The sequence below is a fragment of the Kovacikia sp. CALU 1929 genome, from assembly GCF_056784235.1.
The window spans coordinates 1-57,671 of record NZ_JBXBCF010000079.1; the positions used below are offsets into that span (position 1 = coordinate 1).

The 57,671-nt window shown below is 50.2% G+C and carries 49 protein-coding genes (1 of these 49 running past the window's edge); 24 read left to right on the top strand and 25 right to left on the bottom strand.

Going from position 1 to position 57,671, the window contains the following annotated elements; translation table 11 throughout:
• Window positions 1-509: 509 nt before the first annotated feature.
• Entirely contained in the window at window positions 510-719 is a 210-nt protein-coding gene (locus AC1S52_RS20555) for a hypothetical protein (protein ID WP_482030919.1), read from the bottom strand.
• A gap of 114 nt (window positions 720-833) precedes the next feature.
• Entirely contained in the window at window positions 834-1,880 is a 1,047-nt protein-coding gene (locus AC1S52_RS20560) for a hypothetical protein (protein ID WP_482030920.1), read from the bottom strand.
• 299 nt (window positions 1,881-2,179) lie between these two features.
• Here AC1S52_RS20560 and purC point away from each other — a divergent pair, with 299 nt between their 5' ends.
• From purC to AC1S52_RS20600, 8 genes are all read left to right on the top strand, one after another.
• Window positions 2,180-2,908: a phosphoribosylaminoimidazolesuccinocarboxamide synthase gene (purC, locus tag AC1S52_RS20565; protein WP_482030921.1), complete on the top strand. Its 729-nt coding sequence runs from the start codon at window positions 2,180-2,182 to the stop codon at window positions 2,906-2,908.
• A 577-nt stretch (window positions 2,909-3,485) separates the two neighbouring features.
• Window positions 3,486-5,870, top strand: coding sequence for a BamA/TamA family outer membrane protein (locus AC1S52_RS20570; protein WP_482030922.1), 2,385 nt, complete (start codon window positions 3,486-3,488; stop codon window positions 5,868-5,870).
• On the top strand, window positions 5,870-6,766 hold the full coding sequence (lpxC, locus tag AC1S52_RS20575) for a UDP-3-O-acyl-N-acetylglucosamine deacetylase (protein ID WP_482030923.1): 897 nt from the start codon (window positions 5,870-5,872) through the stop codon (window positions 6,764-6,766). The genes AC1S52_RS20570 and lpxC overlap by 1 nt, the downstream gene beginning before the upstream one ends.
• A gap of 76 nt (window positions 6,767-6,842) precedes the next feature.
• On the top strand, window positions 6,843-7,388 hold the full coding sequence (gene fabZ / locus AC1S52_RS20580) for a 3-hydroxyacyl-ACP dehydratase FabZ (protein ID WP_482030924.1): 546 nt from the start codon (window positions 6,843-6,845) through the stop codon (window positions 7,386-7,388).
• A gap of 41 nt (window positions 7,389-7,429) precedes the next feature.
• Window positions 7,430-8,260, top strand: coding sequence for an acyl-ACP--UDP-N-acetylglucosamine O-acyltransferase (gene lpxA / locus AC1S52_RS20585; protein ID WP_482030925.1), 831 nt, complete (start codon window positions 7,430-7,432; stop codon window positions 8,258-8,260).
• A 2-nt stretch (window positions 8,261-8,262) separates the two neighbouring features.
• Window positions 8,263-9,519, top strand: coding sequence for a lipid-A-disaccharide synthase (lpxB, locus tag AC1S52_RS20590; protein WP_482030972.1), 1,257 nt, complete (start codon window positions 8,263-8,265; stop codon window positions 9,517-9,519).
• A 211-nt stretch (window positions 9,520-9,730) separates the two neighbouring features.
• Window positions 9,731-10,186, top strand: coding sequence for an Hsp20/alpha crystallin family protein (locus tag AC1S52_RS20595; protein ID WP_482030926.1), 456 nt, complete (start codon window positions 9,731-9,733; stop codon window positions 10,184-10,186).
• Between the two features lie 323 nt (window positions 10,187-10,509).
• Window positions 10,510-11,523, top strand: a complete 1,014-nt coding sequence (locus tag AC1S52_RS20600; protein ID WP_482030927.1) for a DnaJ C-terminal domain-containing protein — start codon at window positions 10,510-10,512, stop codon at window positions 11,521-11,523.
• Window positions 11,524-11,622: 99 nt separating this feature from the next.
• Here the strand turns inward: AC1S52_RS20600 and AC1S52_RS20605 are convergent, their stop codons facing one another.
• Both AC1S52_RS20605 and infC read right to left on the bottom strand, forming a co-directional pair.
• On the bottom strand, window positions 11,623-13,614 hold the full coding sequence (locus AC1S52_RS20605) for an amylo-alpha-1,6-glucosidase (protein ID WP_482030928.1): 1,992 nt from the start codon (window positions 13,612-13,614) through the stop codon (window positions 11,623-11,625).
• Window positions 13,615-14,037: 423 nt separating this feature from the next.
• Complete coding sequence (gene infC, locus AC1S52_RS20610) at window positions 14,038-14,529, bottom strand: translation initiation factor IF-3 (protein WP_482030973.1); 492 nt, start codon at window positions 14,527-14,529, stop codon at window positions 14,038-14,040.
• A 181-nt stretch (window positions 14,530-14,710) separates the two neighbouring features.
• On the opposite strand from infC, the gene AC1S52_RS20615 reads away from it, so the two are divergent.
• Window positions 14,711-16,192 carry an NB-ARC domain-containing protein gene (locus AC1S52_RS20615; protein ID WP_482030929.1) on the top strand — a complete coding sequence of 494 codons (1,482 nt, stop codon included), beginning with the start codon at window positions 14,711-14,713 and terminating at the stop codon, window positions 16,190-16,192.
• Between the two features lie 72 nt (window positions 16,193-16,264).
• On the opposite strand, the gene AC1S52_RS20620 is transcribed toward AC1S52_RS20615, so the two are convergent.
• A complete protein-coding gene (locus AC1S52_RS20620) occupies window positions 16,265-17,197 on the bottom strand; it encodes an undecaprenyl-diphosphate phosphatase (protein WP_482030930.1) in 933 nt (310 codons plus the stop codon).
• 275 nt (window positions 17,198-17,472) lie between these two features.
• Here AC1S52_RS20620 and AC1S52_RS20625 point away from each other — a divergent pair, with 275 nt between their 5' ends.
• From AC1S52_RS20625 to nadB, 4 genes are all read left to right on the top strand, one after another.
• Complete coding sequence (locus AC1S52_RS20625; RefSeq protein WP_482030931.1) at window positions 17,473-18,141, top strand: DUF3120 domain-containing protein; 669 nt, start codon at window positions 17,473-17,475, stop codon at window positions 18,139-18,141.
• A gap of 162 nt (window positions 18,142-18,303) precedes the next feature.
• Window positions 18,304-19,296 carry an FHA domain-containing protein gene (locus AC1S52_RS20630; protein WP_482030932.1) on the top strand — a complete coding sequence of 331 codons (993 nt, stop codon included), beginning with the start codon at window positions 18,304-18,306 and terminating at the stop codon, window positions 19,294-19,296.
• Between the two features lie 164 nt (window positions 19,297-19,460).
• Complete coding sequence (gene psbU, locus AC1S52_RS20635; protein WP_482030933.1) at window positions 19,461-19,907, top strand: photosystem II complex extrinsic protein PsbU; 447 nt, start codon at window positions 19,461-19,463, stop codon at window positions 19,905-19,907.
• Window positions 19,908-20,138: 231 nt separating this feature from the next.
• A complete protein-coding gene (nadB, locus tag AC1S52_RS20640) occupies window positions 20,139-21,872 on the top strand; it encodes an L-aspartate oxidase (protein WP_482030934.1) in 1,734 nt (577 codons plus the stop codon).
• Window positions 21,873-22,088: 216 nt separating this feature from the next.
• Here the strand turns inward: nadB and AC1S52_RS20645 are convergent, their stop codons facing one another.
• The 3 genes from AC1S52_RS20645 to AC1S52_RS20655 all read right to left on the bottom strand — a co-directional run bounded on the left by AC1S52_RS20645 (window position 22,089) and on the right by AC1S52_RS20655 (window position 25,161).
• A complete protein-coding gene (locus AC1S52_RS20645; RefSeq protein WP_482030935.1) occupies window positions 22,089-22,841 on the bottom strand; it encodes a phosphonate ABC transporter ATP-binding protein in 753 nt (250 codons plus the stop codon).
• A 122-nt stretch (window positions 22,842-22,963) separates the two neighbouring features.
• The gene (locus AC1S52_RS20650) at window positions 22,964-23,899 is read right to left on the bottom strand and encodes a putative selenate ABC transporter substrate-binding protein (RefSeq protein WP_482030936.1); all 936 of its coding nucleotides are present in this window, start codon (window positions 23,897-23,899) and stop codon (window positions 22,964-22,966) included.
• A 557-nt stretch (window positions 23,900-24,456) separates the two neighbouring features.
• Window positions 24,457-25,161, bottom strand: coding sequence for an SH3 domain-containing protein (locus tag AC1S52_RS20655; protein WP_482030937.1), 705 nt, complete (start codon window positions 25,159-25,161; stop codon window positions 24,457-24,459).
• A gap of 288 nt (window positions 25,162-25,449) precedes the next feature.
• On the opposite strand from AC1S52_RS20655, the gene AC1S52_RS20660 reads away from it, so the two are divergent.
• Window positions 25,450-25,962 carry a M67 family metallopeptidase gene (locus AC1S52_RS20660; protein ID WP_482030938.1) on the top strand — a complete coding sequence of 171 codons (513 nt, stop codon included), beginning with the start codon at window positions 25,450-25,452 and terminating at the stop codon, window positions 25,960-25,962.
• 72 nt (window positions 25,963-26,034) lie between these two features.
• The gene (gene moeB / locus AC1S52_RS20665; RefSeq protein WP_482030939.1) at window positions 26,035-27,210 is read left to right on the top strand and encodes a molybdopterin-synthase adenylyltransferase MoeB; all 1,176 of its coding nucleotides are present in this window, start codon (window positions 26,035-26,037) and stop codon (window positions 27,208-27,210) included.
• Window positions 27,211-27,314: 104 nt separating this feature from the next.
• Here the strand turns inward: moeB and AC1S52_RS20670 are convergent, their stop codons facing one another.
• A complete protein-coding gene (locus AC1S52_RS20670) occupies window positions 27,315-27,440 on the bottom strand; it encodes a hypothetical protein (RefSeq protein ID WP_482030940.1) in 126 nt (41 codons plus the stop codon).
• A gap of 134 nt (window positions 27,441-27,574) precedes the next feature.
• Here AC1S52_RS20670 and AC1S52_RS20675 point away from each other — a divergent pair, with 134 nt between their 5' ends.
• Window positions 27,575-27,760 (top strand): DUF4278 domain-containing protein, encoded by a 186-nt coding sequence (locus AC1S52_RS20675; protein ID WP_482030941.1) that lies wholly within the window; start codon window positions 27,575-27,577, stop codon window positions 27,758-27,760.
• Between the two features lie 299 nt (window positions 27,761-28,059).
• Here AC1S52_RS20675 and AC1S52_RS20680 read toward each other — a convergent pair whose 3' ends face one another.
• Window positions 28,060-28,839 (bottom strand): photosystem II electron transport protein, Sll1252 family, encoded by a 780-nt coding sequence (locus tag AC1S52_RS20680; protein ID WP_482030942.1) that lies wholly within the window; start codon window positions 28,837-28,839, stop codon window positions 28,060-28,062.
• A gap of 9 nt (window positions 28,840-28,848) precedes the next feature.
• Here AC1S52_RS20680 and AC1S52_RS20685 point away from each other — a divergent pair, with 9 nt between their 5' ends.
• Window positions 28,849-29,091 carry a hypothetical protein gene (locus tag AC1S52_RS20685; RefSeq protein ID WP_482030943.1) on the top strand — a complete coding sequence of 81 codons (243 nt, stop codon included), beginning with the start codon at window positions 28,849-28,851 and terminating at the stop codon, window positions 29,089-29,091.
• Window positions 29,092-29,160: 69 nt separating this feature from the next.
• Here AC1S52_RS20685 and AC1S52_RS20690 read toward each other — a convergent pair whose 3' ends face one another.
• Complete coding sequence (locus AC1S52_RS20690) at window positions 29,161-29,388, bottom strand: DUF167 domain-containing protein (RefSeq protein WP_482030944.1); 228 nt, start codon at window positions 29,386-29,388, stop codon at window positions 29,161-29,163.
• A gap of 101 nt (window positions 29,389-29,489) precedes the next feature.
• Window positions 29,490-30,353, bottom strand: coding sequence for an alpha/beta fold hydrolase (locus tag AC1S52_RS20695; protein ID WP_482030945.1), 864 nt, complete (start codon window positions 30,351-30,353; stop codon window positions 29,490-29,492).
• A 143-nt stretch (window positions 30,354-30,496) separates the two neighbouring features.
• Between AC1S52_RS20695 and AC1S52_RS20700 the strand changes: the two genes are divergently transcribed.
• Window positions 30,497-31,237: a Uma2 family endonuclease gene (locus tag AC1S52_RS20700; protein WP_482030946.1), complete on the top strand. Its 741-nt coding sequence runs from the start codon at window positions 30,497-30,499 to the stop codon at window positions 31,235-31,237.
• A 336-nt stretch (window positions 31,238-31,573) separates the two neighbouring features.
• Entirely contained in the window at window positions 31,574-33,187 is a 1,614-nt protein-coding gene (locus tag AC1S52_RS20705; protein WP_482030947.1) for a B12-binding domain-containing radical SAM protein, read from the top strand.
• A 9-nt stretch (window positions 33,188-33,196) separates the two neighbouring features.
• Here the strand turns inward: AC1S52_RS20705 and AC1S52_RS20710 are convergent, their stop codons facing one another.
• The 6 genes from AC1S52_RS20710 to AC1S52_RS20735 form a co-directional block, all read right to left on the bottom strand.
• Entirely contained in the window at window positions 33,197-34,561 is a 1,365-nt protein-coding gene (locus AC1S52_RS20710) for a CHAT domain-containing protein (protein ID WP_482030948.1), read from the bottom strand.
• A gap of 96 nt (window positions 34,562-34,657) precedes the next feature.
• Window positions 34,658-37,210 carry an EAL domain-containing protein gene (locus tag AC1S52_RS20715; protein WP_482030949.1) on the bottom strand — a complete coding sequence of 851 codons (2,553 nt, stop codon included), beginning with the start codon at window positions 37,208-37,210 and terminating at the stop codon, window positions 34,658-34,660.
• 27 nt (window positions 37,211-37,237) lie between these two features.
• A complete protein-coding gene (locus tag AC1S52_RS20720; protein WP_482030950.1) occupies window positions 37,238-37,933 on the bottom strand; it encodes a DUF928 domain-containing protein in 696 nt (231 codons plus the stop codon).
• Window positions 37,934-38,316: 383 nt separating this feature from the next.
• Window positions 38,317-39,663 (bottom strand): tRNA (N6-isopentenyl adenosine(37)-C2)-methylthiotransferase MiaB, encoded by a 1,347-nt coding sequence (miaB, locus tag AC1S52_RS20725; RefSeq protein WP_482030951.1) that lies wholly within the window; start codon window positions 39,661-39,663, stop codon window positions 38,317-38,319.
• Window positions 39,664-39,814: 151 nt separating this feature from the next.
• Window positions 39,815-40,414, bottom strand: coding sequence for a single-stranded DNA-binding protein (locus tag AC1S52_RS20730; protein ID WP_482030952.1), 600 nt, complete (start codon window positions 40,412-40,414; stop codon window positions 39,815-39,817).
• A gap of 68 nt (window positions 40,415-40,482) precedes the next feature.
• Window positions 40,483-41,412, bottom strand: coding sequence for a bestrophin family protein (locus AC1S52_RS20735; protein ID WP_482030953.1), 930 nt, complete (start codon window positions 41,410-41,412; stop codon window positions 40,483-40,485).
• A 150-nt stretch (window positions 41,413-41,562) separates the two neighbouring features.
• Here AC1S52_RS20735 and AC1S52_RS20740 point away from each other — a divergent pair, with 150 nt between their 5' ends.
• The 4 genes from AC1S52_RS20740 (at window position 41,563) to AC1S52_RS20755 (ending at window position 46,695) form a co-directional block, all read left to right on the top strand.
• Window positions 41,563-43,491: a DUF3352 domain-containing protein gene (locus AC1S52_RS20740; RefSeq protein ID WP_482030954.1), complete on the top strand. Its 1,929-nt coding sequence runs from the start codon at window positions 41,563-41,565 to the stop codon at window positions 43,489-43,491.
• Between the two features lie 52 nt (window positions 43,492-43,543).
• Window positions 43,544-44,740 carry a M20 family metallopeptidase gene (locus AC1S52_RS20745; RefSeq protein WP_482030955.1) on the top strand — a complete coding sequence of 399 codons (1,197 nt, stop codon included), beginning with the start codon at window positions 43,544-43,546 and terminating at the stop codon, window positions 44,738-44,740.
• Window positions 44,741-44,911: 171 nt separating this feature from the next.
• The gene (locus AC1S52_RS20750; protein ID WP_482030956.1) at window positions 44,912-45,769 is read left to right on the top strand and encodes an ABC transporter permease; all 858 of its coding nucleotides are present in this window, start codon (window positions 44,912-44,914) and stop codon (window positions 45,767-45,769) included.
• 254 nt (window positions 45,770-46,023) lie between these two features.
• The gene (locus AC1S52_RS20755; RefSeq protein ID WP_482030957.1) at window positions 46,024-46,695 is read left to right on the top strand and encodes a GNAT family N-acetyltransferase; all 672 of its coding nucleotides are present in this window, start codon (window positions 46,024-46,026) and stop codon (window positions 46,693-46,695) included.
• Between the two features lie 284 nt (window positions 46,696-46,979).
• Here AC1S52_RS20755 and AC1S52_RS20760 read toward each other — a convergent pair whose 3' ends face one another.
• On the bottom strand, window positions 46,980-47,432 hold the full coding sequence (locus tag AC1S52_RS20760; RefSeq protein ID WP_482030958.1) for a CAAD domain-containing protein: 453 nt from the start codon (window positions 47,430-47,432) through the stop codon (window positions 46,980-46,982).
• A 390-nt stretch (window positions 47,433-47,822) separates the two neighbouring features.
• On the opposite strand from AC1S52_RS20760, the gene AC1S52_RS20765 reads away from it, so the two are divergent.
• Window positions 47,823-49,586, top strand: a complete 1,764-nt coding sequence (locus tag AC1S52_RS20765; RefSeq protein ID WP_482030959.1) for a putative bifunctional diguanylate cyclase/phosphodiesterase — start codon at window positions 47,823-47,825, stop codon at window positions 49,584-49,586.
• 264 nt (window positions 49,587-49,850) lie between these two features.
• Here AC1S52_RS20765 and AC1S52_RS20770 read toward each other — a convergent pair whose 3' ends face one another.
• The 6 genes from AC1S52_RS20770 to psaB all read right to left on the bottom strand — a co-directional run.
• Entirely contained in the window at window positions 49,851-50,204 is a 354-nt protein-coding gene (locus tag AC1S52_RS20770) for a hypothetical protein (RefSeq protein ID WP_482030960.1), read from the bottom strand.
• Window positions 50,205-50,469: 265 nt separating this feature from the next.
• On the bottom strand, window positions 50,470-50,880 hold the full coding sequence (locus AC1S52_RS20775; RefSeq protein WP_482030961.1) for a protein tyrosine phosphatase family protein: 411 nt from the start codon (window positions 50,878-50,880) through the stop codon (window positions 50,470-50,472).
• 149 nt (window positions 50,881-51,029) lie between these two features.
• Window positions 51,030-51,452, bottom strand: coding sequence for a photosystem I reaction center subunit II PsaD (locus AC1S52_RS20780; RefSeq protein WP_482030962.1), 423 nt, complete (start codon window positions 51,450-51,452; stop codon window positions 51,030-51,032).
• 244 nt (window positions 51,453-51,696) lie between these two features.
• Window positions 51,697-53,724 (bottom strand): DICT sensory domain-containing protein, encoded by a 2,028-nt coding sequence (locus AC1S52_RS20785; RefSeq protein WP_482030963.1) that lies wholly within the window; start codon window positions 53,722-53,724, stop codon window positions 51,697-51,699.
• 276 nt (window positions 53,725-54,000) lie between these two features.
• On the bottom strand, window positions 54,001-56,463 hold the full coding sequence (locus tag AC1S52_RS20790; RefSeq protein ID WP_482030964.1) for a putative PEP-binding protein: 2,463 nt from the start codon (window positions 56,461-56,463) through the stop codon (window positions 54,001-54,003).
• Window positions 56,464-56,702: 239 nt separating this feature from the next.
• A protein-coding gene (gene psaB, locus AC1S52_RS20795) for a photosystem I core protein PsaB (protein ID WP_482030965.1) crosses the window boundary here: on the bottom strand, window positions 56,703-57,671 show its 3' portion. Its footprint extends 1,257 nt past the window's final position; only the last 969 of its 2,226 coding nucleotides appear in the window; the start codon falls outside the window, past its right edge — the gene reads right to left on this strand; it ends in the stop codon at window positions 56,703-56,705.

Below are 57,671 nucleotides of genomic sequence, written 5' to 3' on the forward strand. Positions count from 1 at the left end.
ATCCTAGTTAATGGGACTCACGCTTGGTTGTTACCTTTTGGTTGCTCAATAGAAGAGGATTGAGCAATCTATTTTGTCCTGCTCAAATCTCAATCCCATCAATTTTTCATTTCCGCTTGACTTTCAAGACAATCGCTACGGCGAGAGGATGAAATCTCACTTCTGCCAGGCAGTCAGCTGAGTTTGATTTAGCAGAATCACTACTTCATAATCCTCCCAAATGCTTGATTGGTTGAACTTTCAACCTTTCAGAAGATTAAGATTAAAAGTCACTTCCTCAAAGGAAAATATAATAACAGGATTGTTCACAACAAAAATACGATGGAAGCTGTCAGCAAATTTCTTAAACGGATTTACAAATGGGTAGTTCTAGCTTTTGGAATTTTCTGGTTTTCCAGTTCCTTTGCAATGTCATCTGCTGACTCATGTGGGTCTGGTACTAATTTCGGTGTGGGATTAGGAATTATTGGAACGCTCGCCCTAGTCGCTTTCTTTGGTGAATGGCAGAATTAATTCAGTTTGTTTGAACTCAACCACTTGAAATGGAAGTATTGCATTCGACAGGACAGTTCTCCATACAGGAGTAATTGAAGCGAGAATATTGTTGGCGAAACATCGCCTAACATCGAGATCGCCATCTCTCGCGTAGTGCGATCGCCCGCCTCGTAGCGATTGTCTTGAAAGTCAAGCGAAAAAGGAAATTTTTTGGGTAAGGTCATGCCGTTGACATTGTGCAGTGCACGAGAGACGGAGCGGCTACTCAACTGGGGCTTTGAAGCTAAAAGCTAACGACCAACAACTAACAACCAACAACTAACAACCAACAACTCCCCTCACTCCACCTTCCGAATTCGCCGCCCTACCTGTCCCCAAATTGTCCAGGCAGCAAAGCGGAGGGAAACCTTCGTGTTGCCTGAGTAGGGTTCGATGCCGTATTTCTTCACCAAGGCGTTGACTTCGGAGGGGGGGAGGGGAACGAGATGATTAAATGCATCACCATAGAGCCACTGGGCATTGTCCTCTTTGTAGTCGAGGTATGCCTGCCAAATGCGCGTGACAACCTTGAAGTCGGCGATCGCTGACTTAAACAGCCCGTAAGCTGGATGTTTTTCTGCCCCTGGCTGATTGGCAAATCGTGCCAGGGCAATTTCTAGCTGCTGCACCTGACGAGTGTATTCTGAATAGCCAATGCCCACCTGGTTTGCATCAGGCAACGCTTTGTTGGAAATCTCATTAAGTTGGTTGGTCAGATTGGAAAACTGCTTGAGGGTCTGGAGTGCCAGCTTTTCGGTAGCTATCCGCTGGTTAATAGCACGGTAGTTTTTGCGATAAATGGGTAATTTTCTCTGGCTGATGGTGTAGGCAGACGTGTTTTTTGGGATCTGCTCCATGAGGGCGATCGCCTCCTGCCACTTGAGGCTGGCACGTTGCCAGACTTTGAGGGGATGGGGTGGGTTTTGCACGGTAACGGCTGCCTGCCATGCCAGCATATGTGCCTGTTTCAAATGTTCAGCCGCTTTTTGTTCATTGATAAGGCGGTGATCAATTGCCGCATAGTTTTTACGGTAGATAGTTAATCTTTCCTTTGATTTGACAAAAATATCACTATCCGGTGGAATCGTTTCTAGCAGCCGGATTGCCTGCCGCCATTTCACCCTGGCTTCCTGCCAGATCTGAGCAGGGTGGGGTGGTTTTTGCACTACCACCGCTGCTTCCCAGGCAAGGTTGAGGGCAGCAGCATAATTATCCGATGGTGACATCGCTGGGGAAGGCGTTATGTCCGGGGTTGAAATCGCAGCAATGGGCTGTTCAACCAGAGAGCAGCCACTCACCAGCAACGCGCCAGTCGAAAGAGCAGTCGTCAAATACGGAAGTTTCATCCAGAAATTATAGTCAGGGACTCAGGCGATCGCAAAGTTACAGCAATTTTCATTTGTGTATGCCACACAGAACGTTGGTTGTGCCTTACATATAACAGCATTCATTGTGTGGCACTCGTCTAAAAACTGCTGTAAGACAGGTGCATCCCAGTTAAGACTTGCTTGGATGAGGCTTTTGGTAGGAAGCTTTCAGCAGGCGTTACAATTAAAATTCCTTAAGAAGATGCGGTAGCGGTGCCAAACCCTCCTTCCAATCTTCTTAAATACTTGCGGCAATCCACGTCCATCACAATTTCTTCATGAGTGTTCGTCATAAGCTTTACGAAGGCAAGGCGAAAATCCTCTACACAACGGATGATCCCGATGTCTTACTGACCTATTTCAAGGATGATGCAACTGCCTTCAATGCCCAAAAACGGGGTAGCATCCAGGGCAAAGGAGCGATTAACTGTGCCATTACCAGTCATCTACTACAAAGACTGGAAACGGCAGGCGTTCCAACCCACTTTATCCGCCAGGTCAGCGACCAGGAAATGCACGTCCAAGCAGTCACCATCATCCCCTTAGAAGTGGTGGTGAGAAATATGGCAGCGGGGAGCCTTTGTCGGGAAACCGGCTTACCTGTTGGGAAAGTGCTGCCCGAACCACTGGTAGAGTTCTACTACAAAAACGATGCCCTGGGTGACCCGCTCCTGACCCGCGATCGCCTGTTTTTACTGGAACTGGTAACACCGGAGCAGGTTGACCAACTGCGATCGCTGGCATTGCAGATTAATCGGATTTTGAGTGCTTTCTTTCAAGACTGCGGCATTACCCTGGTGGACTTCAAATTGGAATTTGGACTGAATCGTCAGGGACAGTTGATTCTGGCAGACGAAATTAGCCCAGATACCTGTCGGCTGTGGAACCAGGCAGAAACCGACCCAGCCAAACGGGTAATGGACAAGGATCGATTTCGCCATGATTTGGGCGAGGTAGAATCCGCTTACAAGCAAGTCTTGCAAAGGGTTTTGGGTTCTAACGGATGATGCTTTTAAATTTGGGATTTGAAGGAGGGACTGGAAGCCGGGAACTATTTAGAACCCAGTCCATTCTTAGTCAAAATCCTCACTAAGACTCGTGGATCAATTAACTTAACGGTTGGTCGCGTTAGCGTTGCGTAGCAATAGCATATATAGCGTTTCCTTTCTGGGTGAGGTACATCTCATCTGTTTGACTCAAGCTTTGTACGGCTATCCATGTACCTCACTGGATTCAAAAACGCTATAGCTTGCTTCCCGCAGGGTAATCCAACGCTCCCGTAGATGTTGGGTTTCGTAAACTCAACCCATCCTACAAAAGCCAGTGGTATTTAATTCTCATTCCTAAGAGACAGGATTTTGGCTGGTTCAGGTTAAAAATCTATGGGAAAATCTCTTCGGTTTGCCGATGGCTTAAAGGGTTAAGTCCCCTAAACCATTTTTCGGACAGGCTTTAAGTATTGGTACCCATCTATGAGGTAAAATTTCAGGGTTTACATCAAGTTACATTTTTGCCTGATACTGTTTTGTGGAACCTGCCTTGAGCAGGACTTGGTGTGTGGACGTGCCAACCAGTGTGAACAAGATGCGTTTTTCTCCGGTTTTGGTGGCTTTCCTTGCCACCGCAGCAACTCTCGGTTTATCCAATTCTGCCAAAGGGCAGACCGCAAGCCTCTCCTCATCCGGTCAGGAGTCCACTCACTCCTATCCTTTGACGACAGGAGGACCCCCTACACGTAAGCCAATTGATGTTGGTGCCGGTGCTCCTGTCCTGCCAGGTGGCACGGCTTTGCCAGAAGTAAAGCCCGTGATTCGCACTGATGGTAGGCGCACTGATAGTAAAGGGCTTTCTCCCAGTCAATTGCTTCAGGTACAAACCCTTCAGGCACAGGGTCCAGGTACCCCCCAACCACTTCTCCCAGGGGATGCAGGGACTCCGCTTCAGGCAACTCCTGACCAACTTCAACTCACTCCTCAGCAGCCGTCCTCACCCTCTCCGACTCTGACCCTTCCACCAGAGGTGCAAGAGGGTGAACCCGCTCCGACTACAGAACCTGCACCGGCTGAAACCCCCGTTCCTACTCCAGATCAACCAGTTCCCACCATCCCTCCTGAAGAGACCCAGGAACCAGAGCCAGAACCGAGGGTTCTGGTGGCGGAGGTTGACGTGAGGGGGGTAGAGGAGCAGATTCAGATTCAGGATGAAGTTTACAAGGTCATCCGGACTCAGCCTGGTCTCACTACAACGCGCTCTCAGCTTCAGGAAGATATTAATGCTATCTTTGCCACGGGCTATTTCTCAAATGTGCGGGCAGTGCCAGAAGATACTCCTTTAGGGGTGCGAGTCACCTTTGAAGTGACGTTGAACCCGGTACTTGAGAAAGTGCAAGTAGAAGGAACCACTGTTTTACCCGACACCGTGGTTGAAGATGCTTTTAAGGATCAGTACGGCAGTGTGCTGAATTTGGTGCGGTTGCAGGAAGGCATCAAGCAAGTCAACAAATGGTATCAGGACAGTGGGTATGTCCTGGCACAGGTTGTGGATGCGCCTCGCGTTTCTCCCGATGGGGTTGTCACGCTGGAAGTGGCTGAGGGGGTGGTTGAGGACATCCAGGTTCGGTTTGTCAATAAAGAAGGGGATGCCCAGGATGCGGAGGGTAAACCCATTCGTGGCAGGACGCGAGAATTTATCATCACCCGTGAGTTTCAAACGAAATCAGGGGATGTGTTTAATCGTGCCCAGGTTGAGAGAGATCTGCAACGGGTCTTTGGGCTAGGCATCTTTGAAGATGTGAAGCTGTCGCTCCAGCCAGGGCAGGATCCCCGTCGAGTGGTGGTGGTAGCCAATGTGGCTGAGAAGAATACAGGCTCGATCGCGGCGGGTGCGGGTATCAGCTCCGCCAGTGGACTGTTTGGAACAGTCAGCTTCCAGCAGCAAAACTTTGGCGGCAACAACCAAAGGCTGGGTGCCGAAGTCCAGATTGGGACCCGGAATGCGCTGCTGTTTGATCTAAGCTTTACAGACCCCTGGATTGGGGGGGACCCCTTCCGGACTTCTTATACCGTCAACCTATTCCGGCGGCGCACGATTTCTTTGATCTTTGATGGTGGCGATCCGGAAGTGAGATTACCGCCTGATAACGATGGAGACCGCGATCGCCCTCGTGTCGTAAGGACTGGTGGTGGTGTTACGTTCTCTCGTCCATTGAATGGCAATCCCTATGAGCGGGCAGAATGGGCAGCTTCCTTGGGGCTTCAGTATCAACGGGTGCAAATCACTAACTCTGAGGGTGATACCAGTCCTGTTGATGAACTGGGAGATCCGCTTAGCTTTAGTGGACAAGGTAAGGATGACCTGTTCAGTATTCAATTTGGGGTTGTGCGCGATCTACGGGACGATCCTTTACGTCCCACGCGCGGTTCTCTACTCCGTGCAGGCACGGAGCAGTGGTTGCCCTTTGGTCTAGGTAATGTATTCGGTAATCGGGTACGGGCGGGGTACAGCTACTACATTCCGACTCAGTTTATCCGGTTTACCCCGGGTTGCCGTGAGCAGAATCCAACCGCAGCCCAATGCCCCCAAACCTTGGCCTTCAATGTTCAAGCTGGGACGGTGATTGGTGATCTACCTCCCTATGAAGCCTTCGCTTTGGGCGGTTCCAACTCAGTCCGGGGATATGATGAGGGTGATCTGGCAGCCGCCCGCTCTTACCTCCAGGCAACTGTCGAGTATCGCTTCCCGATTTTTGCAATTATTTCTGGTGCCTTGTTTGTCGATGCGGCAACTGACTTTGGTAGTCAGAGCAGTGTGCTGGGCGATCCTGGTGGGGTTCGGAATAAGCCAGGGAGTGGGCTGGGCGTTGGTGCCGGGGTTCGGGTTCAGTCGCCGCTGGGACCGATTCGGATCGACTTCGCTATCAATAACGAGGGCGATACTCGGTTCCACTTTGGCATTGGGGAGCGCTTCTAATGGAGGTAGAAGTCAGCCATCATTCATCGACTATTCACCATCATCCGATCGAGCTTGAGCAGGCATCTTTTCAACACACTCTGGCAAGGGAGTTTACTTGCTCAGGCGTAGGGCTACATACAGGTTTGCCTGTGCAAGTGACGGTTTTCCCCGCCTCCCCTGGGCAGGGGCGTTACTTCGTGCGGGTCGATTTACCCCATGCGCCAGAAATTTCGGCGACGGTGAAGGCAGTCAGCCAAACTGCCCTTTCGACGGAATTGGCTCAGGGAGAGGCGACCGTTCGGACTGTGGAACATTTGCTGGCAGCCCTGGCAGCGATGGGTGTAGACAATGCCCGGATTGAACTGAATGGACCAGAGGTGCCTCTGCTAGATGGTTCTGCGGTAGAGTGGGCAGCGGCGATCGCCCAAGTGGGACTTAACCCCCAACCCCAACCACGCCCCACCGGGTTGATTCAAGAACCTGTCTGGATTCGGGAAGGAGATGCCTTTGTAGCGGCTCTTCCCGCCAGTGAAACCGGCTTCACCTATGGAATTGACTTCGACCTGCCTGCGATTGGGAATCAGTGGCATAGCTGGTCAATGGATACCCCATTTATTGAAGAGATCGCCCCAGCCCGTACCTTTGGCTTGCTCCACCAGATTGAGTATTTGCGGAGCCAGGGATTAATTAAAGGTGGCAGCCTCGACAATGCCCTGGTTTGTGGAGCGGACGGCTGGCTCAACCCGCCGTTGAGATTTGCAAATGAGCCAGTACGTCATAAACTTTTAGACTTAGTGGGAGACTTAAGTTTATTGGGATATTTTCCCACAGCTCACTTTTTGGCGTATAAAGCCAGCCACCATTTACATACCCAACTGGCGCGATCGCTGGCTCAAACCCTGATTAGCGGTTAGTGGTTAGCTACCCATGATTCTTGGCACTGACAACCCATTCCCGACCTGTTCAACCACTTAGTAAAAACCCCAGCCCATGTCGATTCTTACTGATGCCAATACTCCCGGTGCAGCCCCCAGTTATATGGAAACCCCCAAGTCTGGAGAGGCGGGAGATTTCAAGGCAGACCATGCTCAGGCAGCATCTAAGATCATTCTTCCGATTGAGGAAATCCATAAACTTCTGCCTCACCGTTATCCCTTTTCTCTGGTTGACCGGATTATTGAATACGTTCCTGGTGAACGCGCGGTTGGCATTAAAAATGTCACGTTCAACGAGCCTCATTTTCAGGGACATTTTCCTGGTCGTCCAATTATGCCCGGTGTGCTTATTGTTGAAGCAATGGCGCAGGTGGGCGGCATTGTCCTAACTCAAATGACAGATGTTCAGGAAGGACTGTTCATGTTCGCTGGGATTGATAAAGTGCGGTTTCGTCGTCCAGTGGTGCCGGGTGATCAGTTGGTGATGACGGTAGAACTGTTGTGGGTTAAAAAGCGTCGCTTTGGCAAGATGCAAGGTCGTGCCGAAGTTGACGGGCAATTGGCTGCGGAAGGCGAACTGATGTTTTCTCTGGTAGATTAGGCTGAGTTTCCGCAGCTCATCATTCTTCGTTCACCATTCCTATGACAACTTTGATTCATCCAACGGCAGTAATTCATTCCGATGCAGAACTGCATCCAACCGTACAGGTGGGTGCATACGCCGTCATTGGTGCCAGAGTCAAGGTGGGTCCAGGGACAACGATTGGACCCCATGTGGTTCTTGATGGTTGGACAGAAATTGGCGCACGCAATCAAATTTTTCCGGGGGCTGCGATCGGGCTGGAGCCTCAAGACCTGAAATACGATGGCTCTGAAAGTTTAGTCAGAATTGGGGATGATAACTGCATTCGGGAATATGTCACCATCAACCGACCTACTTTTACAGGAGAGGTGACTGCCCTGGGTAATGGGAATCTGTTGATGGCATACAGCCATGTTGGACATAACTGTGTGATTGAAGACCAGGTGATTATTGCCAACTCGGTTGCTTTGTCTGGACATGTCATTGTGGAGTCAAAAGCCCGCATTAGTGGGGTTCTAGGAGTGCATCAATTTGTTCACATTGGGCGGCATTCAATGGTGGGTGGCATGACCCGCATCAACCGGGATGTTCCTCCCTTTATGCTGGTAGAAGGCAACCCAGCACGGGTGCGATCGCTCAATCTGGTGGGGCTAAAACGGTCAGGTTTCGGTGAGGCAGAACAGGGACAGACCCTCCGCTCCCTCAAAAAAGCATTCCGAATTCTCTACCGTTCCGGGTTGCCTCTGAGCGAAGCCTTGGAGCAACTTCAGGGCTTACTGGACACTGAACACTTGCAGCACCTTTACCAATTCTTGCAGGCATCCCAGCAACCGGGGCGGCGGGGACTGATCCCAGGCAGGCGAGTGGGAACGTTGGGTGAAGAGGATTGAACGTGTTGCTGAAAGGCTGGATGAACCACCCCCCCGACCCGATATCCCCCACCCGTATTTTCATCAGCACTGGCGAAGTTTCCGGCGACCTCCAGGGTTCGCTTCTAATTGAAGCGCTGAAACGGAAAGCGCAGGCAAGAGGGCTAGAGTTAGAAATTCTGGCGTTGGGGGGCGATCGCATGGCGGCGGCGGGCGCAACCCTGCTGGCACAAACCAGCGCGATCGGCTCAATGGGTATTTTTGAGTCGCTTCCCTACATGCTGCCCACATTAAAAATTCAGCGCCAAATCAAGCAGTATCTCCAAAAACAGCCGCCCAATCTGGTGGTGCTGATTGACTACATGGCACCCAACATTGCCTTCTGTAACTATCTCTCCAGGCATCTGCCCCAGGTGCCCATCGCTTACTATATTGCACCTCAGGAGTGGGTATGGTCAGTGGGTTCCTACAATACTGATCGGATTGTCAATGCCACCGATCTGATCCTGGCGATTTTTCCTGAAGAAGCCAATTATTACCGTCGTAAAGGGGGAAAGGTCACCTGGGTCGGGCATCCGCTGGTAGACCGTATGGAAACGGCTCCCACCCGTGAAACCGCCCGTGCTACCCTCGGTATTCCGCCAGAACAAACCGCTATTGTCCTGTTCCCCGCTTCGCGCCAGCAGGAACTCAAGTATTTGATGCCGGTGATATTTGAAGCTGCTCAGCAAATTCAAACCCGGTTGCCGAATGTTCATTTTTGGGTTCCCCTGGCATTGGAGAAGTATCGTTCCCAGATTGAGGCAGCCATTCAACGCTATGGATTACGTGCCACCCTACTGGGAGACTCTCCCTTACAGAAGGCTGGGGCCGAGAGCAACCCCTCTGTTGCCCTTCAGGCGATCGCCGCTGCCGATCTGGCAATTACGAAATCGGGTACGGTCAATTTGGAAATTGCTCTACTCAATGTGCCCCAGGTCGTCCTTTACAAACTCAATCCCTTAACCGGCTGGATTGCCCATCGCCTGCTCAAATTTTCAGCCCCCTTTGTTTCACCCCCCAACCTGGTGAGCATGAAACCGATTGTTAGAGAGTTTCTTCAGTTTCAGGCAACCCCCGATGCGATCGCCCAGGAATCCCTGGATTTGTTGCTCAACCTGGAGCGTCGCCAGAAGATGTTAGAAGACTACCAGGAAATGCAGCAGGCGGTAGGAACGGTAGGGGTTTGCGATCGGGCTGCCGAAGAAATTCTGGCTCTGTTGCCTTTGACAGCAGAGTGATTCTTTCAGTACGGTAATGCGACCAGGTTCTAGAGCAAAGACCGAACCTATCACGCTGATTATTCTTGATAGCCTGATATCAGAGACAAGAAACCATTGAACACCAGGAGAAAACCTTCTGAGGTAAACAGCAAATCCTTCCCTTCAATGGATTGGTTCAATCGTTTCTTGTTAACAGTCACATAACAATGCTTACAAGGAGGCGAGATCTATGTCACTGATTCGTTGGGAACCACTGCGGGAAATAGACAGTCTACAACGGGAAATGAACCGCTTATTTGACACCTTGACCCCAGTCAGCCCCCGTAACGGTGAACGTTTCATGCCAGTGGTTGAAATGCATGAAACACCAGAAGCCGTTGAACTCAAAGTTGAATTACCGGGTATCGATACTAAAGATCTGGATGTTCAGGTGGCGGTTGACTCAGTGTCAATTAGCGGTGAGCGCAAATCAGAAACGAAGACAGAAGAAAAGGGCATTTTCCGCTCTGAGTTCTTCTATGGCAAATTCCAGCGCGTTATTCCTTTACCCTCCCGCGTCCAAAACACCGAAGTCAAAGCCAACTATGAAGATGGAATTCTTCATCTAACCCTGCCGAAAGCGGAGGAAGAGAAGAACAAAGTGGTCAAAGTCAGCCTGAATGGTGGCAACGTGGGTAATGGTTAGCAGATCAGGAGAGTTCGGCTAGTTCGCTGACGACGTGTAGTTTAAATTGGGTAGGGTTTCCTGCAAAGGATTCTCCTACCCTGTTTTCCTAAGGTGTTGTTCTGGGCAAGCAGATAGCCTCCTATCTGGGGCATCATAGAAACACATCCAAACTTGTAAAGCAAAACGGTAAATATATGCGGATATAGCGGTAGATGTCAGGATTAGGACCCATTAGCAAGCACCAAGCCTTGTGCCACGGTCTTTCCCCCTGACCCCTGACACCTGGCACCTGACCCCTGCTATAGATAAAGATGAAGACGAAGTCCTTAGAGGAGACGTGAATGGCTTCAACTGACTTCAAAGACTACTACGCAATTCTGGGCATCAATAAAACCGCTAGCGCCGACGATATCAAAAAGGCGTATCGCAAGCTGGCGCGTAAGTATCACCCAGATATGAACCCTGGGGATAAAGTGGCTGAAGCCCGATTTAAAGAAGTCAACGAAGCCTACGAAGTGTTGTCAGACCAGGATAAACGGCAAAAGTATGACCGCTTTGGTCAGTACTGGAAACAGGCTGAAACCTATGGCTCAGGAGCTGGCGGGCGATCGCCCTTTACCAACGTAGACTTCGACAACTTTGAGTTTGGGCAATACGGCAGCTTTGAAGAGTTTATCAACGAGCTGCTCGGACGCATGGGCACAGGCAGTTCTGGGTTTGGCGGACGTAGCGGAACTCAGACAGGATACCGCACCTCCCGGGGACCTACGGGGTTTGATGGTTACTCGACTGGGTTTGACACCGGCACGGGCACTGGGTTGGATACCGAAGCAACCATTACGCTCAACCTTTCAGAAGCGTTTCACGGCGTTCAGAAGCGTTTAGTCCTAGGACGAGAAGAGTTTGAAGTGCGAATTCCTCCGGGTGCAAAACCCGGTAGCCGCATCCGGGTTAAGGGTAAAGGTCAGCACAGCCCCTATTACACCACTCAACGGGGCGATCTGTATCTCACAGTAGACGTGACTGCCCACCCCTTTTTCCAGTTTGATGGGGACAACCTGCTCTGTGAAGTACCCATCTCGCCAGAGGAAGCGGTTTTAGGGGCGCAGGTAGAAGTGCCTACCCCCGATGGTTCTGTAACCATGAATGTACCCGCTGGCATTCGCTCTGGGCAATCCTTACGGCTGCGGGGTAAGGGCTGGCGGACTCCCAAGGGCGATCGCACCGACCAGATTGTCCGTGTTGTCATTACTCCCCCGAAAGACCTGACACCAACTGAACGCGAGTACTACGAAAAACTGCGTTCGATTCGGAGTTCTGATCCGCGTAGCAGTTTAAAGGGAGTCAGGCTTTAAAGAAGGATGAAAGTTGAAAGTTGAGAGTTGAAAGTGACCAATGACTCCTCACCCCACCCTGCGGGAACGCCAAAGGCAAACACTCCTCACCCCTCTCTTCTACGAGTGTTCAGTCGCTAACCAGGCACGCAACACTTCTGCCACTGTCCATGCCTGGGCGATGCAGCCATTGGGTGTCATTGGAGGATCGCCATCAAAAATCTCGCTCAAATTCCCTATCCCGTGGGCATAGAGGTGGTTTTCCATGGGTTCTAAAAATGCCCGTGCCTGGGCGGAATTGTTATACACTCGCAAATGAGCCAGAACAAACGGACCAATTAACCACCCCCAAACCGTACCTTGATGGTAAGCACCATCTCGCGCCTGCTGGTCACCGCCATAATGTCCCTGGTAATGGGGATCCTCAGGGGCAAGCGATCTCAGTCCATGAGAAGTCAGTAAGGCTTGACCGCAGATATCAACGACTCCTTTCTGTTGAGTGGCATTTAACGGACTCTCTGGCAAAGACACGGCAAAAATCTGATTCGGGCGCAGGGAGGCATCATCTCCCCCTGGTCCATCCAGAACGTCGTAGCAGTATCCCAAACTGGGGTTCCAGAAGCGCGTAAAGCGGGCATGGGCGCGATCTGCGATCGCATCATACTCCTGATGGGGTTTGCCCACCCGCCGCGCCAGCTTCCCCATTGTTCGCAAAGCGTTATACCAGAGGGCATTGACCTCTACCGGCTTACCAACCCTGGGAGTGACCACCCACTCTCCCACCTTGGCATCCATCCAGGTTAGCTGCACACCTTGCTCTCCGGCATAGAGCAACCCATCGGCTGGATCGAGATGAATGTTGTAGCGAGTTCCCCGGCAGTGCCAGTCAATAATATCTGCCAGAGCCGGAAAAAGTTCCTGCACCAGATCATCGTCTTCAGTCACACCATAGTAAGCCCGCACCGCTTCAAAGTACCAGAGGGTTGCATCAACCGTGTTGTATTCAGGCACTTCCCCCGCATCTGGAAAGCGATTGGGAATCATCCCCTGGTCAACATGGCGGGCAAAGGTTCTTAAGATGGAGCGGGCTATTTCGGGACGACCCGTTGCCAGTGTCAACCCTGGCAAGCTGATCATGGTGTCCCGTCCCCAATCGCTAAACCAGGGATAGCCTGCAATAATCGTCTTTCCACTGGGTTCATCCAGGGACGAGCGACTGACAATGAACTGGTCGCCAGCCAGCACCAGACGATTGGCAAACGCAGGGATTTCCTTGGCATCAATCGGGCGGCTACTCTTCCAGATTCCTAGCAATTTCTGCTCGTAGCTACGCCGAACTTTGAGAGCCGCTTCTCCCTGCAATTCTGGACGCTGTTCAGTGCTGGCAACCAGGGTCAGCGTTGCCCCCGGTTGCAGTGTGGCTTGAAAAGTTGCGGCATGCAGGTGGTCATCGTGGTGATCTAGCCCGCGGCTAAATTCGGCTACCAGATCATAGTCGTAGTACCAGTCGTGGGAGGGAGTGACTTCGGCACAATTACTCATCAGCCGTAGGGGCACTGCATCGGGAAAGGCAGAAACATTTACCCCTTGATCCGTAGGCAAAATAGTCATCCGCCAGCCGTTTCCCTGGGTGCTACTGTGATAGTCCCGATAGTTGACCATTGCTTTTAGGGTCAGCGTGAGTGGCTGAGTTGCCCGCAATAGCTGGTAATGAACGTAGGTGGTGTTAGTTCCTGGTTGCATCCATACCCGCTTTTCTAGCAAGGCATCGGCACAGGCATAGCGCCAGGTGGGAATGGTTCCTTCCAGGGTAAAACGCTCGATATGGCGATAACCGTGAGGACCCACGGTGCCATCTGCCCAGCGATTGGTATGCAAAGGATAAAAGCGATCGCCATACAGCACCGTATCATCCAGCTTTGCCAGCATGAGAGTGCGACCCAAGGGCGGTTTCAAGGCTGCAACCAGCAGTCCGTGATAGCGTCGGGTCAATAGTCCGGCGACCGTGCCCGATGCATAGCCTCCGATTCCATTGGTAACCAGCCATTCCCGCATTTCTGCTTGATTCAGGTTGCCACAAATTTCCCGTCCAAAATTAATCCCCATTGACATAGGTGTCTCTCCCTTCCAGCCTCCAACTGCTTCCCCAAACCTTATCAGCAACCTTAGCTACCAAAAAGTCAATGCTTGCTCAACAAAAATCAGGTTTTGCAAGCCATCGTCCTGAACCATGCTTTCACTGAATCCTATGAGATCACGGTATCTATAGGAAAATTTAGCTCTCTGGACTGAACCAAAGATTGCTAGAGGCTGAAATTTTTCTTGGTCAATATAATAAAGCCGTTTCGCCTTGCATAAGCCCATGCACACCCTTCCACTCATCCACCCGCAGTTATGATTTTAGAAATAAAAAAGAGAAATAAAAAAAGTGGGGATTGCTATCCCCACCCAGTTCATCTCTAAATCAGCGTTCAATGTTTATTTAAAGGCCCTTTCAAAAACTGCCTGGGTTTAGGACTGGGCTTTGGTATTTACCTAAGCAGGAGTAATTTGCACAATCAATGCGCGTTTATCAATGGACTGTACTTTACCAGCCTCACTTAAATCGCTAGCAATCCGTTCTAACATTACTCCAGCGCGATCGCGGAACTGATTTTCCCGCCCCCGCAAGCGAATTAAAAATTTCACTGAGTCGCCCTTTGCCAACCACTGAGTCGCTTTATTAATATTTAGCTGGTAATCCGACTCACCAATGTTAGGACGGAGCCTGACTTCCTTGACTGTGGGGCGGGCGCTTTGGCTTTGTCGTTTTTTCTGCTGGTACTGAAGTTTGCCATAGTTTAAAATTTTAGCCACTGGAGCGTCTTTGCCAGGAGAAACCACTACCAGGTCAAGCTCCATGCTCTCAGCCAACTCTAAGGCTTCACGGGTACTAATCAAGCCACGATTGTTATTTTCATGGTCAATCAAAAAGACCTGAGGGGACTTTATTTGACGGTTTATCAGTTGTTGCTGGGCTGCGATAATCGTTTCCTCTTAAGTGAACTCAACATTTTACCTTGACATAGGTACTGCTAGGGTAACACAGCCTGCCAAGGTCTTGCAGGTTTAGGGGAGGTAAAAACTCAGGAGTTCGTGATTGGGAGTTGTTCGTTTTCGGCTAGGCTTTAAGCCAGAATGGGAACCAACTGGATAAAACAACACGCGCATGGGAAACTCACTGAGGGCTTCTGCGGTTGGGTTGGCACTGGTAGACCAGGCACGACAGCGACGGGGCTGGACAAAGACCAGCACCGCCCGTTGGTGGCAGGATGCTCATACTTCCAGAGCTACCTTACGCCGCTTCTGGCAGGGCGATCGCATCCAACGAGAGATTTTTATTGCAATTTGTAATGTTGTTGGGATTACAGAGTGGGAGGCGGTCGCTACCCATGCTGATTTATCGGATGTCTCCACTCCCTGGATTGATTGGAACGAAGCGCCCGATCTGGAATACTTCTACGGTCGCAGTCAGGAATTGCACCAGCTAAAGCAACGGATTGTCAGCGATCGCTGCAAGCTAGTGGCAATTTGTGGATTGGCTGGCATGGGTAAAACCGCCGTGGCTCTGGCTTTGGCTGATCAAATTCAATCCCATTTTGAATGCTTGATTTGGAAATCGCTTCACAATGTTCCCTCGCTAGTAGATCTGTTAGACAGGGTGCTGTATAGCCTGAGCGGTACTGTGATTGAAACCCTCCAGCAGGGTATCAATCAACTCATTGATCACTTGCAGAAACGCCGCTGCCTGCTGGTTTTGGATGGACTGGAAACGGTCTTAACCAGACAAAATGCTAAAGAATATAGTGGCTTCCTCCAACAATTGAGCCGAGATCGCCATCAAAGCTGCGTTTTAATCACCAGCCGTGAGAAGCCAAATGCACCGGAGTGGAATCTCCAGACGGTTCATCATCTCAGCTTAAAAGGATTGCGACCAGTAGATGCGCTGGAGTTGTTGAAAGCTGGAGGATTGACGGGTAAACCATTGAGCCTGTTAGCTTTGAGCCAGCTTTACCGGGGTAATCCCTTAGCGTTGAGAGTCGCGATGCCATTGATCCAAACTGGATTTGGAGGCGATGTGGCGGCGTTTTTGAATCAAAATACCCTGGTGATGGGCGATCGCCTGCGCAGCATTCTCCAAGAATCCCTTAACCCCCTTTCTGACCTGGAACAGGAAATTCTTTACTGGCTGGCAATCTGGCAAGAGCCAATTACATTTTGCCGCCTGCAAACCCACCTGTTGATATCACCCGATCCGACGTTACTGCTGGAAGGACTTGCGGCGCTGGAACGGCGATCGCTGTTAGAACGCTACTTCATGGGTGATCAGCCTGCATTTACCTTGCAGCCATTGATCAAGAAAGTCGTTACCAATTCTTTGGTTGAACAGGCAGCCCAAGAAATTATTCAGGCGGTTCAGAATCAGGAGGTTACTGGTTTCAAAGTGCTGAGAACCCATTGGATGCTGCGACCTGGCACCGACGATCTGACTGGCGACTGCATTCTCACCCAGCTACGAGAAAAGCTGTGGAACCTCTACCATGCCAATTTTCCCAAACACCTGAACCAGATTTTGGAACAGCTACAGCAACAAACTCCTCTGGCTGTAGGCTATATAGGCTCCAATTTGATGGCTTTGCTCAGGTTTTGAGTATTGGAACCCTGGCGCGTTAGAACGTTTGCTCGGTTCAATCAGTCCCTCAGCATCACAACAGAGAGCAATCTATTCCAGAACTTTTTGGATGGCTAAAACAATTAAAGCCGTGCCAAATGCCAATCGGTACCATACGAAGATCCACGTATTCTGGCGTTGCAGGTAGCGAATTAGCCAGGCGATCGACAGGTACGAAAAAATAAAGGTTGAAATAATCCCAACCACTAATGGAATCAGCATTTCCAGGTCAACAAACGCTTTGCGAGACTGATACAACGTTGCGATCGCTAGGGTTGGCAATCCTAACAAAAACGAAAACCGGGCAGCGGTTTGCCGCTCCAAACCAAGAAATAGCGCCGTTGTTAGCGTTGACCCAGAGCGAGACGCACCCGGAACCAACGCCAGCATCTGCCCTAGCCCAACCAGAATGCCATCCTTGATTTTCAGGTCATCAAACTGGCGCTTACGGGTGCCTACCTTCTCTGCTAACCCTAGCAGCATTGCCATCCCAATCGATGCTAAACCAATCACCAAGGTGCTTTCAGGAATCATATCCCGGAGCAGATAGCCAACGGTCAGAGCGGGCAGGGTACCTGCCAGAATCCCAACCGCAATCTTCCACTCTTCCCGGTTCCAATCCTTTTCACGAAAAGCAATCCGGGATCCATTGACAATCTGAATCAGATCCGACCAAAAGTAAATCAGTACCGCGATCACACTTCCAAACTGAATCGCATCAACGAAGTACTTTTGCCCAAGCAGCTTCCAGCCAAACGCTTTGGTAACCACCAGTAAGTGGGCGGTGCTGCTAATAGGGAAAAACTCAGTGATGCCTTGAACAATACCGAGGACAAATGCCTGAAAGACACTTAGCCATAAGCCCGGGCTAGAGGTATCAGAGATTTGCCCTTCCTGGGCTAGAAGACTGTAACCAGAACCGAGAATACCACTCCAGCCCAGATCACCGATTAGATTGCCTGGGATCAACTCAAATCCACTCATTCAGCTTTTTCCCCAAAATCACCTGCATCCCACCTGGCTTCTACTCATTCTGTTCAGATTGCCACAAACCCAGCAAAACTTGGAAGACTCAACCAACTCTTCATGTTTATGCCTCAAGGCGGGATAGAGGATGTTTATACCCCAGGGGGGGATAGAGGGAAATCTATGCTATGTTAATTAAAGTAAATTAAATAAAAAATATTAACAATCCATTGGTTTCCTACCCATCCCCTTCTACCCCATACTCCTCTGAAGCCCCGCCTTACTCGATAGAAATGCGTAGCCTGCTGGCAATCAGTAAAATTAAAGCGGCGAGTCGTTGGCTAATCTTTTTAAGTTCTATATTTTTAGTTTCGGTGCCAGTCTTCATCCAGGCACCCTTAGTTCGGTTTTTGCCCTGGGTCAGCCTGGCGTTTACTCCCGTTCTATGGTGGATTGGCTCCCAACTTTTACGCCACATCAAGACGCTCTGGTTGGGAGATCTGGTTTTAGGATTTACCTGGACCTGGCTGGCTGGCTCTATTTATTGGGGGTGGTTGCGGTGGGAACCCTACTGGCACATTCCGGTTGAAGCGATTGGGCTTCCGTTTGCAATTGTAGCGATCGCTCGCAATCAAAATCGCATTGGTAGCTTCTTCTATTTGGGATCTCTGTTCGGTACGGCAGTGACCGATCTTTACTTCTATCTGGTTAATTTAATTCCGTATTGGCGCAAGCTCATGCAGGTAGATGGAGAGCAGGTACGTCCTGTTTTCCAGAGTGCGATCGCCCTCGTTCAGACTCCGTGGGGAACCAGTTGGGCAGTGATGCTGGCACTGTTACTTTTGGGAGTTAGTGTTTTACCACTCTATTCCCGTCAGGGCTGCTGGTGGGCTTTTGCTGGTGCAGTCTTGAGTACAATCTTGGTAGACAGCTTGTTTTGGGTGGCAGCCAATCTTGCCTGAGAAATGAGATTTGGATCAATCCCTGCAATTCTCTCCTGGTTGACTTGAAATTCTCTGGAATTCTAATATTTTCAGGTGATTTTTCTGTTCGCGTCTACACTAGCGTTCAAGAAAGTGTGTCAGGATGCATCATTAGGGTAGAAGCTTTTTTGTTTTAAGTCTGTGGTGACCTTGCAATCCACCCCCCATTTGCTATTAAGAACGGAGTCTGGCACCCGGCGGTTGCCTTTGACCGGCAGCAACTGCTGGACAATTGGACGCAGTGAAGACAATAATTTTGTTCTGCCTGACCGCTGGATTTCGCGTAACCACGCGATGTTGCAATGTATGGAAACTGGGGAGTTTTACCTGATTGACTTGGGGAGCCGCAATGGGTCTTTTGTCAATGGTCGTCGGGTCAGTATTCCAGTTACCTTGCATAACGGCGATCACCTGACCTTTGGGCAGACCGATCTAGAATTTCACTGCCCTAACACCAGTCAAGCACCCGATACATCCAGTGGTGATTCTAGAGAATTTACCGCTACGGCAACGCTCCATGTGCGCCGTTTGATCTCTGTGCTGGTGGTAGACATTCGAGATTTTACGGTGCTGACCCGTCAGCTTGATGAAAACCTGCTCTCAGAGGTGATTGGTACCTGGTTTCGCCATGCTGGAGACATTATTCGAACGTATGGCAGTTGGGTCGATAAGTACATTGGCGATGCAGTCATGGCAATCTGGATTCACAGTGCGCCCCAAGGGGTCAGTGATGAGGAGATGATGCAAATTTTTCGTGCCCTGAGTGCTCTGCACAAAATGACCAGTGATCTTTACAACCTTTATCCGCTCCCTTTCCCTCTGCGAATTGGAGCTGGGATCAATACAGGAAATGCAATGGTCGGCAATACGGGAAGTGGCGATCGCCCCGATTACACAGCCCTTGGTGATACGGTCAACGCTGCCTTCCGCCTGGAGACTTCCACTAAGCAAATTGGCTTAGAGGTTGCTGTGGGTGAAACCACTTATCAGCATCTCTTTGAGCTAGGAGCTGACTCCTCCAAACTTTTCAAACAATATACCGTCCATCTCAAAGGCTACGATATTCCTACCGTTGCCCACGCCTGCTCATTTTCTGACCTGGATATCTTTTTGCAGTCAAAAGGGAAAGGGTGAGTCGTCCCCCTCCTCTCCGCCCCTATTTTCGTATCGAACTGTAAAGATTTCTAACCACTATTCTTAGCTCAGGATGCCACAATGCGTCATGGTACCTGGCTAATGATAGGCTCTAATAAATGCTACATATTGATTCCGTGCAACAGGACGGGAGGAATACATTCATGAAAAGGGTTTTTCGCCTGTTAACAATTCTGGGGATGTTGATAGGTTGTCTTGGTTGGTTAGGAGTGTCTCAAAACGTGCTGGCTGCAAACCTACCTGCTGGTGCTCAATTAAATGGGTTGGCTTTTACGCCCAACCTGCTTATGGCTGAAGCCATTCGCGATGCGGTAGGGGAAAAGCTTGCTTCTGAGTACGGTCAAAAAGTTGACTTAAATAATGCCAACGTCCGTGCTTTCAGACAGTATCAGGGCTTATATCCCAACTTGGCAGGAATCATTGTCAAAAATGCTCCTTATGGCAAAGTTGACGATGTGCTTAAAATCTCTGGCTTAACTGAGCGTCAGAAGGAAATTCTGCAAGCTAACCTGCAAAATTTCACTGTAACTGACGTTGAAGAAGCTTTCGTAGAGGGAGCCGACCGAATCAATAACGGTATCTATCGTTAATGGATTGCAGTCAATGACTCCTGGCGTAAGCTAGCAGAAATAACTATCCAGTTGAGATGTAGATGGGTGGATGGGTAGATTGATATGGATAGGCGGCTCATCCACTTGTCTATATCACCTGTGTTGATTCACTGTGCTGAATGATTAGTGTGACAATTGCTCTCTGCCCAGTAATGGTCAAAGAGCAATTTTTATTTTCTTGATTTATTTTTTGTATTGATAAGGACTCCGTTGCAATCTCAATCCCCTGGTCAGCTATCGGCTTCAGACTTTCCCGCTCAGTTTGATGTACTCATCATTGGCGCAGGGGCGGCGGGGCTTTATGCCTCTCTGTGCTTTCCCAGTCATCTAAAGATTGGGCTGATTACCAAGGACACGCCCTTGCTTTCGGCAAGTGATTGGGCACAGGGCGGGGTTGCAGCCGTGATCGCGCCAGAAGACTCGACGGCACTGCATTTAGAAGATACTTTACGAGCCGGGGCAGGGCTGTGTGACTACCAGCCAGTCAAATTTTTGGTTGAGAATGCATCGGACTGTATCTATTCCCTTGTGAAATTGGGAGTTGCCTTCGATCGCCACGATGGAGAACTGGCATTGACCCTGGAAGCAGCTCACTCAAGACGACGAGTATTGCATGCTGCCGACACGACTGGACGGGCAGTGATTAGCACCTTAACTGCCCAGGTTTTAAGTCATCAGAACATCCAGGTCATTTCCCAGGCATTCACCCTGGATTTGTGGATGGATGCAGAGAATCAAGGTTGCCAGGGAGTGTGCCTGCTTTATCAAGGGCAAATTCTCTGGATTCGAGCCAGAGTCGTGGTATTAGCAACGGGAGGGGGCGGGCAGGTATTTGCCCAAACGACTAATCCGGAGTTGAGTACTGGGGATGGTGTGGCGATCGCCCACCGGGCGGGTGCTGTTCTGCGAGACCTCGAATTTGTTCAGTTCCACCCCACTGCCCTGACTAAACCGGGTGCTCCCCGCTTTTTAATTAGCGAGGCTGTCCGGGGTGAAGGTGCTCACCTGGTTGATGAACAGGGCAGGCGGTTTGCCTTTGACTACCACCCTGCCGGAGAACTGGCACCTAGAGATGTGGTCAGTCGCGCTATCTTTAGCTACTTGCAGAACACTAAAGCAGACCCCGGTTCTGCCCATGTCTGGTTGGATCTGCGCCCAATTCCGGTAGAAACGATTCGGCATCGCTTTCCTAACATCATCCAGGTCTGCCAGCAATGGGGAGTCGATGTGTTCCGAGAGCCAATTCCGGTTGCACCCGCCGCTCACTATTGGATGGGCGGAATTATGACCGATCTGCTGAATCAAACTTCAATTACAGGTCTCTATGCCGTTGGTGAAACTGCCAGCACCGGGGTTCATGGGGCAAATCGGCTTGCCAGTAATTCCTTGCTTGAGTGTATTGTGTTTGGTGCTCAGTTTGCTGACCTCGATCCTGGAAAGGCTGGGGAAGAGAGGGGAAATGGGGAAGGGACACCCCATGCCCAATCCCCCATCAACTGCTCATCTCTGGATGAAATCAACACGATCGCTAATCTTCGCTATCAGCTTCCTCGCCTGGTCTGGCAGAGTGCCGGAATTTGCCGAGAGGGGGGCGTTATGGCAGGGGCGATCGCTCAAATTCAACAGTGGCAGCGTGAATTTTGTAAGCTTTCGATTAGTCAAGCTTTACTCGCTCTCCAACCCGGACAATCGGTTCAGTTACAGTCTCCCAGTATCGAACCAACGATCCGAAACTGGGCAGAAACCCGTAATCTGCTAGACGTGGGCTATCTGATCTTGAAAAGCGCCCAGTTTCGGACTGAGAGTCGGGGTGGGCACTATCGAGTAGACTACCCCGAAACCGATTTACAGTGGCAAGTTCATACTCTGGTTCAAGGCGATCGCTGGTGGCAAGCTCCGGTTCAAAAGGAGGAAGGGAGCAGAGAGGCGGAGGGGGAGCCGTGAAGCGTAGAGAACAGCGTGTGATGATTACACCAGTGGATGAGTGGCATCGCTTAGGGAGTCGCAAATTAATAAAGTCCCAACGTCATTCCCGCGCAGGCGGGAATCCATCGTGGAGCAGCTTGTCTAGCGGGTACTTTATTTTGGGGCACATCCCTTAGGCATGGCTACGCTAAGGCTGCCGCTAACCCCTCTAATACCAACTAACCACTGCATTGACTACTCCAATCGATACAGTTCCTCCAGCATGTCCTCAGTCACCAACTCAGTGGGGGCATCAAACACAATTTGCCCATGACGCAAACCAACAATCCGCTGGCAGTGGGAACGGGCAAACTCCAGGGCATGTAAGCTCACCACCAGAGTACGCGAGGTTTCAACCGTGAGCGATCGCAAGATATCCATAATTTCACGGCTGCGTTCAGGATCGAGGCTGGCAATCGGTTCATCTGCCAAAATCACCATGGGATCCTGAACCAGCACCCGCGCCAGGGCAACGCGCTGCTGCTGCCCTCCGGAAAGCTGATCGGTGCGATCGTAAAGCTTTTCAGGAATGCCCACCTGGGTCAAAGCTCTTGCCGCTGTTTCAACTTCCAATGGTTTGAGCAGTGACAGCAGGGCTTTTAGCAAAGACCACCTTCCCAAATGTCCCGCATTGACATTGTGAATTACGCGCAGATTATCAACCAGATGAAATTGCTGATAGACCGTGCCAATTCCTCGCTGCACCTGCCGCAGTTGACGGGATGTTAGCTGATTGAGACATTGCCCCAATGCCCAAACCTCTCCCTGGGTAGGCAGCAGTGTACCGTTCAGCAACCGGATTAGAGTACTCTTTCCCGCTCCGCTAGAGCCAACCAGCGCCACACGCTCCCCGGAGAAAATTTTCAGGTTGATGTCCCTCAGCGCCTGGAACTGCCTGAACTGTTGGGTAACATGTTTGAGTTCAAAGATTGGTCCAGGTTGGCTCATAGGGGGATGGGATGGGGAGATGGGGGGATGAGGCAGTTGAGAGTAAAGAATGAAGAATGAAGACGTAAATATCTCTCAACTCAAAACTCTCAACTCAAAACTTTCAACTGCCCCCCTACCGCCTATTTAATCTTTCCAATCTCTCGACCGATCTTCTCAATCTGAGCGTAGTTAGAGTTTTGGGTTTTGATAAACTTTTCGGCTCCAAAAAGATCCAGGATTTCTTTCTGGTCTTTGTCTTTAGGATTCAGTTTTAGAAAGGCATTCTGCACTTTTTGGGTAAAGTCATCTCCAAAGCGCTGTTTGACACTGGGATTAATCACCCAGTGATAGTCATGATAGGGAGGGGTGCGCCAGATCAGATCAACTTTACTGGCATCGGCTTTGCCTTCTTGCAGGCGGCTATCCCACACTTGCTCATTCATAGCTCCAACATCGTAAGTGCCTGCTTGTACCAGTTCAAGGGTTGCGTCGTGGGATTTTGAAAAGCCGACTTCGCCTTTGAAATCTTCAAGCTTGACGCCTGCCTGCTGGAGGAAGAATTGGGGCATCAGGCGACCTGAGGTGGAAGACTCGCTACCAAAGGTAAAGGTATGCCCTCTCAGATCAGCCAAGCCTTTCTGGACGTTAAGAGTGGGTTTGATGCCACTTCTTTTGTTTGCAATGAAGACACTGTGAAAGGATTCGTCAATGTCCCGTTGGGCGATCGCCTCTGCACCGGGAACCTGTAGCCGCGCCTGTACGCCGGTCAGTCCACCAAACCAGACCAGGTCTAAATCACCGACCCTGAAAGCCGTAACCGCTGCGGCATAATCAGTCACGGGGGTATAAGTCACCGAAACTTTCAGTTCCTTTTCTAGATACTTTGCTACCTTGTCGTAAAGCCGCTGCAACTTCTCTGGATCCTGATCGGGAATGGCTCCAACCTTCAGCGTTTTGGGGTTGCTATTAGCCGCTGTGGTTGGAGATGAGGTGGAAGTGGTGGTACTAGAGTTTGGAGTGCAGGCAACAAAGCCAAACGATAGCAGTAACAAGCTAGCAAACAAACGTCTTTTCATGGATTGAGTCCTGATTTAGAGAAAATAATATTGACAACCGAGTCCAATCCTGAAGGAAATCTGGACAGCGACTCCTTCAGTCAAAAAACTACTCTGCCAGAGAATGAAAACTGGCAGGCAATAACCATCTCGTAGATGGAGGAATTACAAAGATCGGGGAATTACAAAAACAGGAGCGCATGGCTGCGCTCATACAGTGACTTGGTTGTTCGCATCAGCGAACTTGGGTGTAATCTAAACACCTCGCTGCCTGGGAACCAGAAGACCTGACTGGTTTTAGTTAACATCCGTTGCAGCAAACTCCAGCAAGAAAGACTACTACCCGATTAACTCTTCTTTCAGGATGATAGTTTACACGAAGTGGCTACTCGTTACTGCTACTTTTCCTTACCGCATTGTGTCTGAGTGTGAATCAGGGCTTGCATGAACTGAGACGTTCGACTGAAACGTTTAGCTGAGAGGTTCGGCTGAGACGTTTGGCGATCGCTCTGTCGATCTGCTCTGTCGATCTGCACTTACGTCGAAGTCTTGGTTCCAATACATACGGCTATTCAATCTCACTTTCCTTGCTTACTGGCATTCTGCCGTTTGATCGCTTCCCCTACCACTGGGGCTAACCTGGCACGCCAGTAGCGATTGTCGGGAAAGTTCCGTACCTTGCTCACAACATCCTGCCAGCGGTTTTCTTTCAATGCTGTTTGAGCAGCATTAAATTCAGCTTCAGCCGTGTTCCAGTTCTGCTGCCACTGTCCGATCGCTCCTTGGGCTGCTGGGTAAGTAGAACTGCCGGAAGGCACTGTTTGAGCCAAGGCGATCGCCGCCTTCAAATTGCCCGCCTGATAAAACTCGTTTGCTTCCTGCAAAATCTCGATTCCCCTATCGGGGGAGTCCGAATCCTCCTGAGCGGCGGTTACTGGGATACAACTGGTTACGGTTAAGTCTTTGTACACCCAACCTTCAACCGGGCTGACAATCCGCAACCATCCCTGATTTTCATCGACCACCTCTAACCGGGTTCCATTTCTTAACTTGCTTATCACATTATCTGGAGCAGATACGGGACTGGAACGGACATTAAGCGGAGGATTGGGATCGGTGGCGATCGTTTTGCAAATTGTTGGGGGCACAGAGTCTGGAAATAGCTTGAATGCAGACAACAACGAAGGGTGAAAGTGCAAAATGGTGGAAGTCACCCCGGATGTTGCCCCAAAAAGCGCGATTCCAGCCCCAACCAGTAGGGTACTTTTACGAAAGTTAGCCATCTTGAAGTCCTGTCAGATGCACTTGAGAAGTTAAAAGCTAATTCCCTGGCTCCTACCTTCTCTCCTCAAATCCAGGCTATCCGAAGGAATGCCTGATAGCTTAAGTAGTTTTGCCAAACTTCATCCTTCTCTTTCACCCTTGACTTACAGCCGTTTCCCCTTGCATAGCCTGCAATGATTAGGAACACTTAACGGTCGTTTACACTTACGGGAGGAATCCTGCTTTACAATAAAAGACTTGACTGGGATTTGCGTGCCTAAAACTAATGCGTGCTTAAAACTAACTCTGTGTCTCTTACCCTTGCCGCTCATCACCTAGAAGCCATCAAAAGCCACGCCGAGCGCACTTACCCCCATGAGTGCTGTGGTTTGCTAATTGGCAATTTAACGGCGGAGGGGCGAGTCGTGTCAGATATTTGGATCACTGAAAATAGCTGGACAGCGGATGTGGCTGAGGAGCTTGCAGATGGATTGCCAGCCAGTCAGTTGTCAGCCAGTAAAGCCCACCGCTACTGGATTGCTCCAGAGGAAATGTTAGCCGCAATGAAGGATGCCCGTCAGCGCAATCTCGAAATTGTTGGGATCTACCACTCCCATCCGGATCATCTGGCGGTTCCTTCGGAGTGCGATCGCCGCCTCGCCTGGTCCCAATACTCCTATCTGATTGTCTCTGTCCTCCAGGGCAACGCCACCGATGCTCAAAGCTGGGTTCTGGATGAAGAGCACCAGTTTCAACCGGAAGCGATTCATAGAACGGAATGCGCCCGAATGCGACGCGAGTCGCTAACCCTGAATCTTTAACACCACTGGCTCCTGCCCCTGAAGGCACTTCTCTACACCGACAACTTCACTTTCCATTCTTTTCTACCTTCTATGCTAAATCCCAATCTTGACGACATTCAGCTCACAAAGGACGACTATGAACGCTACTCACGCCACCTGATCCTGCCCGAAGTCGGCATGGAGGGACAGAAGCGGCTGAAGGCTGCCAGCGTCCTTTGTGTGGGGACAGGTGGTTTGGGTTCACCGCTCTTGCTGTACCTGGCAGCCGCAGGCATCGGGCGCATCGGCATCGTTGATTTCGATGTGGTGGATAGTTCCAACTTGCAGCGTCAGGTGATTCATGGCACGTCCTGGGTCGGTAAACCCAAAATCGAATCTGCCAAGGATCGGATCCATGAGATCAACCCCTACTGCCAGGTAGACCTGTACGAAACCCGTCTCAGTTCAGAGAATGCGTTGGAAATTTTTAAAGACTATGACGTGGTAGTGGATGGCACAGACAACTTCCCAACCCGTTATCTGGTAAATGATGCTTGTGTCCTGCTGGGCAAACCCAATGTCTATGGCTCCATCTTCCGGTTTGAGGGACAGGCAACGGTCTTCAACTACCAGGAGGGTCCCAACTACCGCGATTTGTACCCCGAACCCCCACCACCTGGACTGGTTCCCTCCTGTGCCGAAGGCGGCGTGTTAGGAATTCTTCCCGGTGTGATCGGTGTGATTCAGGCAACGGAGACAGTCAAAATTATTCTGGGTGCAGGCAAAACCCTCAGTGGTCGCCTCTTGCTCTACAACGCACTGGATATGACCTTCCGGGAATTGAAGTTACGTCCGAATCCGGTGCGTCCCGTGATCGACAAATTGATCGACTACGAAGAGTTTTGCGGCATTCCCCAGGCAAGAGCCGCTGAAGAAAAGGAGAAAGCCAACATGCAGGAAATGACGGTGCAAGAACTGAAGCAGTTGCTTGAAAGCGGTACGGATGACTACGTCCTGATTGATGTCCGCAACCCCCATGAGTGGGATATTGCCAAGATTCCGGGTGCTGTGCTGGTGCCATTGCCCGATATTGAAAATGGCTCTGGCGTGGAAAAGGTGAAGAACCTGCTGAACGGTCACAAGCTCATTGCCCATTGCAAATTGGGCGGTCGTTCTGCCAAGGCATTAGGCATTCTGAAGGAAAAGGCAGGGATTGAGGGAATCAATGTCAAAGGTGGGATCACCGCCTGGAGCAAGGAAGTGGATGCCTCGGTGCCGGAGTATTAGAACAAGCTGGTAGAAGTTAGAAATCACTCCAGTTATGGGGTGGATGGGTAAATAGCTACTCATCCACCTATCTGTATATTCGCTGCTGGGCGCAACAAGCCAAATTAGAGGTCATTGGCTGTTAAGGCTGGGCAATTGCAGAGCGGGTTTACGGGAGCGATCGCCCAACTAAATACGTGATGCCAGTCACCCCAGGTAAACACTGAAAACACGGACTCCGCCTTGTCCATATCACGCTATCCAGGTGCTTCCATCCATAGCTGGACTTGCCAAAGCTCACAACCTTAAGGGGATCTATATCACGTCGCAAGAGAAAAAATACTTGCATGATAGATACTGTAAGCCCCCATTAAGGAACACAACCATGAGACTTAAATATCGCGGCAACGGTTATGAGTACGCTCCGATGGCGATCGACACTATTGAAAACCCTGTTACCGGGCAGTATCGAGGTGTCGCGACAGCTCTGAGTTCACGTAAAAAAGCTCTCATACCCCAGTCCATTGTTAGCATGAGGTATCGTGGCATCGACTACATTGAATTGCGCTAAAAGCCTATCTAAAAAGTCTGCTGTCAAAGCCCAGAACTAAAAACTCCGAAGTTTTTGGATAGGCTTTAAGACTTTTTACTGGATCAGTCTAGTGATTACTAATCGGTTTGATACTTCTGGGATGAGGCAGATGTCGGCGATCGCCAGCATTATTCGCCTTCCCCCTCCCTGGATAGGTCTAACCTTGTGCTTCAGTAAAGATTACAGACAAAACCTATGAGTGCAATCGGGCTTCTTCTATAGCCCCAGACCTTGGAGGTTTTCACAACCTCCGAGGTCTTAAGCCTGACGTAGATCCTCTAAACAAATCGAGTCAACTGCACCCGATAGCGGTCTTTTTTAGTCACTGCAATTTCACCGACTTCCACTCGACCTTTGCCACGAATAGCGATCAGATCACCTGACTTCACCTGGTAACTGGAACTGGTAATGTCCTTCCAGTTAACCCGCACATCACCGCCCGAAATCATCTCAGCCATCTTGCTACGGGACATACCAAAACCCGCAGAAGCGATCGCGTCCAACCTTAAAGAAGCTTCTACGGTCGTCAATTCCTTTTTCTTTGGCTCCCGCACCTTAAGTTCACTTAGCTCAATCCGCTGAGTTTTCACAGGCACAGAGCGTACCTGCTTCAGGTTCATTTCCAGAAATTCCACCAGCTCAGGAACGACGATCGCCTGCGCTCCCCGTTCACCCAGCACAATGATGTCACCCACTTTGTCCCGTACAATCCCCGTTCCCAACAGTGCGCCCAAAAAATCCCGGTGAGTTGCCAGGTCGAACAGAAAGTTTCCGGCTATTTCCACAATCGCCACTTCGACCTGGTCGGTATCAAGCGGGAGTTCAGAGCGGGCGATCGCAAACCGCTGCCGTTCTGCCTGGGGGTATCCACCCCCCATTGCCAAGTGAATTTCTGTCAGCCGCCCAAAAGCTTGCTGCACCTCCATGTATTCGGGAGGCGAAAGAAAGTCAGTCTGCACCACTTCCCAGGTTTTAATTGCCTGGTCTGCCTGGTCAATCACCCGTGCAACCGTTTCCCGGTTTTCAACATTCTTCAATAACTCGTCGCGTGGCAGCATGGATCAATTGTGAACGGGCAAAACTCCATTTTAGCGATCGCTCGCCTCATTCATGGACTGTTCCTCCATCAATATTTCATTGCAAAGGCAAATGCATTCATTGCAAATGTAGGCTTCTGGTATTATCTGGAATATCATTCCGTTCGGTTTTTTCTGCCCATCCCCTACACTGACCGGGTTCCAGGTGAAGCGTCCAACCGTGAGGCAGTCCATCCACGTAGTAGCCAAAATGGATTATGTGAGCATCCCTAGAAGGTTCAGCATACAGACCTGTTTTATAGTCTGTCCGGTATCCTTGCCGCAGCATGGAAGCATTGATTTTCATATACCATCTATCTCAACCAGCTTATTGGTTGAAGATGCCCCGGATTTGATTCGGATGAAAGACTTTGGCACATTAAATTTCTTTGCCAGCAAGCAAATCAATTCTTGATTGGCTTTGCCATCCACCGGGGGTGACTTGAGCCGGATTGTGAAGTTACCATCGTCTTCCTGCTGAATTACCTGTTGCTTAGAATTGGGCTTGACTTTAATGCTGAGAACTTTCATTACCGGCTTGAAAAAATTGACAGTTTTTTAGCCCGTATGGGTTACGCTTCGCTTTGGCGTAGCTATAGCACAGGCTTTCCCCATCCTACAAATAAGCAAGATCACTTATTTGCTGCATCCGGTTGAAGATGGGTGTAAAGAAATGGCGAAATAACCGATCCCAGTTCAGACGCATAGTTTTGAGGCAGAGAATGATCGGCGTTGGGAATGATTTCCAGTCTGGCATTGGGAATTTCCTGAGCGTAAGTTTCTGAGTGCCAGAGGGGAATGGTGTCATCGCGATCGCCTGTAATCACCAGGGTTGGCACTCGCAGGCGATGAATTTCTTTCTCAACGGTGTCGATCGCATCTTCGGGACGGATGCGATCGCGTAGAAAGGAACAGGCTGCCGGATTTGCCATCAGCGATTGACGAAAGCCGGTAATGGTGTTCAGGGTAGGAGTTTGCCCTAGCATCGCTGCCACAGGACGTGCCAGATCCAGCACCCAATCGACCGCCGGGGTTTCCCAGAGTAAAGGGCGTAAGTGGTCATACCGCCCGCAAAAGCTATCATCCCGAATTCCTGCTGGGGCTGCCAGCATGAGACTGCTCACCGCCTCAGGATATGCCAGTGCATAGGCAGAGGCAACCCACCCACCAAAGGAGTGCCCCACTATGGCGCAGGGTTTTAACTCCAGCGCTTCAACAAACGCCCGTACAAAAGCGACTTCTTTGGCAACATCGTAGCGAATCTGTGGTTTGGACGAGTCTCCAAATCCCAACAAGTCGAGGCTGACACAGCGGAAATACGGCTGTAATCGTTCAATCAATGGACTCCAACAGTCGCTGCTTCCCAAGAAGCCATGCAGCATCAGCAATGGATGACCAGAACCCGCCTCTCGATAGGCAGCAGAAAGTGGAACTGGAGGTTGAGAATCGAGGCTGACATCTAAAGTCAATGATGATTTGGTGAGCAATGCAGTCATACGGATTGGAACATGAAGCCTTTCCATTGTAGAAACAGCGCAGAAAAAAACGCAGGCTAGAACAACTTGCCCCAACGTTCAGACCCTCAATTTCTGGCAGGATTTATAATGAAGCCAATGATGGGATCTGGGAAAGCAAGACTATGCTGCCATCTGACCTGCAATACACCTTGCCAAGCAGTGACGAATTAATCGATTCGGATGACTTTCCTGTGGATAATGAGGAGCAGAATTTTGTCCCCAATGTGTTGCTGTTTTTGTTGGAATACATCTGGCAACATCGGAATGATTGGTTTTTTGCGGTCGATATGGGGATTTATCACACCACAGGAGCGCACCCTAAAGTCCCAGTAGTGCCAGATGGCTTTTTGAGTTTGGGTGTAGAAAGGCGTAAGGGTGACAAACCGCGCAGGAGCTATGTCGTGTGGGAAGAGAACGGCGTTTCACCCATCCTGACTTTGGAAGTGGTATCCCAGACTCCGGGCGGCGAGTATGACGAGAAACTAGCCATCTATGCCAGGTTGGGGGTGCTGTACTACGTCATTTATAATCCCCAGTTTTGGCAACGCGATCGGCAGATGCCATTTGAGGTTTATAAGTTGGTCAATCATAAATACGAGTTGCAAATAGGTGAACCTTTTTGGATGCCGGAGATTGGATTAGGGATTGGACGCTGTCGATTATCGAATGATCCGCTTCAACGAGAGGTACTGAGTTGGTATGACAACACGGGCGATCGCTACTTGAGCGAAGCAGAAGCAGAACGGCAACGAGCAGAAGCAGAACGGCAACGAGCAGAAACAGAACGGCAACGGGCAGAAACAGAACGGCAACGGGCAGAACAGCTAGCACAACGGCTTCGGCAGTTAGGGGAGGACGTGTAGGGTTGAGGGGAGCGCATTCTTTTCGCTTCATCGCCCCATCCCCTCTTCCCTGGTTCGCTGTGTTTGACGCATAGCAGAGTTGATTTTGCTCCATGCACTGGCATCCTTACGCTATGAATCAAGCTTAAAAAAGATTAAGTTCTTTCTCTGTCCTCACCTCTAAATGTGTAGACTGCAAAGAACTTCATCTAGAGAAATTTACAAACCATGACGGAGAAAGGCTCTAACTTCAGCCCTTCTACCCCTTATTGGTGATGTGAAGCGGCATTGGTCGCGTTAAATGTAGTTCATTTCACCTGACTTCCATCCTATTCAATGAATTGAGGAGTCCCCCCTATGAAAGCTCTGCTGCTCTGGCCCCTGATGCCCAACTCCTTTTGGTCATACCAGGAAACCTTAGACCTGGCGGGCTTACGCTCTACTAATCCACCGCTAGGGTTAATCACAGTTGCAGCTATGTTGCCCTCTGACTGGGAACTTCGCCTGGTCGATCGCAACGTTCGCTTAGAAACCGATGAAGACTGGGCATGGTGCGACCTGGTCATCATCTCCTCCATGATTATTCAAAAAATTGATTTTCGTGACCTGATTCACAAAGGGCTGTCCCTGGGTAAAAAAGTGGCAGTCGGTGGTCCCTACCCGACCTCCTATCCCGAGGCGGCGATGGAAGCCGGGGCACACTATCTGATCCTGGATGAAGGGGAATGTACTATTCCCATGTTCCTGGAAGCATTGGAACGGGGCGAGACCAGTGGCACCTTCCGATCGCCCGAAAAGCCCGATGTTACCCAAACTCCGATCGCCCGCTACGACCTGCTAGATCTCAACGCTTACCTGGCAGTCACCGTTCAGTTTTCTCGCGGCTGTCCCTTTCAATGTGAGTTTTGTGACATCATTAACCTCTATGGTCGCAAGCCCCGCACCAAAACTCCGGAGCAAATGCTGAAGGAGTTTGAAACGCTCTACAACCTGGGCTGGCGACGCTACATTTTTGTAGTGGATGACAACTTTATTGGCAACAAACGGAATGCCAAAGTCTTTCTACGGGAGTTGATTCCCTGGATGGAGCAGCATCAGTATCCGTTCAAGCTGATTACGGAAGCCTCGCTCAATCTGGCAGAAGATGAGGAACTGGTTGAACTGATGGTGAAAGCCGGATTTGTCCTGGTCTTTATGGGCATTGAAACGCCAGATACGGACAGCCTGATGGGCATCAACAAGGTGCAAAACACCCGTCAGTCCTTAATCGATTCCTGTCACATGATTACCCGTAAAGGGCTGCAAATTATGTCTGGCTTCATTATGGGCTTTGATAATGAGCGTCCCGGTGCCGGTAAACGCATCCGCGATTTCATTATGGAAACGGGAATTCCCCAGGGGCAGTTCAGCATGTTACAGGCGCTGCAAAATACCGCCATGTGGAATCGCCTGAAGCAGGAAGGGCGGTTGATTGAAGGGCTGGCAACCTTCCACCAGGGCGCGTTAATGAACTTTGTCCCAACCCGTCCGGTGGAAGAAATCACCCAGGAATATATCGATGCTTTCTGGGAGATCTATGACCCGGAATCTTACCTGCAACGCACCTTCCGCCACTTTATGATGATGAACGGTTGGCGCGGTAAGTCCAACCGCAAGCTAGATGGCGAACTATGGCAGGCGTTTAAGTCTATCCTGTGGCGGCAAGGGGTGAAGCGCTCCACCCGGTTCCGCTTCTGGTGGAATCTGGTGGTGATGGCCCTGTTCAAACCCAATCTAGTGGAGGAATATCTGGCAACCCTGGCGATTGGCGAACATTTCTTTAGCTATCGCTATATTGTCAGGAAGCAACTTCGACATCAACTGGAATTGCTGAAACAATCGCAGTTAGAGGAACTGGGACGAGAAGTTGCGGACGACCGAGACTCGATCGCCGCTGACCTTGAAAAGTCACCTGAAGCAGTCTTAAAGTAGGGCGATCGCTCACCAGGGGCTACTGATCATTGTGAATGCAGCCCAGTAGTAGGGAGCCGATAGGTCACTAACGGCTTCCTTGCTCAACTCGGCTGGTAACGATACCGGACCTCGCGAGAGCACCAGTTGCTTACCCTCAATCCGAATTTCTCCCCGTAGCATTCGCAGTTGAGCCTGCCTGAGTGCCTCTGCTTTTGTGGGAGTGGTTCCCAGTTGTCGGTAGAATTCACTCATCAGTGCCAGGGTTCCTTCGTCGCTGACGTTCCAAAGGCTCGCCAGAACCGATTTAACCTTCGATTTTAGGGCAACTCCGGCAAAGCCCAGTTCGGCTTGATCGTCTCCAATCGCAGTCCGGCAGGCACTCAGTACCAGCAACTCCAGAGGAGATCCCCAGTCAATCTGGCGGATATTGTCCAATCCAAGTTTGCTATCCCATAACTGGATATAGGAATTGCTGGGCTTACCAGTTCTAAAAACGGCATGGGTCGCCAGATGCACCACCGTTGGGGTAAGAGCTTGCATCGTCTGCTGGAGATTGGAGAGGGTAAAACTCTGGTTCAGGAATGACTGCCCTTTCCACTGAGACTTCAATGGTCTAGCAGACTGTAGTTCCCATAAAATGGTTGAAAGTTCTGTCGGAACCGCAGGCAAGGGATTTTGGTCCTGAAATTCCGACGCTCCCATTGCCAGAATTTGACCCGGTTGCAGACTAACATAGTCCGTTTGAATCAAATTGAAGGCGGGAATGCGAGTCATGCTGTATTTTTCCAGCAGAAATTGCTTGCCGTCGTGAAGTGCTGCCAGCGGTAAACTCCGTACCCCATTGCCCAGACAAAACAACAGCGTGTCAATCCCTTCTGCCTGGAGGTAGTCCGCCTCAAACGGCTGAATAATCCAGTCATAAAGCTGCTGCGCCGCCGTCATTTTCACCTTGTCTGGAGAACTGTGCATCTCCAGATGAAAGGCAGCGACTACGGGACGCAGCTTTGCTGTCGGCACTTCGTAAAGATCGCGCACAATTGGCTTTCCATTGGCGGTGATCAGTACCAGATGCAGGTGATCTTCACGTGGGACAACCCAGAGAACCGCAGGCTTGGTTCCGGTTTGTTTACCAATCTGTTGCAGAGTTTGGGCAATGCCCTCCGGAGCCTGGTTCACCTCTGCTAGCTTCTCACCAAAATAATCCTCAAACTCCTTCGCCAGACCCCGTTCCATCCCTAGAACCTTTTCACTTAAGGTTTGGGACCAGGCAGGTAGCCCACTGAATCCCGCGATCGCCAGAGCAACACCAAAACAAGTGAACTTAGCGAACCATCTCCTAGAGAACTCAGTCTTACGGTGATTACTTGGTGGGTTTTGAATCGACAGTCGCATTGATTTTAATCCTTAAAAATAAACAAAAATTCTTCAGTAAGGTGTCAGGTGTTAGGTGTCAGCGGACTAAAATTCTCAACTCCCAACTCTTAACTTTCAACTCTCAACTCCTCCCCCCTCCCCTTGCTTTTCTAGAAGCGCTGTGGCTTCAAACGCAGGCAACGGTTTTGCCCAAAAATATCCCTGCCCAAATTCGCACCCCAGAGATCGCAATGCATCGGCATCAGCTTTCGTCTCTACCCCTTCCGCAATCACATCCATGCCCAGAGTATGCCCCAGAGAAATAATCATGCGGGCAATCTCATAATCTTCATGGCTCTGCCCCATCTTTTGCACAAAAGACTTGTCTACCTTGAGCGTATCGATCGGGAAACGGCGAAGTTGACTGAGGGAGGAATAGCCGGTTCCAAAATCATCCATGCCCAGTTTGCAACCGAGACACTTGAGCCGCAGCATTAAATCGATCGCCACTTCAACATCCCCCATCACCATACTTTCGGTAATTTCAAATTTGAGGCTCGACGGCTCAATGCTAGTTTCCTGGAGAATGGAAGCTAATTGGCGTGTCAGATCAGGTTGTTCAAACTGGCGACCGGAGAGGTTAACACTCATGATCAAGTGGCGCTCAGGAAACTGCTGTTGCCATTGGTAAGCCTGACAGCAGGCAGCCTCACAGATCCATTTCCCCAAGGGAACAATCAGTCCGGTTTCTTCTGCCAATGGAATAAAACTGAAGGGAGGAATCAACCCCTTTTTAGGATGTTGCCAGCGCACTAATGCCTCAAATCCAGTAATGGTTCCTGTACTTAGGCAAATGATTGGCTGATAGTAGAGGACAAATTCTTGGGCAGCGATGCCCTGGCGCAAGTCATTTTCAAGGGTGAACTGGTCTACCGCCTCTGTTAGCATTCCAGCCGCGAACACTTCATAGTGACCTGTTCCCAGCGCTTTAGCACGGTACATTGCGGTATGCGCATCACGCAACAAATTTTCAGGCGTATAAAGGTAGTCTGACTGAGTCACCGCAATTCCAATCCTGGTTGTGATCAGGACTGGTTGTTCATCGAGCAGAAACGGCTCTGTCAAAGCATTTTGAAGTTTTTCAGCCAGTGCAGTCAGAGTTTCTTTGCGGCTATGTTGCAGCGAAATGGCAAATTCATCGTTACCAATCCTGGCAAGTTGAGCTAACCGAGGGAGGCATGCTTGCCAGCGGCTAATGATCTCCAGCAGCAGCATATCGCTGGTTGAGTGCCCCAGACTCTTGTTGATCAGTTGAAACCGATCCAGATTGAGAAAGATCACGCCGAGTATAGCTGGGGATTGGCGACGGGATATCCGAGTCAGCGATCGCCCCAGATGCCGCACAAAGGTTCCCCGATTTAGCAACCCTGTAAGGGGATCGCGCGTTGTAGTGTAAAGCAGCCGATGAGCCATCGCCAAGCCAACTGCCCCAATGAATCCCAACCCAGGTTCCGCCACTGGAATCCAGATGGAATGGGCAAACAGAGCGAAACCAATTCCCCCGATCGCGAACAAGCAACCCATACTGGCGACCCCAAATGCTACCGGATGTCTTAACCACCAGACGAGGACTCCAGCTACTATCGCCCAACTCCAAAACCAAAGAATTTCACCCCGCTCGTGCCAGAACTGAAATAATTTAGTTTTCCCTAAGGCAATATCCAGGAGTTGGCTCGTCATTTGGGCATGGATAACCACCCCTGGCATTTGAAAGGTAGACTGCTGGTTGGCACTGTAGGGTGTGTAGACTTGATCCTTGAGACTGGGGGCAATCGTGCCAATCAGAACAATCCGGTCTCGTACCCAGTCAGGATTCACCTGCCCATCAATGACCTGACTCAGAGTCACGGTTGGTGCCGGACTGGTGCGATCGCGATAGTTCAGCAGAACTTGATATCCACGGGTATCTGCCTTCTGGTACCCGCCCGAAGTTGGTTCTAAGGGAACGATCTGTCTGGATCCCAAAAACAATGCCTGGGGACTACGTTGAAAGTAAATGCCTTTCTTCTGGAGATAGGACAGGCTGACTCGTAAAGCAAAGGAGTAATAGTCCTTGTCTGGGGCAGCCACAAACAGCAAGTTGCGGCGGAGGACACCATCCGGGTCTAAGGTGAAATCATTGAATCCGATTCGCCTATCTTCCACACCGGGAGGGGGGGCGATACTGCTGGCAACTTCTGTAATGGTAATCAGGTTTTTGGCTTGCAGTTGCACCGCAAGATTGGATTCTCCCGGTGGATGGGCAATATCACGGTAAAGATCCAGCCCGATAACTCTGGGGTGGTAGGACTGAAGCCGGGTTAAAGCTTGAGCCAGAATTTGGTCAGAGAGGGGCCAGCGATAACGGTGCAGGTCTTGTTCAGTGATGGTGACAATCAACAAACGCTGATCGGGAGGGGAATCTGGTTGAAGCTGCACCAGCCGATCAAACAGAAAGAGTTCTAGAGCTTCCAACCCACCAAAGGAGCGGATGCCCAGAAACAAGCCTGTCACCAGGATGCTGGATACCAAGACAGAACGTCCCGCTACCCAGGCAATCCGGGGCATGGGAGAAGTACGATCGCCCAATTGTGGAATTTGCCGTAACAGCGATCGTATCTGGTTGACGAAGGTATTAGCTAACAGCAAGAACTCCGTCTCCGCAGCAACTTACTTTTACAAGTGACTGGCTACCGAACGTTGGAAAACCCGCTCCAAATCTAGTTTTTGTAAGAGTTGTTGCCACTGGAGCCGAACTTTGTCGTTATCAGGATAACTCTGGCGTAACTCGACCAAAGTGGCAATTTCATCGCTCCAGAGTCCGGCATTGTGATAGGACTTTGCTAAATCTAGCTTTGACTCCAGACTAGACTTATCTTTTAAGGCGATTCTTGGAGAAACCTGTCGAAGCCAACCTGACACAACAATATTTTGGGAAGGATCTTCAGAATCACACACGATAGAAAAGTACCACTGGTAGTCTTGCCCCAGTTCCAGAGTCTTTTCGGGTAAATGAATGCCGACTACTTTCGTCTTACCGGCTTCCAGGGGCTTCTTGTAGACCGTATTGCCATCGCTGTTCCGCAGGACAAACTCAACCGGATAGGATTTGTTAAGCGTGGGAACGACAAAGTAGACAGAGGGGCGATCGCTGGCAGTCACTCCTAAATTGTTTGCTGGGTTCAAAGCAACCAGAGGTTGATTACCCACCAAACATTCACTCCGGGTACCACCCCCAATACGCCTGCCCGGAAACTCCGCACGGCTAGAATTTCTGGGTTGAGCCAGCGCAGGCAGAATTGCAACGGTTGAAACGAGACAGGCTGTGATGCTTAAATGCAGCCCAATCCGGCGCAGAAGAGTCATACTCATCGCTTAAAACCCTCTAAGAGTTGAAAATGCTGTATAGACAAAACAACCTCATTACCCAAATCGGGGGTAACGGCTACCGAGCGCACTAATCAACGCGAACAGCACTCAAAAAAACTAGTCGCAAAACCTGGTAGAAAACGGCGGCAGATGCAAGAAACAGATCTGGCAAACTACTCGGCGATTTAAGGAGCTGCTGTATACACCCTAAAAACAGCTCCCATTCCCGATAAAATTAGCATATTTAGTCTGGTTAAAACAAAGTAATTTACTATATTCAACTTAATATTTAGCGATGTAAAGAAAAACGGTTAAACTACGCAGATTTGTTGGTTAGAGGATAAAGTTTCGATATTGCTGGGCTTAAGGATTCGTTAAGCAAGAACTCACCCTTTCAAGAGTTCCCCAGTCAGGCTGAACGCTCGTGCTTCAGTAATTTTGACTCTAACTAACTCGCCTTTTAGCTCCTCAATCTTTCCAGGGAAAAAGGTGAGCCGATTGCTGCGAGTGCGCCCCATCACCTGGTTGAAGTCTTTGGGGTTTTGATCCTCAACCAGAATTTCCTCTACCCGGTTTAGGTAGCGGAGAGACCGTTCAGCCGCCTTAGTTGAAACCAGGTGATTCAGACGTTGGAGGCGATCGCTCTTCACCTCCTCACTTAACTGGTTTTCCCACAGGGCAGCAGGCGTGCCGGGACGGGGTGAGTATGCTGCTGTATTCAACTGGTCAAACCCAATCTGCTCCACCAGTTTAAGCGTGTTTTCAAACTGTTCCTCGGTTTCACCCGGAAACCCGACAATGGCATCGGCACTGATGGCAGCATCCGGCATATACTCCCGAATCGTGTTGAGAATCCGGCGGTACTTTTCGTGGGTATACCCCCGTGCCATTGCCTTGAGAACCGCATTGTCTCCTGATTGGAAGGGAATGTGGAAGTGTTCACACAGCTTCGGCAACTCAGCACAGGCACGAATTAACCGCTCCGTAAAGTAGCGGGGATGGCTGGTCGCAAACCGAATCCGCTCAACTCCGGGCACATCATGGACAAAATAAAGCAGATCGGTCAGGGTATGCCGATGCCGCCCATCCTCAGTTACCCCTGGTAAATCCCGTCCATAGGCATCAATATTTTGCCCCAGCAGCGTCACTTCCCGATAACCCTGCCTGCCCAGTTCTTCCATCTCTGCTCGAATGGCTTCTGGAGAACGGGACTGCTCTACACCCCGCACACCGGGCACAACACAGTAAGTGCAGCGTTCATTACACCCATAAATGACATTGACCCAGGCAGTGATGCGGCTGTCTCGCCGGGGTTTAGTAATATCCTCCATGATGTGGACTGGCTCAGTTGCCACCACCTGACTGCCACTGAAAACCTGTTCCAGCAAATCTTCCAGTCGGTTGGCATGTTGTGGACCCATCACCAGATCAAGCTCAGGTACACGCCTGAGCAAACGTTCCCCTTCCTGCTGGGCAACACAGCCCGCAACTACCAGCATCAGATCCGGTTCTTCCTGCTTACGTTTGGCTTGTCTACCCAAATAGGAGTAGACTTTTTGCTCGGCATTGTCTCGAATGGTGCAGGTATTGTAGAGAATGAGACTGGCATCATCGGGCTGCTCTGCCCATTCAAAGCCCATCTTTTCAAGAATGCCAGCCATGCGTTCAGAGTCAGCTTTGTTCATCTGACAGCCAAACGTCGTGATATGGTAGCGGCGGGAAGTCGCGGTCATGTCAAACTAGAACAATGGAAAGGAAGATCCCTATTCTATAGTGGTTAGTGGTTTTCGGTTGTCTGTGGGTTTTGAGGGAAGGCAGAAGGCAGAGGGATTGATTCCTGCTTTGGGCGTGGAATCAATCCCTTCAGACAAAAATAGAGGTACTCTAAGCTTTGGCTGGTTCTTTACTTCCAGGCTGTTGGGTTTCTCCTGGAGCGCTCTTAGCCTTGGTGTTCTTGCCGTTGGTTGTACTTGAAGCCTGTGCCCCGTTAGTTGTACTTGCTGGCTGAGCTCCGTTGCTAGCAACCGTTGTCTGCCCACCGTTCGCTGTGCCATTGGTGGCAGCAGAGGACTGAGCAACGGGTGCGGTTTTCTCAGCCGCTTCTTTTACAGGCTCAGTTTGAACCGGAACATCCTCTTCTTCAGCATTCCGAACATTGTCGAGATCAATATCCACGACATTCATTTTCAAACCGGCTTTGGGCTTGTTGTCGCTGGTAGAAATGTAGGGTCTGGGTTCCACGCTGCCAGTGCAAATAATTAAAGAGCCTTTTGTCAGGTAAGGTAATCTGCGCCATGCTGTAGAGGTTTCCCAGATACTCAACCGAACGGTGAACGACTCATCGCGGCTGCGGGGTTTACGCACATACATCGTAGCTTCTGCGACTTTTGCTTTCTCTCCACTCTTCAGGTCAACAATTTTAATCTCGGCATCCGCTGCCAGGTTACCACTCACAATCCATTTGTTCAATCCAACACTTGACATCAGCGCACCCCCGTGTAGGTTATTCTCTCTCAGAGTTCCCTAAATTCTTAGAGAAAATAACAGGAGGTTCAGGTTGCTGCGGAGGGGATGTCGGGTACGGGGGAACGATAAGTTTCAGAGGCGGGTGTGAGGGTAATCAGGTCTTCAATGTTGCGAAACATCGTGTTGCAAATGCTATCCAGGGGCAGGTCGTTGGGGTCATGCCCAAAGGGATTTTCAATTTCAATCCCAATTTCCTCAATCCCAAATAGGGTAAAGCTGATTAGCGCCACGATTGGACCCGTCCACCACTCCAGCCCTCCTACCATCTGGAAGGGAAGCGAGAGACAATAGAGTAAAAGCAACTGCTTCAGGTGAATGGCGTAGGCAAGGGGCATGGGAGTTTTTAAGATTCGTTCACAGCCGCCCAACATATCAACCATGACATCGAGAAGTTTGTGCATGGAATTGAGCTGATAGATATGGAGCCGATTCTCTTCGTACTGATGTTGCAGGTAGTCGCCAATCCAGAAGGCAATTTCCAGGGGGGGATGGTTCATCCGTTGAAGTTTATTGTACTGCTTGGCAGACAGGAGAGCTTCCAGCTCTTCGCTAATCGGTTCCTGCCGCAGATGCAATTTCATTGCCACACAAAAGGCGACCAGCATTTTGAGGGTGGCGACTTTCTGAGTGCGATCGCCTTCACTCTCTGCTTCCACGGCGATCCAGATCTGGCGTGCCAGGTTGCGGACTGTATTCACTAAGGTGCCCCAGCATTTTCGACCCTCCCAGAATCGCTCATAGGCGGTATTTGTCCGAAATACCAGCATTAAACCTAAAACGATATTGGGAATCAGGCTCGCCAGGATGGGGATAGAAACTGGTATGCCGAAGTGGGCGAGGACAGAGATCACGATCCCAAACACCCCACAAAGGGCTGCACGCCCAAGAACGGCAGGCACGACTGACCCCTTAAGCTGAAAGGTTTCCTGCAACCAGTGCTTCTGGTCTTTGCTCATAGGGTTCCTGGGAGATTAAGGGGAGGGAGTAAGGGTGAGATGGGAGCAGGAATAGGCAGTAGGTTGTACTTCATGACGCTGAAAACCGCTATAGTCTGTCTATAAAATAAAATAAACATTGTCTGTCTAAAAGACTTAGGGGGGCGGGTTTTGTTGCGTCAAATTTCCGTATCGATTTTGGCGATGGTGGTTGTCGGTTCTGGGCAAGCGATCGCCCAGGTTACACCCGTTACCAGACAATCCAGTCCTCCAGTAGTCACGAATATTCTACCTGCCAGCACGACCGGGGTCGTGCTGATTAATACAACTGCGTCAGCCTGGGCAGAACTGCAACGTTTCAATCCTTTTCCCGAAGTCGGTTTACCCCTACCACTTTTCCCAATCGGTAGCGGAGGATTGAACCTGGAGAAAGATATCCAGTCCTGGTTGGGCGATCGGCTGGCGATCGCTATCATGCCTGCTGCCCCTCAGGACAAATCCCTGGCTGCCAATGCCCTTCTATTAGCACCCATCAAAGATAGTAGTCGCTTTAATGCCTTTCTGGACAAAATGAAAACCGCCTGGGGAAAACCTCAAATTGAGCGGGATTACAAAGGCATTACGTTGTTGCGCTGGACTGCGAGTTCTGCATCAGAGCCATCCGAAACGACAGTCCCCGATGGAACCAATGGCACTCCAGACGAACCTGTCACTCCTGAACCAGAGGCAGATCCTTCACCTTCCTCTCAACACCCTAACTTGCTGCGGGTGTCTATGCTGCCAGGACAGGTGGAGGGCATGATCGGCGAACAAACAGGTAATGAACTTGAACCAGACCTGGAGGAGCAAATTCCAACCCTATCTCCTCTGCCGTCAACGCCGCCCCTGCCTGAGGTGTTGTCCCGCGGAGTAACGATCGCCCTTCTGCCTGATGCAGTCGCGATCGCAGCCCATGATCGGGCACTGGAGAAGCTGATTGATGCCCGTTCCTTAGAGGAACCCACGCTGGCACAGGATCGTTTATTTCAGCGAACCGTGAACCATCCTCAGTTTGGGCGATCGCTGGTAGTGGGCTATGGTAATCTCGCCGGGATTGTTCGGCATCTACCGACGCTAATCAGTCGTGTTTCAGGGATGGCTTTGCCTGCCCCCCCCATTCCTCTCCTGGAAGAGAGCCAGATTGCCCTGATGACACGCCCTTACAACTCGGTAGATACCTATCTCTGGATGCAGCCTGAAGGAATTCGGGGGCAAACAAATTTCTACTACACCACGCCCCAACCAGATCGGGCAACCCTGGCGGTTGCCGATGCCAATCAAATTTTGACGCGACTGCCTGCCATTACCTACCTGTCTGCCAACAGCCGTAACTTCAAGCGTCAGTGGCAAACATTCATTGAAACCGCCTTTGCCTCCCCCACCAGCCAGCCGTTCCTAAATGCCATTCGGTCTGAGTTTCAGAAGCGCAGTGGGGTTGATCTGGAACAGGAAGTGATTGGATGGATGGATGGGGAATATGCCTTTTTCATGTTTCCCACGACAGAAGGATTCTTTAATGCGATCAATCCCCGGTTCAATCTGGGGGTTGGTTTGATGCTACAAACGAGCGATCGCCCTGCCGCTGAAGCCTTCCTTAAAAAGCTAGACCAGGCAGTCAGAACCGGGGCAAGGGGTGAGTTGGCGATCGTTCCCCGTCGAGTGGCAGGAATACCCGTCGTTAGTTGGGAGGGGAAAGACCGGAACCGAAGTGTGAGTATTCTTTCCCACGGTTGGATCAGCAACGATACGTTAGTCCTGACGACGGGTGCTGACACCATGAAAGTTTTGGCACCCAAACCTTACCTGCCGCTGCACCTGAACCCGACCTTTCAAACGGCGATCGCCAGTTTCCCCCTGTCCAATGAAGGCTACTTTTACGTCAACATGGGAGCGTCCCTTTCACTAATTTATGGACTGATCCAGCCTTACGTTCCATCCACGTCTCCCTTTGTTCAAGAGTTCCAGCGGGTTCTGGGAACCGTTCGCAGCGTCAGTACCAGCAACTCTGCCACGGCTGAAGCACAACGGGTTGATACACTGTGGGTGCTGGGAGAGAAGTAGCCTGCATCTGTAACAATCCGTATCATGGGGGTAAAGCGCTATACATTTGCCCATGTTGACCCAAATCAAAGATATTGCCGCAAACCTGGCTCCCCGTTTGATTGAAATTCGTCGTCATCTGCATAGTCACCCTGAACTGAGTGGGGAAGAATTTCAAACAGCGGCATATGTGGCAGGGGTGCTTTCTTCCTGCGGGCTGCATGTGAAAGAGGGCGTTGGCAAGGTCGGGGTTACGGGAGAACTGGTAGGGGCAGGCATTGATTCTCGTCTCCTGGCGATTCGGGCAGACATGGATGCATTGCCGATTTGTGAGCGCACCGGGTTAGAGTTTGCGTCGCGGCGGGATGGGCTTATGCATGCCTGTGGGCATGATGTTCATACGACGGTTGGGTTGGGGACAGCGATGGTACTTTCCCAATTGGAATGCCCCCCGCCCGGAAATGTCCGGTTTCTATTTCAGTCGGCGGAGGAGATTGCCCAGGGGGCGCGATGGATGGTGCAGGATGGGGTGATGGAGCATGTAACCGGGATTTTTTCGGTGCATGTGTTTCCATCGATTCCGGCAGGGGTGATTGGGGTTCGCTATGGGGCGTTGACGGCGGCGGCGGATGACCTGGAAATTGTGATTTTGGGGGAGTCGGGGCATGGCGCACGTCCCCACGAAGCGGTCGATGCCATCTGGATTGCGTCTCAGGTAGTCACCACGTTGCAACAGGCGATCAGTCGGACTCAGAACCCGCTTAGACCCGTTGTGTTAACGTTTGGGCAAATCAACGGTGGACGGGCACCGAATGTGATTGCGGATCAGGTGAATCTGCTGGGAACGGTGCGATCGCTCCATCCCGAAACCAGTGAACTTTTGCCCAAGTGGATTGAACAAATTGTGGCAAACGTTTGCCAGCCCTACGGTGCCCGTTACCAGATCCATTACCGTCGGGGGGTGCCTTCGGTGCAAAACAACATGGCAATGACCCAGCTAATTGAATCTGCCGCTGTAGAAGCCTGGGGTGGTGTGGGGGTCGAAGTTATCCATGAACCCTCGCTGGGGGCTGAAGATTTTTCGGTTTATCTGCAACACGCACCGGGAAGTATGTTCCGGTTGGGAGTTGGCTTTCGCGATCGCCCTAACTATCCCCTCCACCATCCCCAGTTTGAGGTGGATGAGTCGGCAATCATCACAGGCGTTGTGACCCTTGCCTATGCTGCCTATAAGTACTGGCAACAGTCAGAGCAGTTGTTACACCCTTAGCCCTGAGCCTTGCCAATTGCTGGGATATGGTAAGCTAAACCTCTGTGATTGAGCAGAATATAGCGGTTTTGAATCCAGTGAGGTATATGGATAGCCGCATAGCCTTTGAGTCAAACAGATGAAATGTACCTCACCCAAAAAGGAAACGCTATAGCTGTGAGGAAAGGGGTTTTGCAGAGGACGGTCAGGAGTGCTGTTCATCAACTCAAGCTTGTTAAGCGCTTACTTCCCGTTAGCGATCGCCAGTGGGCAAAGTTAGATTTGCTAAAAACGCTGGTGCAGCGGGATCTGGAAGCTCGATACAAAGGCTCAATTCTGGGAAATCTGTGGCCCCTGCTGAATCAATTAATCCAGTTATTGGTCTACACCTACGTATTTTCGATCGTCTTACAGGTTCGACCGCAAATTCCAGGACTGCCAATCAATAGTTTGACCTTTGGGTTCTGGCTATTTGCAGGCTTAATTCCCTGGATGGCATTTATTAATGGTTTTTCGGCTGCCGCAACTTCCGTAGTCAGCCAACCCAATTTAGTCAAAAAAATTGTTTTCCCCGTAGAGTTGCTTCCCCTGGTGCCTGTGTTGGCGGGTTTTATCGAGAGCTTATCAGGGTTAGTCGTTTCGATCGCCCTGTTAGGGTTTACGACTCAAACGGTTCAAACCACCCTCTGGCTATTTCCTCTGGTTTGGCTGCCCCAACTCCTTTTAACATCAGGTCTAGGTTATCTCGCGGCTGGTCTAACCGTGTTTTTGCGGGATATTCCCCAGACAATTGGGGTTTTGCTCAACCTCATGTTTTATTTGACCCCCATTATTTACCCAGCGTCTGCGATTCCAGAAAGGTTTCGGCTATGGGTCTTCCGGCTAAACCCGTTTGCGACCATCGTGGAACTGTATCGCGATCTTTTGCTGGTTGGTGAGGTTCAACATTGGATGGAATGGGGAGTTCTTTGCCTGGTCTCTCTGCCCATCTTCTTGGGGGGAAGGTTTATTTACCAGCGGTTACGTCCTGCTTTTGCAGATGTGCTGTGAATCTTACTATTCCTGAGCCATCCTTTCGCAATTACTCACTCAGTTAGAACAATGACCAACCTGAACCCGAACCTGGAATCAGTCCTGGTCTTCCTTAGTTCCTCTCGATTGCCAGGTATTTTGATTGAAATCAGAACCGTTCTGAAAAGCCTCTGAGAGCTAAAACAACCCGTACAGCCATCAGCCAAATTTCAAGCAATTGGATGCCACCAGGAAGTATTGCCATCAATCAAGATTTTCCATCGGAGGAACGTATGGTTATTAATCAATTCAAAGTCAAATCTGTTCATAGCGAAGCTGTCAGTACACAACTGCACAAAGAACTAAATCCTACGTCAGAGAAATCAGCCCCTTCCATCAGAACTGCAAAGATTTTTGAACAAAAATACATCACGGCCAGCATGGTCCTCGCGTTTGGCAATGATCCGGCTGTTCGATGGATGTATCCCGACCCCGATCAATATCTGACTCACTTTCCGCGCTTTGTTCAGGCATTTGGTGGTAAAGCATTTGCCCAGGAGACAGCTTACTGCATTGATGGTTATGGTGGCGGTGCCCTTTGGTTTCCGCCAGGTGTGGAGCTGGATGCAGAGCCAGTCATTGAACTGGTTCAGGAAAGCATTGTTGAGTCAGATCAAGCAGATGTATTTGCCGTTTTTGAACAGATGGAACATTATCACCTGGCGGAACCCCATTGGTACTTACCGATGATTGGTGTCGAGCCAACCCAACAGGGCAAAGGGTATGGGTCAGCGTTAATGCAGCATGTGCTTATGCAGTGCGATCGCGATCGCATTCCTGCCTATCTAGAATCGTCAAATCCAGAGAATATCCCATTTTACAAACGGCACGGGTTTGAATTACTTGGCACAATTCAAGCAGGGGCTTCACCACCAATTTTTCCAATGGCACGCTATCCCCAATGAAGGAAGTTCAGTAGTAAAGCGACGTGAATCCGATAACGATTTTAGTAATCTGTTAACTTTAAGTTGCTAAATAAGGGTGAGGTAGGGGTTATTCCTCAAAGAGTTTTCAACCTCTCAAAAAATTCTTGACAGATCATCAGGGATATTGCCTATTAGGGATCACAACCAGTAGATTCCCTCATGCAAGAGCAAAAATTGATGTGGATACCTGGGTGTCAGGCATCCACATCACTGGTGTAAATTTTTTGCTGATCCGTCCACTTTCCTGTTCCGGTCGGGAAAACTTACTGAGAATTTCCTTTCCCCAGGACTTCGTCCTTAAACTCATTGAAGTCCTGAACAAGTTCACCCCGGCTTTGTGCCCGCCAAAGATAGCGGTAAATAAACCAGACCACATAACCGAAGCCAATTAATTCAAACGTGGGTGCCAGCAATGGAATATCATTGACAGCATCCAGCAATGCAAGTGTCAGTTTAACAGAAACGACAGAGGCGAAAATCAGCCCCAGAACCGTCAACGGACGCTTATACTCTCCAAAGAAATCTGACAGATACTCTGGGAGATCAGACAAAAAGACCTTGAAACGCTCCCAAAATTGCTTGAGTTGTTGAGTAGACTGATCCAAGGTTGAGTCAGTGTTGTCAACCGTCACCAGAGGGGCTTCGGCTTCCACCTTAAAGTCTGGAGAGTTGACATCGACCAATTCGGTTTCTTTAATTTCAGAGTTCATATCCATAACCTGGAACTTTACAACCTGAGTGCAATGGATGAAGACATTGACAGCGACAGAAGATTAGCAGAATCCAAAGAGCATTACGGCACAGCTATTTTTCCAACATTATCGACATTCATGCGAGATAGTATCACCGGTAAGAGAGATATTCACTGAATTTATGTGTTTCTTTAGGTGCCGTGAAAAAGCCCGTTAACAAACCATCTGAGGAAATTGTGCAATCACAAAGTGAATTTGCACCAAGAGACTTGGATTATATACGCTTCAAGCAAGGTTCGCTACGGTTAGGGTTAATCTTTTTAGCAGGGGGGGAACTCTTAACCTAGATTCCTCGACGGTGCTGCCATCAGAGCCGCATATTTGAAGTTCTTATAGTCGAGCAACTACTGACGCATGACTCAGATTCTCGTGATTGAGGACGATCCCAACGTCCGTACTTTGATTCTCAAACTGCTGCAAGCGGAAGGTTTTGACGCACTCAGCGCTGAAGATGGTCGCACAGGGGTACACCTGGCAATGGTGCATGAGCCTGATCTGATTATTTGCGACATTATGATGCCCGAATTTGATGGCTATGAGGTGCTGAATCAGCTTCGTCAAGATTCTTCAACGGCGACAATTCCATTTATTTTTCTGAGTGCCAAGTCTGAACGAATGGACATGCGTCAGGGAATGGAACTGGGTGCAGATGACTATCTAACCAAGCCATTTAAGCGCGCAGAACTATTGGGAGCTATCTCTGCCCGCTTAACTAAGCAAGCAACGCTGACTCAACCTTACGTGAATGAGATGAAACGGGCAGCCCAAACCTTGAACCAACTGGCTTACCGTGATCCCTTGACGAACCTGCCCAATCGCATTTTGCTTCATTACCAGTTTCAAGAAGCGGTGGCACAGGCAGCGCCCACCGAGCAGGCAGCACACTCTTTACCTCAGCAGATCGTCGCGGTTCTCTGCATTAACCTCAATCGGTTTAAGGCAATTAACACAAACCTGGGGTATGCCAATGGTGACCTATTACTGAAAATGGTTGCTGAACGGTTGGAACGAGCGTTTGGGCAGCAAACTATGGTTGCTCGGCTGGGTGGGGACGAATTTAGTATGCTGTTGAGCAATCTCACCGAGAGAGGGGATGCCGCCAAGGTTGCCCAGAAAGTGCTCAAGGTATTGGCTGAACCCTATAATCTTGACGGGCATTACGCTCAAATCCAAGCCAGTATTGGGATTGCCCTTTATCCTGAGAACAGTGACAGCCCAGACCGCCTCTTGAACCAGGCAGATACGGCAATGAGAAATGCCAAAGCCAAGGGAAATGTTGGATATCAGTTCTATGACCACGAGATGGATGCCCTGGCGGTTGAACGGCAACAACTGGAAAGTCAACTCAATGCCGCTCTCAAGAATTTGGAGTTTCAGCTTTACTATCAGCCTCAGGTAAATTTGATTACTGGGCGAGTAATTGGCGCTGAGGCACTGATCCGCTGGCATAATCCCCAATTGGGACTGGTTGAACCCAGTAAATTTATTGGGATCGCAGAAGATACGGGCTTAATTATTCCGATTGGCGAGTGGGTGTTGAAAACAGCCTGTACTCAGGCGAAGTTGTGGCAAGAGACTACTCGGTTACCCATTCGGATCTCGGTGAACCTGTCGGCGCGGCAATTTCGCCAGGAAGACCTGGTTGAAAAAGTTGCCCAAGCCCTGAAAGAAACGGGACTGGCTGCTAATGTGCTGGTTTTAGAACTCACAGAAACCAGTGTGATGGAGAATGTGGAAATTACGATCCAGACGCTAAAAGATTTGAAGGAAATGGGGGTTCACATTTCAATAGATGATTTTGGAACAGGGTATTCTTCTCTTAACTATTTAAAGCGGTTTCCAATCGACACACTTAAGATAGATCAGTCATTTGTTCGGGAAATCACAACCGATCCGAACGATGCCGCGATCTCCAAAGCCATCATCGCAATGGCACAAAGCCTGCAACTAAAGGTGATTGCTGAAGGGGTAGAAACCGAAGAGCAGTTCAATTTCCTGCGCCAAAGCGGTTGTCATGCTATGCAAGGTTATTTGTTCAGTCCACCCGTTCAAGCAAAAGAGTTTGAAAAGCTGCTGCTTTCTGACAAACGCATGATACCGGGATTGAAAATGGACTAGTACAGCAAAACGAAAGTTTTGAAAGGGGTGAAGGGGTGGAACCCCTTCACCCCCATGTTGCAAAATTTAGTGTTTGCAACACTAGTAGACTGCGGCGTAGTTTGGCAACCCTTGTAAAGGTGTTAGGTGTTATATCAATTTCATTTGAGGATGAGCAGAATTAACCCTTGCTTTACAAGGGGCTTAAGCCCCTTGTTCAGTGCCACCTCATAAAGAATTGGTATTAGGTATCAGGAATAGTAGATAGATTTACGCCAAGCTCTACTAGCCAAACCAATGGGAAGGAGTCAGATCTGGATCATCGACTTCTGGGATGTGGCTGGTGATCGTTTCAGAGTAGCGATCGCAGAGATTGTGAATGCCTTGATGAATCCACGCTCTGATTAGTTGCTTTTCCTCTAAAGACAAATGCAATCTGCAATCGGTGGATAATTCGCTCTCATCTTCTAACACCGTGTAATTGCCCGGTGTGTGGCTAAGGACATAGGCAATCAATTCCTGGCGCAGATCCGGGATTGAGAAGGCTTGCTGGTAAGGATGGTTGTCATAGGTGCTCAAAACATCTTCGACTTCCCCAGCAATAATGGAAGTCCACAGATTGACGATAGTTTTGGTCATTGTTCTATCCTCCTATTGCATTGGCTACCATCCTCACAGCGTCGGTAATCCTGGTAACTGATGAAGCAGAACAGTTGCTGGATCGATCGCGACTAGACTATCGAAACAAAGAGAGTGACAGCAAAATTGCTATTTTGTTCAAATTCGCAAATGGCAACGGGATTATGTATTGACTTTTGTAAATGACCGTTGCACTTCTACTCTTATTTCAGCATTGATTAAAAGTTCTTCAACCTTTGACAAGTCTATTTTTGTAAAGAAACCATTACCTCCTGCTTCCGTTTAGAAGCGCTGAATTAACCCTAAGCAGCTGAGCCTGATTAAAAGCCTGTTCTAAAGTGGCTCCCTGGTAGGTAGCGATGTGCATCAGAGCGATCGCGGCTGACCGAATGGCATTGTCACAATGAACTAATACAGGTTTTGGAAGACGGCGAATTTCTTGGAGAATTTGGGTGGTGACCCGGTCATCTCGAAATTCAATGTCAAAGGGCGTATTGACATACTCAAGCTGCCAAGATTCGGCATTCTGTTGTTCGTTTGAAAGAAACCCAATCTCCTGCGGCGATCGCAGGTTAAGGACAGACCGGAAGCCTGCTCGCACAACTTGGGGTAGTTGCTCTAAGTCAATTTGTCCGGCAATTGCCAGGTCATCATTGATTTTTCTGATGAGTTGCATCAGTACCTCCCCAAAGTTACCTGGATCACTGGAACTTTCTGGTAACTTTACTCCCCAGCTTAAGAGAACAATTTGAGGAACTTGTGAAGCAAGAAATCGCCCCAGAGGAAACCTCTGAGGCGATCGCGGAAGGCTTTGATACTAAATGACTAGGCTTCGTAAGTTGCCGTGCCTGTAAACTTGAGCTTTGCAGGCTCTGGGTTTTCGCCAATACTGCGGTCTTTGGTATTCACGGCAGTACGACCTGGATTGACCTTCTCAGGGAAGACCCCATCTTTAGGATGGAGGTACTCAACGTCCCCATTTGGGTAAACCCGGTAGATTTTGTAATCCGTGATTTTCTTAGCCCGCAGTTGCCGACCGCCCAGAGCAATACACTGCTCTTTGCGAGCCAGGTAAAGCAGGTTCTCACCTTGGCGCATCACTGCTGCACCACCTGTCGGCAGCTCAAAGACTTGTTCTTTAGGGCTTGTCCAGGTGATTGCATATTTTTCTTCAACTTCTGCTTTGGTAAGGAGCCCACCTGTGCTCCCACCAAACAAAGGAGGTTGTCCAGAAAGAGTTTCTGCCATTGGATTTCTCTCGCAATGTTTTATCGGAATCCTATCATTCAGCCTGTCACCATCCACGAAATTCTTTGGGAACTGTAACAGTTGTTAGCAATTGGGCACGGGGGCAGAAGGGAAGGGTTATAGGTTGTCAGAGATTTATAAAGTGTTCAGACCTCCGAGGTTTTGAAAACCTCGGAGGTCTAAGCCCAGTTCTACTCTCCACTCTTCACTTTCAACTCTCCACTACTAACTCTCCCTCCCACCTCTAAGCCCGATTTTTTGAAGCTTTTCCTCTGGTTTTCTTGACGGTTGAGGTAGGTTGTCGTTTAACTTCAGCTTGAACGGTAGGAACTGTGAAATGAACCTGGCTGCCCTGATCCTTTCCACGGGACTCTGCCCAGATACGTCCTCCCAAGCCAGTCACTATCTGGCGGCAAATAGCAAGCCCTAACCCGGTACCACCTGTCGTTCGCCGTAACGCCCCTTCTTCTTGATAGAAGCGGTCAAACACGGTTTCTAACCGGTTAGGTTCAATGCCACGTCCAGTATCTGCAACGGTGACTTCCAGCATTTGATGACCGTTTTCACGGGCATGAATTGTGACCTGACCATCTCGGTCTGTGAATTTGCAGGCGTTATCTAGCAGTTTTGAAAGCACTTCTACAAGCCATTCACCATCGGTATACACCATCGGTAATTCGGGGGGAATTTGGCTGGTAATTTTAGGAAGCTGGTCGTTGTGAAGTTGGCGGGCACGAATGCTGCTGAGTGACAGGTCTACACATTCTTTGAATGGCAGAGTTTCCAGGTGCCATTTAACGCGCCCACTTTCCAGTTCTGAGAGGGTGAGAAAGTCCTGGATGAGTTTCCGCATCCGTTCGGCATCGGAGAGGGCTGACTGGAGCATCACCTGGCTCAGTTCGGCAGGCATATCGGGTTCACTGGAAAGGCTTTCCAAACAGACCTGAATCGTGGACAGAGGCGTGCGCAGTTCATGTCCGGTAATGGCAATCAGGTTGCTCCGGGTGCGGTCGAGGGCTTCGAGTTGCTGGTTCAGGTCTTCCAGGTTGGCGTATGCCTCTGCCTGAATCAGGGCAACCCCTACCTGGGTGGCGATCGCCTCGACCAAGCCCAACTCTGACTCGCCCCACTCATGCAGGGTCGCGCGACAGTTGTGGAGTTCTACCATGCCCAACAAACGGCTCTGATGAATCACAGGCACCATCAGCCAGGAGTGGATCTGCCAGCGCTGCGCAGGCGGTGAGCCGTTGCTACCATCGTGGAGGCGGGGTGGAGATACGGGTAGCCCATCATTCAAAATCCAGGGGTCTTCCTGGGCATCATCGACAAATACGGGTTCCTGGCGCTGCACCACAGCCTGAAATAGAGGATTGGTGTGCAGGTTCCAGGTCTGATTCACCAGGGATTCGACGGCTGCCCCCAAATGCTCATGCTGGATGGTGATCGTGGTGTCGGTTTCTTTACAGCGATAGATCAAACATCGACAGACTCTCAATGCCTGCCCCAGTTCTTGCACCGCAATTTTGAAGATTTCATCGGGGTCAAGGGATCGGCGGATGGCGGCTGTAATGGAGTTAACCAGGCGTTCTTTCCGTTCCTGGGCGGCGATCGACCGATAGGCTTTGATCAGCTTGTACTGTCCTGCTTGCAGGTAGGTGACTAATCGTTCTGCAAAGGGTTCCGGATCCAGGTTATTAAACCCGGTACGAGTCTGGGGAGAAAGCTCTGCTTTTGCCTGGATGATTTTGTTGTTTAGCTCTGGACGATAGAGGAGGATGCGGTCCAATAGTAGATCAGCAGCTTTACAAACGGTCTGCCGATCAAAGGTCCAGATTCCTTCAAATCGGCGGGACTGATCTGCGGCGGCTTGACCACCTGAGTCGTCAGAAGCCGCTTGCCGCTCTTTGCAAATGAGGCAGGCGGCATAACGGGGACCCACAACGACGAGGTGCCATTCTTGTGCCAGAGCATCGGTTGTTTCAAAGGCAACGGTTTCATAGTGCTCCGATCGATTGGCAAAGTCCGTTTCGGGGGCTGCCAGCACATAAACCTGGTCTGCCCGTTCCGAAATCCGCAAGTAACGATGAGCTTCCTGGCGATAAAAGCGTTCTCGTTGGAAACTGGCAATGACTAACGTGCTGTTGACTCCCGCCAAGACCTGATCTTCCATTGCATGGGAGAGTGCAGTCAGGGAGGACTTGAAGTAAATTTGGGTCCTCAAGTCGGGCAGGGATTGCAGCAGGGCTTCCAGAACGGAAGTGGGATCGCTCATCGAGATGAACTCTACTCGTTGATGCAGAGGAAAGGAGGTCAGATGTTGAGATTCAAAATAGTGGGGGAATTGCGATCGCGTCTGATCCAGGTCAGTTCTACTCTTATCTATTGTGAATCAGCATGGGTCGATTCGCTTAACGGTTACCTGAAAATGCCCCCTCTTCCTACAGCGATTTTAGATGAGTAAACCACAACGGCGTGGGGATGGTGGAGGGGTGGAGTAGATGGGTGTGCATAGGGCTGATGCCAGGGGAAATGGCTGTAAGGTCTAACTTCATTGTTGGCGAGCCGCTTCTAGCAGCAGTCGGCGTTCGGCGCGGGCGATCGCCCAGTAGGTAGTCTCCACAGCATCCAGATCGACTGAAAGGGTGTGGATGCCCCAGCGAATCAGATCTTCAACGAGTTCTGGATATCGCGTAGGAGCTTCGCCACAGAGGGCGCAGGGAATCCCTAATTGGTTTGCCTGCCGGATCAGTTGGGCAATTGCTGCCTTGACTGCTGGATGCCGTTCATCAAAGGCATCTGCCATTGGGGCATAGTCGCGATCGACTCCCAACAATAGTTGAGTCAGATCATTTGAGCCAATGGAAATTCCCTTCACTCCAGCTTTTACATACTCCGGAAGTAGAAACAGGACGGAGGGCACTTCTGCCATAATCCAAATTTGAAAGCCAGGGTCATAGGTTAATTCCGCCAGTTCTGCCCGTTGGCGGCAGAAGCAAAACTCTTCTACCGTGCGGACAAAGGGCAGTATCAGCCGAATGTTGGTATAGCCTGCCCGTTGCACGCCTGCCAGGGCTACCAGTTCCAACTCAAATAGGGCAGGATGCTTCACGTAACTAAATGTGCCGCGCATCCCCAGCATTGGATTTACTTCCACAGGAACGGACTCTCCCCCTTCCATGCCTCGGAATTCATGGGAACGTAAATCGAGGGAGCGGTAGAAAACTGGGCGGGGTGCCAAAGTTGCGGCAAACTGGTTCAGGGTGTGGGTGAGCCGTTCGACCAGTTCAGCACTGCGCCCTTGCCGAAGCCACTGGTCAGGGTGCTGGTTTTCCAAAAAGTCCAGGATCAGAAGTTCTGAGCGTAACAGCCCCACCCCATCAACTGGCAAATTAGTCAGCCTTGCTAGGGAATCGGGCTGGCTCAGGTTGACCATCAGTCGGGTTCCAATCGGGGGGCGGTCAGAGGCGGAATCTACGGATACCGGATGGAGATCAATGCCTTTTGGGTCAGGAAAATGATGGGAGGAAGAATCCTCTTTTTCAGGGGAGAATGATTCGGGTTGGGCTGAACGACGCTCGGCTTCTGGAACCGTTGTCGCGGCTTCAATCCGGTATACTTTGCCCTGCTCGCCGTCCACCATGACCAGGTCTCCGGTTTGAATGAGTTGGGTGGCACGGGCGGTACCCATAACTGCCGGGACACCGACCTCACGGGCAATGATTGCACTGTGACTGGTAATACTACCTTGCTCAGTAATAATCGCAGCAGACTGTTTAATCCAGGGCAACCATTGGGGCATCAGCACGTCCGCCACCAGCACGGTCCCTGGAATCACATCTACGGGTGCTTCGTTCGGATTGGTAATCACCCTGGCACGGGCGATCGCTTGCCCTTGAGACACTGCCAGCCCGGACAGCAAAAGAGTAGAACTGGAATTCATGGGCGCAGAAACCCTGTTCGAGAGAGTAGGCGGCTCCCCGGTTTTAGGACGACTGGCTGGCTGGCTGGCTGGCGGTAAACTGGGAATGACCTGGGTTAAATAGAATAGGGGCTGAGAATTACTTTGGCTACAAAGTGTCCATTCAAACTCTAAGGGCGTTCCCAGATCAGCGATTAATCTTTGAGCCAGTTGAATCAGATGATCCAACTGCTGACTATCTAAAGCGTAGCTGAACTGTTGATCGGTGGTTAGCAGTCGAGATTGTAGCCAGAGATTGCGATCGGTCGGACGGGTTCCTGGCTGATAGGCAATGGTTTTAGTGCCCAGACTGCGGGACAGAATTGTGCCACTGGAAGTATGAACCTGGTAAACATCGGGGCTGACTTCTCCCCAGGCGATCGCCACCCCCAGTCCTGGCGTGGACTGGATGTTGAAATACGCTTCGTTTGCCTGCACGGTTCCTGCCGCGATCGCTGACCACAAGGGCTGCACCAAAACTGCTAGTCGAACCTGCTGCAAAGGGATCTCCGATTTCTGCCAATAAAACAGGCTTTTTGCTCCAAACAAGTCTGCCCATAGGCGTTTGACCCCCTGGGTTAAGGCTGCCTCAGTGGTGTCACAAATCTGAATGTCAAACAGAGCAGAACTTTTCCCAAGGATGACTGGCTCGAAGTGGTGGGAGCGAGAACGAATCGGAGCTTTGAGTGCCAGGGAAGGTCGCAAAACGACCACGGGAGAATCCAACTGATCCACCGCTGCTTTGAGGTCAACCAACCACTCATCCGATGACAGTGTTGCCGCCTCAATCGCCTGGCGAATTCGCTGGGCGATCGCTTGCAGTTGTTGAGGGTTTTCAATGTCGAGCCGGAGGGACGAATAGGGTAAATCGGCAAACAGCGGCTCTAACCAGTCCATCGTCGCCAAAAATTTGTGCAATATTTGAGCAGAAATTACAAAACCCGGTACTACCGGATGCCCTGCTTGCAACAGATGGGCTAAGTGAAACGCCTTACTGCCGACTAAGGATCGATGCTCCGGTTGAATCTGATCAAACCAATAAAGATTAGACACCACTGCAACAGGCTCTTAACACAAATCAATCTTAGGAGGCAGCAAGCATTAAGTATTTTTTCCTAACAGTGAATTCATAATCCGCTTCTAAACCTCATCCAAGTTGAGAACTGAAGATTTTTCCTAGAAAAAACTACGGGTTTCTAAGTTGGTGAGGTTTATCCAACAAAAAGCCCCCCACCTTTCAGCGGAGGGCTTTTAATAGCCACTTCTGAGTTACCTCAGCATGTTCTAATTCGCTATGGGAACTTAGCCGCTGTCGAGGCAATCACAAAGGCTGCATAGGTAAGGACATAACCAGCCGCAAAGTGGGTCAGACCAACCAGACGAGCCTGGACGATTGACAGTGCAACGGGCTTATCCTTCCAGCGAACCAGGTTAGCCAGCGGAGTACGCTCGTGTGCCCAAACCAGGGTTTCGATCAACTCTTGCCAGTAACCTCTCCAGGAGATCAGGAACATAAACCCAACTGCCCAGCACAGGTGTGCAAGTAAGAAGATCCATGCCCAGATTGCCAGATTGTTCACACCGTAGGGGTTGTAACCGTTGATCAGTGGACCAGAGTAGAGCCACAGATAATCACGGAACCAGCCCATCAGATAAGTCGAGCTTTCATTGAACTGGGACAGGTTGCCCTGCCACACGCCCAGATGCTTCCAGTGCCAGTAGAAGGTAACCCAGCCCAGGGTATTCAGCATCCAGAACATTGCCAGATAGAAAGCATCCCAAGCAGAGATGTCGCAGGTACCGCCCCGACCAGGACCATCGCAGGGGAAGCTGTAGCCGAAATCTTTCTTATCGGGCATCAGCTTAGAACCACGAGCATCCAACGCACCTTTGACCAGAATCAGGGTGGTGGTGTGCAGACCCAGAGCGATCGCATGGTGAACCAGGAAATCGCCAGGACCAATGGTCAAGAATAGAGAATTGGTACCGCTGTTAATCGCATCCAACCAGCCAGGGAGCCAAACGTTACCGTAGTTGGGCCAGGCGGTGGCAGCAATACTATCTGAGTTGGACAGCAGCGTATTCAAGCCGTACAGCACTTTACCGTGCGATGCCTGAATGAACTGAGCAAAGACCGGCTCAATCAGGATTTGCTTTTCGGGAACGCCGAAGGCGACTTGAACATCGTTGTGAACATACAGACCCAGGGTATGGAACCCAAGGAAGAGAGACACCCAGCTCAGGTGAGAGATGAGCGCTTC

What these genes read in the sequence shown, in the direction of transcription:
- AC1S52_RS20555 (WP_482030919.1), bottom strand. Translation starts at nt 719, where the DNA reads ATGACCTTACCCAAAAAATTTCCTTTTTCGCTTGACTTTCAAGACAAT.
- AC1S52_RS20560 (WP_482030920.1), bottom strand. Translation starts at nt 1,880, where the DNA reads ATGAAACTTCCGTATTTGACGACTGCTCTTTCGACTGGCGCGTTGCTG.
- purC (WP_482030921.1), top strand. Translation starts at nt 2,180, where the DNA reads ATGAGTGTTCGTCATAAGCTTTACGAAGGCAAGGCGAAAATCCTCTAC.
- AC1S52_RS20570 (WP_482030922.1), top strand. Translation starts at nt 3,486, where the DNA reads ATGCGTTTTTCTCCGGTTTTGGTGGCTTTCCTTGCCACCGCAGCAACT.
- lpxC (WP_482030923.1), top strand. Translation starts at nt 5,870, where the DNA reads ATGGAGGTAGAAGTCAGCCATCATTCATCGACTATTCACCATCATCCG.
- fabZ (WP_482030924.1), top strand. Translation starts at nt 6,843, where the DNA reads ATGTCGATTCTTACTGATGCCAATACTCCCGGTGCAGCCCCCAGTTAT.
- lpxA (WP_482030925.1), top strand. Translation starts at nt 7,430, where the DNA reads ATGACAACTTTGATTCATCCAACGGCAGTAATTCATTCCGATGCAGAA.
- AC1S52_RS20595 (WP_482030926.1), top strand. Translation starts at nt 9,731, where the DNA reads ATGTCACTGATTCGTTGGGAACCACTGCGGGAAATAGACAGTCTACAA.
- AC1S52_RS20600 (WP_482030927.1), top strand. Translation starts at nt 10,510, where the DNA reads ATGGCTTCAACTGACTTCAAAGACTACTACGCAATTCTGGGCATCAAT.
- AC1S52_RS20605 (WP_482030928.1), bottom strand. Translation starts at nt 13,614, where the DNA reads ATGTCAATGGGGATTAATTTTGGACGGGAAATTTGTGGCAACCTGAAT.
- AC1S52_RS20615 (WP_482030929.1), top strand. Translation starts at nt 14,711, where the DNA reads ATGGGAAACTCACTGAGGGCTTCTGCGGTTGGGTTGGCACTGGTAGAC.
- AC1S52_RS20620 (WP_482030930.1), bottom strand. Translation starts at nt 17,197, where the DNA reads ATGAGTGGATTTGAGTTGATCCCAGGCAATCTAATCGGTGATCTGGGC.
- AC1S52_RS20625 (WP_482030931.1), top strand. Translation starts at nt 17,473, where the DNA reads ATGCGTAGCCTGCTGGCAATCAGTAAAATTAAAGCGGCGAGTCGTTGG.
- psbU (WP_482030933.1), top strand. Translation starts at nt 19,461, where the DNA reads ATGAAAAGGGTTTTTCGCCTGTTAACAATTCTGGGGATGTTGATAGGT.
- AC1S52_RS20645 (WP_482030935.1), bottom strand. Translation starts at nt 22,841, where the DNA reads ATGAGCCAACCTGGACCAATCTTTGAACTCAAACATGTTACCCAACAG.
- AC1S52_RS20650 (WP_482030936.1), bottom strand. Translation starts at nt 23,899, where the DNA reads ATGAAAAGACGTTTGTTTGCTAGCTTGTTACTGCTATCGTTTGGCTTT.
- AC1S52_RS20655 (WP_482030937.1), bottom strand. Translation starts at nt 25,161, where the DNA reads ATGGCTAACTTTCGTAAAAGTACCCTACTGGTTGGGGCTGGAATCGCG.
- moeB (WP_482030939.1), top strand. Translation starts at nt 26,035, where the DNA reads ATGCTAAATCCCAATCTTGACGACATTCAGCTCACAAAGGACGACTAT.
- AC1S52_RS20670 (WP_482030940.1), bottom strand. Translation starts at nt 27,440, where the DNA reads ATGGACAAGGCGGAGTCCGTGTTTTCAGTGTTTACCTGGGGTGACTGG.
- AC1S52_RS20675 (WP_482030941.1), top strand. Translation starts at nt 27,575, where the DNA reads ATGAGACTTAAATATCGCGGCAACGGTTATGAGTACGCTCCGATGGCG.
- AC1S52_RS20680 (WP_482030942.1), bottom strand. Translation starts at nt 28,839, where the DNA reads ATGCTGCCACGCGACGAGTTATTGAAGAATGTTGAAAACCGGGAAACG.
- AC1S52_RS20690 (WP_482030944.1), bottom strand. Translation starts at nt 29,388, where the DNA reads ATGAAAGTTCTCAGCATTAAAGTCAAGCCCAATTCTAAGCAACAGGTA.
- AC1S52_RS20695 (WP_482030945.1), bottom strand. Translation starts at nt 30,353, where the DNA reads ATGACTGCATTGCTCACCAAATCATCATTGACTTTAGATGTCAGCCTC.
- AC1S52_RS20700 (WP_482030946.1), top strand. Translation starts at nt 30,497, where the DNA reads ATGCTGCCATCTGACCTGCAATACACCTTGCCAAGCAGTGACGAATTA.
- AC1S52_RS20705 (WP_482030947.1), top strand. Translation starts at nt 31,574, where the DNA reads ATGAAAGCTCTGCTGCTCTGGCCCCTGATGCCCAACTCCTTTTGGTCA.
- AC1S52_RS20710 (WP_482030948.1), bottom strand. Translation starts at nt 34,561, where the DNA reads ATGCGACTGTCGATTCAAAACCCACCAAGTAATCACCGTAAGACTGAG.
- AC1S52_RS20720 (WP_482030950.1), bottom strand. Translation starts at nt 37,933, where the DNA reads ATGAGTATGACTCTTCTGCGCCGGATTGGGCTGCATTTAAGCATCACA.
- miaB (WP_482030951.1), bottom strand. Translation starts at nt 39,663, where the DNA reads ATGACCGCGACTTCCCGCCGCTACCATATCACGACGTTTGGCTGTCAG.
- AC1S52_RS20730 (WP_482030952.1), bottom strand. Translation starts at nt 40,414, where the DNA reads ATGTCAAGTGTTGGATTGAACAAATGGATTGTGAGTGGTAACCTGGCA.
- AC1S52_RS20735 (WP_482030953.1), bottom strand. Translation starts at nt 41,412, where the DNA reads ATGAGCAAAGACCAGAAGCACTGGTTGCAGGAAACCTTTCAGCTTAAG.
- AC1S52_RS20745 (WP_482030955.1), top strand. Translation starts at nt 43,544, where the DNA reads ATGTTGACCCAAATCAAAGATATTGCCGCAAACCTGGCTCCCCGTTTG.
- AC1S52_RS20755 (WP_482030957.1), top strand. Translation starts at nt 46,024, where the DNA reads ATGGTTATTAATCAATTCAAAGTCAAATCTGTTCATAGCGAAGCTGTC.
- AC1S52_RS20760 (WP_482030958.1), bottom strand. Translation starts at nt 47,432, where the DNA reads ATGGATATGAACTCTGAAATTAAAGAAACCGAATTGGTCGATGTCAAC.
- AC1S52_RS20765 (WP_482030959.1), top strand. Translation starts at nt 47,823, where the DNA reads ATGACTCAGATTCTCGTGATTGAGGACGATCCCAACGTCCGTACTTTG.
- AC1S52_RS20770 (WP_482030960.1), bottom strand. Translation starts at nt 50,204, where the DNA reads ATGACCAAAACTATCGTCAATCTGTGGACTTCCATTATTGCTGGGGAA.
- AC1S52_RS20775 (WP_482030961.1), bottom strand. Translation starts at nt 50,880, where the DNA reads ATGCAACTCATCAGAAAAATCAATGATGACCTGGCAATTGCCGGACAA.
- AC1S52_RS20780 (WP_482030962.1), bottom strand. Translation starts at nt 51,452, where the DNA reads ATGGCAGAAACTCTTTCTGGACAACCTCCTTTGTTTGGTGGGAGCACA.
- AC1S52_RS20785 (WP_482030963.1), bottom strand. Translation starts at nt 53,724, where the DNA reads ATGAGCGATCCCACTTCCGTTCTGGAAGCCCTGCTGCAATCCCTGCCC.